Here is a 57,671-nt window from a genome sequence, read left to right as displayed (position 1 = left end):
GCGCACTCAAAACTCCTCCGTCTGATACGCCCAATTTCCCAGTAGTCACATTAATATTGCCACCCTGACCAGCGCCTTGTTTCTCAGTAGAAGTCACCAAGCCGCTAGAGTATCTCCCTTTTGGATCTGTATTAACCCCAGAAATGTTGACAGAGCTAAAAGCATTGACGGGATAGATATTAATATCGCCTGCATTCCCTTCTCCCTCGGTTAAGGACGATATTTGACTACCGTTGGTTAAGGTGAGTTCCCCAGTCGTGATATCAATCTTGCCACCATCTCCTAACCCAGAAGTATTGCTTTTGACTAAGCTATTATCGACAGAGACGGTATTTTGAGCATTAATAGTCACGTCTCCAGCACGTCCTTCTGTAAAGGTGCTGGTAGTTAGTTTAGAGTCATTGGTTAAATATAATGACCCAGTTTGAATATTGATGTCACCAGAATTGCCAACGCCAGTTCCTTCTTTAGGTAGATTCGTACCAATGAAACTATTTGCAATAGATACAGACTTATTAGCTTGCACAAATATACCTTTAGTCTCCCCCTCACCGTAGACCCTGTTGCTGAGTGTAGCGGCGTCGGTTAAGGAGAGCGACCCTGCCTTAATCAGGATACTGCCAGAATTACCTACGGCTTCATCTTCCACATCATTGTAGATATAGCTTTTGCCGGAAATTTTTATTTCTTCCGTAGCATCAAGCGTAATATCTCCTGCTGGAGTGCCATCTGACTCAAAATTACTTTCTATCCCAGCCTCAAGACTACTTTCTTCCAAAACATCTAAATTTTGTGCGTTGATTGCAATACTACCTCTTCCTTTGTTAGTTACACTAACATAAGAATTATTCGTAAGTAATACATCTGCTCGTTGCACTTGTGCAGGGTAATTTAAACGTAGAGTATTAGCCTCAAGATTTAGTCCTACTGTTCCCGATCCTGCCACTCCTCCCAACTCAATTCGACCATCCGGTGCTATCAACTGTGCGTTATCTAAGGTGACATTGCCTCCCACTAACAACAAATTCTGACCGTTATCAACCAACAGTGATGCTCGATTTACTTGAATAGAATTAATCGGCTGATTGGCAATTTGATTGAAGAGAAAAGCAGAAGGATTCACTGTCAGTAATTTAGGATTATTAGGAGTAGAAGCACTGAAAAAGCCTTGATTTTTAAAATCGATGGCATTGGCTGTTGTCGCTACAAACGAACCACGCATGTCCAGTGTGGCATTCGGGCCAAAAACAATCCCTTTAGGGTTAATTAGAAATAGGTTGGGATTAGAATAACCAGAGGTGCTGAGAGTTCCCATAATCTCGGAGCGACTACCACCCGTCACCCGAATTAAAATATTTTCGATAGCCGCGTTAGGACTAACGAAATCAACTCTTTGTTCTTTGCCAATATTGAATTGCTGAAAGCTGTGGAACAAGTTGCGACCTGCCTCGGTTCCTCCAGTGATGCTAATATTGTCTTTGGAGGAGTTAACCACGGAATTGGTAGGCAAGGTTGTATCTGGAACTGGGACGTTTTGTGCTTGGGTAGGGCTGAACTCGGCTAGACATAAAAGAAAAATCCCGCCTGTAAGCCAGAATGTGTGAGTGTGCTGTTTCATTGGTAACTGAGAATAATTAAGAATCAGCCTAGTGTCGCAAGACGGAAGTCAAAAGTCAAAAGATTTTAATTTTGGGCTTTCTGGCTGTTTTGAATGGTATGTTTATTTCCGCCGACCTGTACTAGTGCCTACCGTTTGCTTAGATCAAGCCCACTACTAACAAGCAAATGGCTGATTGGATGTACTTTTTTTACACAATTGCCTCAACTTTGCCTAAACCTTGGATAAGCTAGTAGGCATTTTAATTGTTGACATTCCCTGCCACTGTGATGCTGTTTTCTAGTACTGCTCTATTTATAAATCCGCTATATGGCAGAGCTATTATTAGGACGGGATCAACACTACACAATGTAGCGGCAATTCATAAATTGCCGCTACGTGACGACTAGGTTTCGGCTTTTGTTCGCGTAATAACTCAACGTGAGTTCGACGAATTTTAAAAACCCCGCTTCCATTCCTCTCCCCTGCAAGGAGAGAGGCTTAAAAACCTTAATTTTTCGTTGACCTTTAAAAATATTTAAGCCTCTCTCCGTGTCCAAGAGGGGTTGGGGAGAGGTCATCGAACTCACGTTAACTCAATGCGATATGTCAGCTCGTAATTAGCTGGACGAATCTTGGTGAATGCGATCGAATCGTATCCGGATTGAGATAATTGAGATAAGCTTCTAGAGCCAAGACTCGTCTTACTCGTATTCTCAGGAGATAGTTCTACGAGAACTTCTACTTCTACACGAACTGAGTCTTCAAACTGCTCGGAAGGCACAGAGAGGTTTTTCTTGTCTCCAGCGCACATAGTAAAATTCCAATCTTGTTTGAGATTGTCAGCTTGGACTATCAGCGATATTTTGTCGCAAACACCTCCACTAGCTAGAGTGCTTTTGCACTCAAGAAATTTTAAAATTAATACTTTATCCCCTGGTATTTTAATATTACCATCGTCTAGGCAATCGTTGTTTAGCTCGGACATACAAACCTCTAAGAAGTAGTATTAAATATTTACCTTTGCCAATTGCTTAGTAAGCTCGACTTTATCCATTTTTGCATCTTGCGATCGCTAAATCTGAAACCTTTGTAGGACTCTCATTTTACTTTTTCGATTTTACCGAGAATAAGTGACATGGAAAAAGTGTTTGCCAAAAAGCTAGATCAATAAACTAGGTTTAGCGATGTCAAAATCTCTCTATATATAATTTTAAATCCCTGACATAGCACCTCAATCAATCTGTAACTGCATCGTGTGAATAGTCTTATTTTTCCAAGTTGTAATTCTGTACAATTGGCTCTTTAGCAATGTCTTGCAAGCCAACTGCATTTAATAAGTCAACCCAATATTGATTAAGAGTTGCATCCTGCGGATTTGCACGGCGTTGTTGACCTAAATTAGTCAAGGCATCGTACCAAATATTATTAGCACTATAGACAACGTACTCTTTTAGTTTTGCTGACTTCAACTGAGTATCAAGAGCCTCTGTCAGCACTTGCCTTTGCACAAACCCATCTACATAAAAATTGTCAGATGTTTTATCTGGATCGCCGCAATAAATATGAAAGTACCAATGATATTTCTTATCTACTTTTAAAGAATATTGCGGTTGTGCTGGCAAAGTAATGCTGACGATCCCCGGTTTTTCAGACAGAGTAAGAGGTGTTCGATAGACATTTTGTACATCTTTACCATCTAGCACTTGCAATACGAATTCTCCAGAACGTGTGGTTTGTGGTAATTGGGGAATATAAAACCAAAAAGTTGGATTTTCTGCAACTGTTGAGGCCAAAACTGATTTTTCTGCATCACCAGGTACTAAAGCAGTAAGACGTGTGAGATTCTTAGGACACTCAGGACTCCGCCCAGCCCCTGCTCTGCGCCGACCTGTGGGTGCGCCGTTTCTGGGCAATTTCGGTTGCTCAAAGGATTGGGAGGGCGAATTTTTAACAGTGTTTGGAATCGAATTTGTTAATTGTGCCTGCACTGATTGCGAGTAATTCATCAAACTAATAAATATTAAAGGAATTACACAAGCACGTTGAATTGGTTGGTCAAGTAATTTTTTAATCATGATCAAAATTTGATTGTTTTCTCTTGCGAAGATGCGAACATCTAAACCATGAGATTACCATTACTTGGGTAGCTAGCAATGCTAATACTGAGGGTATAAATGGCACCCATCCAGCTAGTGTAAAAATCCCAAAACATAACCCAAATACTGTTAAAAGTGTGACTATCACCGCCAATCCCAGATGCAGCGGTTTTAAATAATACCATGCTGTAATACCTCCTAATAATGACCATCCCCATATCCAAAGTGCCTCCACCCATCCAGACCACCACCACAATAAAGGTCTGCTATCTAAAACTGCGCTGAGGATTTGACTTAGCATTTGCGCCTGTACAAATACCCCCGGTGTTTGCTTTTGCTTCGGTTTTGAATTGGAACTGAAAGGCGTTTTCCAATAATCATTTGTATTGGTGGGGGCAGAAAGACCAATCATCACAATGCGGTCTTTGAGTAATTGAACTGATTCTAATGGGATTTTTTCATCTAACACATCTCTCAAACTAACTTGCTCGGCAATTTTTTCCACAGAGTCAAGAGAACGATAATTCAACAATATTTGATAACCGGATGTATCTACTTTTTGATAACCGCTAGTATGTTCGTTTAATTGCTGAAATACAATATCACCAATTTGTAAATAACCTGATTTTGTAACATTTGATGTTTTGCCTTCTTTTTCTAAATAATGAAGTGCTAGTTGGAGATTAAAAGCGTATTCTGTGCTACAGAGAGATGTTGGGGGAGGAGTCAACTGTAAAAGCTGACGACGAGCAATATCTTCATTATCTGCAACAAAATCACTAAAACTTAAGCGTTCTCTTGAAACTTTAGAAGGCGGCGGAATCCCATCACTATCGCCATCATCATCGGTAGTAGCAACTTTGCACACAAAAAATAGACGATTATCTTGCTGAAAACGATTAGCTAAATTTGGATATTTGGGATCTACAATTCCGTCACGGTAAATATCTAAACCGATGGTTCGTGGTTGATATTTATTTAATTTATCTAATAGTTGAGCAAGGGCTTGATCGGATAATGACCATCGCATTTGCATTCCTTTATTAATTTGATATTGAATATCTGCTTCATCAATTGTGATAATTAAAATCCGCTCGTCAGGTTTTTCGGTGACAAGATGCGATCGCAACTGCATAAAATGGTCAAAAGCCTGTAGTTCCGATGTTTGCAGATAACCCCCATACCGCACTCCCATGACTAAACTTGTTATCAACAAGCTTGTTAGGAATATTATTAAAATACTTTTAGTAGTGAGCATCTTTCGGTGCGACTGCCAAATCATTGGCGCTGACAAGGGATTTTGGCAAATTACTGGCAACCAAGTTGCACAAGGATATTTATCTTCTATTCCTTCGAGCCTTTTTCGCGCCTCGCGCAGTGCAGAGTATAGTGATTGTCCGCTAGAAAATTTACCTAAAAAATGTTTTAAAAATTCCTGTGCTACCAAGTCTGGGATTGGTTCGCGCATAACGATGACTTGGGGAATGTGTAAATCCTCTAATGCTTCTGCTAAACCTAAGCCATCGCAAGAATTGAAAATTGCTAAGTGCAATCCGCTTTCAATTGCTTTCTTAAGTCCATATTTTAATTTATCTAGAGTAATTGTTGTTGTTTGATTAATTTGCAGAACTCCTTTTTCTTGACTAGAACTATGTCCAGCAAAAAATAGAATATTCCAACCTTTCCCCCAAAGTTCGTTACTTAACTCCTTGAGTTGTGGCTCAATTAAGAAATTTATTTGAGCTTGGTTTGATAATTTCTCTAATAAATACTTATCTTTACTAATATCAATTCCTTGATTATTGCCAAAAATCGCTAAAATTTTAACTTTTTTTTCTTGAGTATATATTTTATTTAGTCTTTGTGGTTCTAAGGGACTAAGCGCGACTTCAGCATTTGGATAATCTTCAAAAAAGTTCCACAGATGCCAAGGAAGTCGTCGTAGTAATTTATCAGAAGTTGCAATTACAAAGCAAATTTCTTCATTTGGATTTAATTGCGTACGTAATTTTTGGTCGATTTTGCGAAACTGCTCACAATTGAGCCAAATATTTATTCTAGATGATAATTGCTGACATAAATCGTTAAATTCCAATTCCGAAAAATTTGTTATGTCATTATCTTCAACTTCCAGACGTGTCCACCATCCATAGTAACAATAGAGAGCTGAATATAGTATTTGCCAATTTCGATAAAGTTGAGAAATTTCTGGCGCTGGTGGTAAACTTCCGCGAAATTCCATCGCACGTGGGTCATTTATTAACCCAAGTTGAACCGTGACATCAGGAAAACCTTTATGGAGATCGCCCTTACCTAAATTCAAGACAACTAACTTACTCATTACGCTCCTACAAAAAAGTGTCAGATGACAAAAGTTTCCTTGATTGTGAAATTACCATGAGACACTTGAATATGAAAGCTTTCTCCAAAATCCCCTCGAAACCGTTTTAATTGAATAAAGTTATCATTACTTCGTGATACAACTTATTAAATAATTTTTCCTGTATCTGAGAATTAATTTATTCTCAGGTTATATGGCAAGTAGAGTTTTTCAGATAAAGGATGTATTTGTACTAGTATTTCTACTTTCTGTTGAGAGAATAGTGCGATCGCTATAATCTGCATCCGGATCTAAAAAGCTTTCATCCAAGGACAAATGAGATTTTTTTCTTGAAGGGAAAGATGGTGAATTTAAATCTTTGATGCGCCAGTAAAGGTAGCTTTTTATCCATCTTATTAAATCATCTCCAACTGAAGATGTACGTGGTTGAAAGTTTCTAACATTTTGGCTGAACCACTCCAAAGTTTGATTCAGGGCATCTAAAAAATAATCGGGGCAGTCTAGACTTGAGTATTTTCTAAATTCTGGTAGTCCCTGAATTAAAATCAGAAGCCGACTCATAGCCTTTCGCCATTCTCGGCTGCCATCTGGGTGTTGGCACACTGTTGCAATCAATTGGCGCAGGCGTTCATCCCGATCGTCCATAAAAGCTTTAACCAAAAAAAGTACAGTAGACACGAGACAGCAGCACAGTTATAAGCATTGCTTTTGACCTTACTTGTATATCAGTTAAAAATCAGAAAATTATGAAAACTTTGGAATAGTACTTGCAGAGATATGAGTGATGGAGAAATTATGACAACGGTAATAACTAAGGTAATGTTCTTTGATGGCAGTTAGAGTCAAGTTTGCGATGTTCATTAAAAGACTATCATCTTTTTATGTGTATTGCAATTTACATAAAAAACAGTAATTACACATAGTTAAAATATTGATGAACAATTTCTTGTTTCATAACTAGCTGATTATTCACTGAAGATAAAAGTATAGGCTCGATCTCGAAAGGAAATTTCAAATACTCATCACGATCAATCCCAGCCAGACTACTGGCACAGAATGCGTAACAACAATGGCGATCGCTTCGCTATTAGCCTGTAGAAATCGACCGAGCCATAAATACTTATTCTATCTTTAAGGCATAAAATGTACGTGTTTTCAATCTAATTTTAGATTTTAATACACCTGATCAAGCCATGTACTTAGACTGACTATGATTTGACTATGAAAATCTTTCCTAATTCTTAAAGATACCGCTGCAACAGACCAATGAAAACTTCTGGTATTTCCAAATGAGGTAATATTCCGGCATCTGCGATCGCATAAAAGTCTCGAATTGCTCTTGGATTTAAATTTGCCAAGCGTTGCCCTAATTTGATGTCGGTAAATTGTGCTTTTTCTCCCCAAAAAATGACGGTGGGAACTGTCAGTTGTTGAATATATAAACTCAGATCGAAGTAAAGATCGCCCCGCAAAAATGCCAAAGCAGCAAACTTGGCATTAGGTTGTTGTGCCGAGGTTAAATAAGCCTCCACCATTTCTTGAGATACTCGTTGTGACTTAGCAAAGAGAAAACTTTGTAAAAAATTTCGGACTGCAATTTCATTTTCAGCACCAAACATGTAAATAAAATTGTCCAACAGAGGCGCATTGATTACCGAAAGCGGAAGTCTGCGTCCAGCACCCTGCCCAAAATCATCAAATCCAGAAGGAGAAACCAAAAACAGTGCTTTGAATAAATTGGGTTGAACAATAGCTAGACGAATAGCAAAAGCAGCTGTAAGAGATGAGGCTACGACTGTCACCGGCTGGCGACAAGTTTGGATGATAAACTCTGCGATCGTGCTGAGATAATCCCTAATTTTATAATCCCGCACTGGATGGGCCGACTCTCCCCAGCCGATGAGATCGGGGGCTAAAATATGGTAATTAGAGGCAAAAGCTGGGTAAACTTTAGACCATTCATAAGCAGACGCTCCCCCACCAAAGTTATGGAGAAATAGTAGTGGAGGTAAATCTTCAGTGTCAGCAATCGTCCAAGGTGCATTCGTTTGGGTATAGTAAACCATTGCCCCCAAGAATGTATGAATGACTTTATGCCCAAAGCCAGGAGGTTGAAACTGAAGCATAAAATTAAAAAGTTTAGTTTATTTGAATTTGCCTACAGTCAAACTAATTCAGGAGTCAAAATACATCTGTCTGAATAGTTATATAGCAGAATTCAGTCCTTCTGAATTCAGAAGTAAAACAGGCTTTCAACCTGGCTTTTAAACTTAGATTGTGTACCTCTCTAACTTGAAATTCGCTGTATCCATTAGACTTGATTCTTTCTAAATTCTAAATTCTGACTCCTAGATGCTAAATTCTTGCAATTCATAATTCATCATTTATTCTTGCTTTTTCTCGGCATCTCCTGTGATTTGAACAAGTTGATGAAGGTTATCGCCACTAATATGATATGCTCCCCCAAAACCAACTACAAAGCGACCTTCACTTGGAGTTAGTCGGAAAATCCGAAAGTCAGACAAGCCGCGCAACACTTCGATGATTTCACCAAACCGCCCTTGAAATTGCTCAACAATTTGATTCCAATTGTCAGTTTCACGCTCTATCAAAGTTGCCGTACAATCAAAACTCAAACGACGACGGGCAAAAATTAAATTACTTTTAGCTTCATCCTCGATAAACAAGACACTAACATGAGGATTGGCATAGAGATTTTTGGTGTGAATCGAAAGACCACTAACGTAAATGTAGATATTCTTGGAATCATCTATTACAAAGGGAGCATAACTAGCATTGGGTATTGCTTGTGCGCTCACAGTGCTAATAATTACACTCTCAAATGCTTCAGGGAACTTTTCGTACTCAGCTTGAATGTTTTCAAGTTGACTCATAAAGTAGATTACCACGCTTATTAGGAACACCTAATTAAGTATCTTAACGTGATTGAGCGATGTCTACGAGGAGCTACAGTTACGCATGGAATGCCCAAAAAATAAAAGCGATCGCTTTCTTTAACTCAAGAGCGATCGCTAATTTTTGGATTACAGAATACAGCTTAAGCAGCAACAGGTTCCAACAATTTAATGTCAGAGAAAATAAATTCCTGAGTAGAAAATTGCCCTGCTGTCTCGGTGCGAATCTCCCGACGATTTAGGATGAAATAGTCACCAACTTTTTCATACTCATCAATAAATTCGCTTCTACCGCCCTTTTGTTCCCCAGTTTTGGGGTCATGGTACACAGAGTCATAGGTATGAGACAGGTAGCCTTCCCCGGTATCGTGACTGCTGAAAGTGTCAATGGTAACGTAAGTCCCGTGGATTAGACGGTGAACATGGCAGACTTCATTATTGCGGACTTTGTATTTATCGCCCTCAGCCTTACCACCCATTAAAAGCTCAACCGCACCTGTTTCGTCAGTTTTACCATAACTAAACGTATTGGCGCTGTGAGTGTCTTCAAAGCTGCGGCGGACGCGGTGAATTGCTATCTCCCAGGCTTGACCGTGAATTGCTTTCTGGGCTGACTCATCATCTACATCCAAAACTTCGGCTTTGAGATTGGCACTGATGATAACTTTGCCTGTAAACACTTTACCATCATGCTTATAGGTAATATTTGCAGTATAACCAGGGAAATTCTTGTCCCAAGTATAGCGGTTTTCATAAGCAGCCCGGAAAAGTTCCTGAGCAGAGAGTTGTGTAACTGTCATGTGCTTCTCCTAGTCGCTACTGTAATTAGCGTTTTAGTTTCCTTGGTATTAGCATAGAAGTAATTGTTGAGGCTTGGATAGTCCCCAACTGGGTACACTTATGGCTAATTCTCTACACGCTGTATTTCATGCGATCGCTAATGTCCAGAATGAGCAAGAATTAAGACTTGCTCTCACGGATAAAATTAGCGAGCATTTTGGCGTGCAAAATTGGGGTATTTATCTCCTTGATGAGCAACCAACCACTGAGATTAATCTTTCAGGCATTCCGGCAGTATGCTTAGAGAGCAATCCAGTGGGACGCTATGTGGTTGAGCGTCATGCTCCCGCCCACGAACAGTTATTATTATCGCCAGGAGACTGGAAGCATTTTTGTTCGCGTTCTGACCACGAACACGTGATGACCGGGCCAATTGTTTGCGATGGTCGTCTTGTCGGAACCCTTAACTTGGCTCGTGACAAGGGAAATCCTGCCTTTAATGGTAACGATTTAGCTGACTTGAGCGCTTTATGCATTCATTTGTCAGCAAAAATGGCAACCCTACGAACAAAACCCAAAATATCCAATTCCCTTTTAGTTAGTCCTTTGACAGCGCGTGAGTTAGAAATTGCCGAGTTAGTGGCACAGGGGTTGACGAATGCAGAAATTGGAGAAAAACTTTGGATTACGCAAAATTCCGTCAAACAAGCCTTAAAGAGGATGTTTCGGAAGTTGAAGGTTTCGGCGCGTGCAGAAATGGTAGCAAAGCTACAAGATATACAAGTTTCTTGAAGGAGGTAGAAGCAGGAGGTAGTGCATTGGTTTCAGTAGTGCTGAGTACTGTACATGGATAGCGGGGCGTTTAGCCCGTGCTGAGTATAACCCCATAGTTGAAATAAGAACGTATTTTTTCTTGCACTACGTTTCCTCGTGAACAGTGACCAGTGACCAGTGACCAGTTACCAACCGATTCTTGCTGATAACTGATAACTGTTATCTCAGCATCGCTAACAGCACCGATCATAATAATCCCTCCAATTCTGCAAATTTACGCAAACGCGGTAAACATTGGCGTTGATAAAAACTGCTTAATGTCGGAATTGACAACCCAAATTCTTCAGATAAATCTTTCCAGCTAACTTCTGGGGGTAAGCGTTTGAGAATTAACACCTGACAATTCACATCTGGACGCCCTTTAATGTAAGTATCGCGCAGTTCCCCATCCGAATCGGTCTTCGCCCATATCTCCAAGTCTTCCAAAATCGGAGGTGCTTGGGGGGTAGCTGGTAGGTTATCTACAGGATCGATAGTTTCACTTGTTCCACCGGATGTAGACTGACGAATTCTCAGAGGAACTGTTGTGGCTTGTTCTCGGTTCTGCTTAAGGTAAAAGTCTTGTAGTCTCCGTTTTAGGTAAGCATTCAGCCAGGTGATCACACTGCCATAATTTGGATCGTAGATTTGACCTGTCAAACCTTCACAAACATTGCGACAGAAATACAACCAAGTTTGTTGTAGTGCGTCTTGATAGTAGGGAGTAGTTTCCCTCCAGAGTCTATTTGCTGTCAAGCGAATAATTTGCGTGAGCAGCTTCTGACGCTGAGGGCTTCCAGGTTGGTGTCCACAGGCTTCTGTAACTAAGCGGCGTAGCTGTTCATCGAATTGAACCATGACAATCTTGGGGAAGAAAGCAAGAATATCTTAGTATTGCGTATAACAACACCCGAAGAATTACCTTTCCTTAAGATACTGGATCTTTTTTAAAAAGAAGTCGGAAACAGGCATAGACTATTGGGAGATTTGAGGTTCTCAAGTGAATAGAACTTAGATTTGACACTCCTTGGTCTTTGGCGACAGAGATTTTTAAGACATCAAGCGCCTTAATATTCTGGTTGCTCAGGTTCTCAAACTCACCACGTTTATTCATAGAGCTTGGTTATACACTTAATTCACTTATCTGTCTGATCCCTACCCTACAAGTACATTCAGAGTCAGGAGTTCACCACTAGATAAAAATCAGAAATTTTCCGGTAGATTACTATAAAACAGTTATTTCGCAAGTATCACTACACTAGTAAACGTCTGACTTCTGACACAATAGCTTGAAAGTGAAATATATGTTTTCTCGTTACAAAACTATGAGCGATCGCAAAAAATATAAAAAAGACCGCATACCGGGTTATCATCCCATCCAGAAGCTCAAGATTATTCTCACAGGTCTTTATGTCGCTGTTATCTCTGACTTTAGCGTTGCCTACAAACTTGTTTTATCAGTTCCAGTTATAGGCTTCTCATTTTTCTTTCGGCAATGGGTTGATCTCACTCTGATTTTACTAGCAACGGGGATGATGCTGCTTGCCGAATTATTTAACAGTGCGATCGAAATCTTATGTGATTTTGTAGAAGAACGAGAGGATACCCGGATTGGGATGATTAAGGATATTGCAGCCGCCGCAGCTGGCATCAGTATCTTTGTGTGGGCTGTCACACTTATACTTGAAGCAAGTCACCTCTGGCAATTGCTAAAAATTTGACTATTAATTATTCGAGATAGTGTGAGGAGTATTTTCAATAATATAGCAATCCTATTTGATTCCTGATTACTCGTAAAGATCGGGGACTGGGGACTGGGGACTGGGAAGATAGGAATAAAGGTGTACTGAGTTTTTTCATAAATCAAATATGAGTCCGATATCCTAAGACTTATTAGCTAATAAAAAATAAGAGCCTATTTATAAAGTAAATATTAAGTAGGATGTGTTACGGCTATGTAAGGATTTGGGAGTTTCAGAAATTAGGATTAGCCGTAACGCATCATATCTGTCGGTGCGTTATAGCAACGCTTAACGCACCCTACAATTTAAGCTTTACTTTATAAATCATTTCTAAGTAAAGGAAATTATTAGATTTAATTTTTTGAATTAATCTTATACCAATTCTCTAAAATAAGGCAACAGATGTAAGCAGGAATTGCCTTATTGGATCTAAATTTCTCAATTGCGAATTGCGAATTGGTATTATCCCTCTTGCATCACTCTTGTGAAAAAAATAATCGAAGCAAAAAACTGAAACTATGACTAAATAAAGGTTTGAGACTTTATTTTCTAATATAAATTCAAAGATGTAGCCAAAACTTAGAAAGTGAAGTCTCGTAAGCCTTGCAGCAATTGCTTTCTCCAAGAGTGATGGAAGAGGGTTATATCATGTCCGCCTAATTATCGCTCTTTCATCACTCTCTCCAGAGAAAAAAGTAATAATCCTTACTACACAAGACTTTCAACCAAAAGAGATGATTTTAGCCATAATGTTAGAAAATAAAGCTTCAAACCCAGTTTCTGTCTCTTTTTTAAAAGCTGGCTATGATTTTTCTTTGACCAGAGTGATGGAAGAGGGTTAGTTATAATTCCCACACCTGTGCAAAAACCAGGAAACCCTCTTTCTCCCTGCCCCCTGCTCCCCTGCCGTCTTAATGATAAGTCTTTAACCGGACACGATATTACTCTTCACTCCCCACTCTCCTTAATATAATCCCAGCCAGGATAGGACATTTTCCCACCAAGAATACCGCAGATTACCTACACTCAACTTCATTTTGTTGCGAATGTCTTGGATTTTCCAGTTGGTTAGTTTAGCTAAAGTTTGCGCCTCTTGTTCAAAACGTTTCGGTAAAGACTGCTTATATTGTCTGCCAGCCTGACATTTGAGTTCTCCTTGGAACGGATGTTGCAAAACATAGCGTCCTTGGAAAGATTCACTGTTGGCAGTTTGTTGAAACATCAAGTCTTCAGGGAATTTGTCGCGGGTATAGCGAACATGCAATCGAGAGATGAAGACGTTACTACTAAAAGAGGGACGACGAAAGCTAGGTGGTACTGGCACATTACTTGTAGAATTATCATCTAGCCAAAATACACCTGCTTGCTTGAGTTCTTCTGGAGTCAGGGGTTCAGCAGAACAAGGATCGCAACTACCCATATCCCAAGCGTATTCTAAAAAACCAACTTTCCTGTCTTCTTTGGTGTAGACAGTTTGAAACATGGATTTGTAGAATTCACCAAATTCATCTTTGACAAATAAGGGAATGTTCGCGTCGGAGGGAATTTTTACCGTCCGATAGTTAGTGATTTCTGCTTGTCCTTGGGGCGAGAGAATGTAGACAATTAAATCCTGCTCTGTCGTAGCATTGATCATGCCTAAACGAATCGGCAGCATGAATTTAGGTGATTGGTAGGAAATTTGTAGCGGACGGAGAAACTGGTAGCCAGATTGCTCGAATTTATCCAAGTTGACTTTAGCAACAAAGAATTTCATTGAGGAGCGAATATAAGGCTGAAGTAACTGTTTCGCACCTCTGGGGATTTTGTAGCCATTGCGTTTAAGCCAAGTTTCCAATCCACCAGATTCTTTCGCACTGAGGATTACAATGTCGTATTCACCAACGTTAAAACGTGCTTCAACCGTCACACCCAAACTAGCATCGCCCCTTGCATTCCCCGCCTCACTTCTTGGTGCTGCTGGCGCTGGTGCTGCTGAGAACTCTCTATCGTCAACTGGGGCACAAGGATCTGGGTCAAAATATTCTACCAATCGCGGCGCACTAAAAGCATCTAGCCGCTCGATAATCTTGGGTTCAGTAACGCGAACTTGCTCTTTTTGCAGCACTGTTGGCACTGGTACTACCATTGCAAAATCTTTGACTTCGCCTTGAAAATCATTTGCCATTGTCATGACAGTGCGATCGCCATCCCGCGCGATCGCCACCTGAGAAGATTTGTTATACAGTTTTGTATCAGCTTTGGCTACATAAAATCCACAAAATGCCCAAGCTGCGGGTGCAAAGCATAAAACAGCTACAATTGCTAACAATAATGGTGTTAAAAGCCGAAAAAATTTCATTATTTTATACCTCTACTTTTTTAGTGTTGAGTGCTGAGTGCTGAGTGCTGAGTTAGGAGTTAGGAGTTTGGAATGCTGAGTAACAAGTTCCCCCTACTCCCCCTGCCTCCCCTGCTTCTCCTACTTCTTCATCTTTCTCTTGCCAAGTAAACCTTGGGGCTAACCAGAAACCATCTAGGAGGATGCTCAACGGTGCAAGGGCAAATAGCGCCCAGAAAACTGCTGTGGAAACAAAGAAATAATTTCGCAGGATAAAAGTTAATCCAGCGATGCAAACTGCCCAAACTACACGCCCAATTCGGGAATTGGGAATCGATCGCGGATCGGTAATCATAAATAAGGCGAACAGCAGCAAAGATCCACTCATCAATCGATGCCAATAAACATCCCAAGTCCAACCCAGCCAGAAATTGCGAATCGCCTCTAGCAAAGAGTAGGAACCTAAAAAAGCTGCTGTGGTGTCCCAACGACCGATGCGCTGCAAAATCATGCCGCCAGTACCGAGAAATAATAGCCCATACCACCATTCTTCACCCCATTGTCCTGGTGAAACCCAAGCATCGGGGGTGAGAATCAAAACAGATATGATGCCAAAATTGGCGGGATTGAAGAAATGCTTATCGCCGACTCGAAAGATAAATTTGCTAGCGATCGCAATTGCTGCGGCTATTGCCATTGTTGTCCAGTGGTCAGCCCGCAACAATAAACTCAGTCCCAGTGAGGTAATTACAGCACTGCGAAAATTTGGGCTTTGTCCTTTGTCATTTGTCATTTGTCCTTTGTCATTTGCTAATGACCAATGACCAATACTTCGACTTACCTCGGCTCCGCTCGGCACGAGTCGCTCAGTACAAGTGACTAATGACAATATCAATTGAGTTGCTAGACTTGTGGCGATCGCTACCCCAATCAATTCTGGTCGCAGCGTCCAATCTCGTGTACCGATTCCCAAGACTAGGAATAAGCCGAGAAATAGTATTTGGTAATCTCGTATATCTTTGAGCAACATTACCCTTTTATTCAGGGATTCCCCGTAGATTTCTCATCAATTTAGACGAGTACTAGGTAAAATAGCATTGCTGTTACAGATTTTGTTACAAAGCGTCCCAACTCTCCGTGTCTTCTTGGTAAAAATGAGAAAAATTTGGTATAAAAGTATGCCATAATCTCATGAACTCAGATCAGCCCAGCATCAAACACACTTGTATTGACGGTCAAAAAATTTTATTCCCCAGCCAAGAAGACTGGGAAAGTTTGCGATTAAACGCCTTCATTGATGAGATGCCACTGGCTATTTTAGATTTGCTTTGGTCAGCGCTTGAATTCACTCAGAAATACCCTGAGCTTCACTTGGGACTTGGAAAAATATCGATGAGGAACAAGCAATGGATGCCATATATTTTTGTGGAAATAGAATCAAACTTTCAAAGAGTTCATTTGGAAACGTTAACCTGTAATTATTGTAATTGGCGAGGAAAAACAGCCAATCCTATGCTTATCGATCCATATTGTGGAGATGGGATCAATCAAGATCATTTCACTCTTATGAGAACTGCTGAAAGATATCCTGTACTTCCTTGCCCCTTCTGTGGCAACCGCCTGCCAAGGCATCCAATTTGGCTAGAATATTGAGGCATTGCGGTGCGATCGCAGTTTAGTAAGCAACACCTACAAAAAGTTGTCAGCAGCAGATAAACGCAAAATGCAACTAGCTCCCCTCTTCCCAATTTTCTACCGCATTCTCCAGCCAAGTTTTCCCAACTGCCTTTGGGCTGGAAATTCTCATGCTAAAGCGATCGCCCTCACATTCGATGATGGGCCACATCCGCAATACACACCCGAAGTCTTGGCAGTGTTAGATCGTTACAAGATTACAGCGAGTTTTTTTTGGTTGGGTGTTTGCGTCAACCGTTCACCAGCTATTGCTAAAGCCGTTAGCGATCGCGGACACTGGATCGGATTGCATGGCTACGATCATCGCTCTTTTCCCATGCTTTCCCCAAATGACTTGAAGGACAGTTTAGAAAAAACCCAAGCTGCCATTTATAAAGCCTGCAACCTGCAACCTCAACAAGTGCGAGATGTTCGCCCCCCCAATGGTTTATTTACACCTGCTACTTTAAAATTGTTTTCTCAGTGGAATTACCGCCCAGTTATGTGGAGCGTTGTACCTGAAGACTGGGTGCGGCCAGGTGTCACCACAGTGGTACAGCGAATTATGCAGCAGGTCAAAAATGGTTCAATAATTGTTTTGCACGATGGTGCTTGCGGTGGAGAAGATGTTGCTGCCACAATTCAAATTCTCATTCCACAACTGCTACAACAAGGTTATAAGTTTGTAACTGTTGATACTCTGTGGCAGCAAGTTAAGACAAACTAAAGTACTAGCTTATAAAAATGTAGCGCTGGCGTGTTTAGTACTCAAACTTAGCGATCGCTTATTTACATATTTTGCATAGCAAATGTTTATCTGCGATTACGACATTGTAATGGATAGCGCTTACCCCGCCATGTCGTCCAACCATCTGCTATTTTAGTACGACTGTTATATTTGAGATACCAGTTATCTTGTTCTGCACCTAAATAACGAATACCTAAATCCTGTTTTTGTCTGCTGGAAAAACGTTTTCCTAGAGGAACCCACGCACTACCGTTATCACTAAACCGCCCGACGAGACGGACACCAGAAGTAGTAGAGCAAACATTACCGTTACAACTAGTTTGTGGGTCATCAACGACTTTCCACTGCATTTTTGCTGGTCTACCGTCAATATTACAATCCCAGAGACCAAAGAACCACTCACCAGCAATTTGACTGGCTTTAACATGACTAGATGCTAATACCAAACTTGCAGGAACAATCGCCAAGCCCAAAAGCCATTTTGTGATGTTTTTCATAATGCTTCACCAATTCCTTAAGCTAATCTATGCTTTCTATTCGCTTACACTTTCTATTCACTTATAGATATCAGTATTACTATTTATGCAGATCATAAAAGTGTAAAGATTTCATATTTTTTGTGCATAGACTACGACACCTTCCTGTTTGTACAATTGAACGGATTAATCAATTACAAACGGGTGAACTGTTATACAGCAGATTTCAAATAAAGTGAGGTACACAACGATTCGTCTGTTACGCAGATAGAAAGCGTGTTTTAATCCAGAATTCTGCTGTATTTAGCTAACGAATTTTAAAATCTATCTGACCTAAGTGTATTGCTCTTATACACTGAGGATAATTCAAAACTTCTAAAAGTAAAAATTGATTGCATTAACCTAATACTAAAAATTCTTCAACTGCGTTTATTGTTTAATATGACCGCAGAATGGCATGAAGATTTTTTTACATTTTCCAGTCTGGAGTATCAGCTATTAAAGGCTGATATCCCAGTGGCTTATGCTACTTCCTAGAGTTGATGTGTGGCGAGAAAAGCTTCGACTTCAGCAGCAGTAGGTTGAGAAGCGATCGCACCTGGTTTAATAGTAGTCAGTGCCCCAACAGCGCTGGCATAAGTGACAATGCGTTTTGCTGTTTCTGCATCCCGCAAGCTGTGTATACCATACTTACTCAGTTGATGGATGAATCCTGCTAAAAAGCTATCTCCTGCACCAGTTGTATCAACTACAGGGATTGAATACGAGGGTAATTTGCCTTCGTTCTCACCCAGACAATAAGTGCAGCCGTTTTCCCCATCTGTCACCAGTACCCCTTCAATCGAAGCTAGACGGTAAGTAATGGCTCCGGGATCTGCGGTTTCAAATAGCCATTCAGCTTCTTCTTTGGAGAGTTTGAGGAAATCAACTCTTTTAAATAATTCTGGAATTTTTTGATGGGCGATGTTTGGCTCTTTCCAAAATACAGGACGCCAGTTGACATCCAGCACAATTTTTAAGTCGTAATGTTCTGCTAACTCTAAAGCGCGGTGAATTGCCGCTTCACTTTCAGGATAGGCTAATTCCAAAGTACCCAAAACCAGAAAATCTGCTTCTTGAAACAGCGAATCTGACAATTGTTTAGCTTGCAAGCGAGTATCGGCAAATTCTGCGGTATCGTACTGACCAAATCCGGCAAAGGTGCGATCGCCAGCCAGATCCCGTGTAACATAAACTTGCCGCGTTGGTGCTGTGGGATGACGTTGTACTCCCGTAGTTTCTACACCTACATCTTGTAATAGCTTAACTAGTGCATTTCCTGGCTCATCTTCGCCAACAGATCCGATAAATCCCGCTGATATTCCCAGCTTGACTAAAGCACAGGCTACATTAGCTGGTGCCCCTCCTGGGTAGGGAGTCCAAGATTTCACTTCTTCTAGCTTTAGCCCTAATTGATCGGCTAAACAATCAAACAAAATTTCACCAAGGCACAAAACACGGGGATTGCTCATCTCATTTTCAATTTTAGATTTCGATTCGGGATTAGGAATTTACAGTATAAAATCTACAATAGTTTTTGCTAATCTGTCGCCAGTCCTTCATAGAATTAAATAGCAATTTTTACTACTCCTATAGCGTGTATGTGCTTCTAATTATCGCTGATTTTATCTCAGTGCTTAAATAATATATTTGTCAAAATAAGCTATATTTATTACATGAGATTTAGCGTGGTTTCTATTTTTAGCAACTTGAAATCCAAAGAAAATATTGACAATCATATTACTGCTAACACTTGAAACCCCTACCAAGAAAAGAATCTTCTAGAATTAGAAAGAGCGATTAAGTACATATACCAAGGGAGGATAGAAATAGTCATGGCTGGTGGCAAGTCTGAGACCCCCGTTAGTCTGTCAGACAGAGAACTGCAAATTATCGACTTAGTAGCCGCTGGCTTAACTAACCAAGAGATTGCAGCAAAACTGGAGATTAGCAAGCGTACAGTTGATAACCATATCAGTAATATTCTCACTAAGACTGAGACAGATAATCGAGTAGCCCTTGTCCGCTGGGCTTTACAGTGGGGCAAAGTCTGTTTGAATGATGTCAATTGCTGTACTCTACCTAACCAGATTGAATAAACTAATTTACTAGTAGAAGCTTAATTGCTTTGGTCTAGTAAATTACAAGCCAATTTTGAGTTTTACTGATTGTTCCCCTCCTTACGCCTAAGTTTTCAGTGTGAACACTCTACCAAAAGTTCCGAGTCCTTCACTCAGCCGGAGTTTATGTAAGTGGAGCCAGCTGACCCTCGGACTCGGAAACTAAAAAGATCGGAATTCCTTCTCAAATTCAGCAAAACAGATATAGGACTGGGGAGAAGCATCTACAATAGACCTCTTGCAAAAGTTCTTTTGCACAATGAGTGGGAAAAGGGAAAAGGTTAAAGGGGAAAGGGAAAATAACAAACCTTTCCCCCTTTACCTCGCCCCTTATCCCCAGAGAAGACCCCACCTTCCCCTTTTCCCGACTTTTGCAAGAAGTCTAATGCCCCATGCCCCATGCCCCATGCCCTAACAAAACAATCATCTACAAAAATTAGCAACAATTCAGTAGTGCAAGCGTTACATTTGAAAGAAATCTATGTTGCCTCATCGGCTTTGGGAGTAGTATTTCAATGAATACTTCCGCTTCTTTTCAGGGTAGCTGGTCTCCCTTTGAATTTTTTAACTTTGATTTTACGATACCTGTATCTGAGAAAGTTCCAAGTCTGGAAGACCAATCTTCAGACTTTCCCCAACCCACACAAGATGCCGACTTACTCAGACAGCTATCGTTTATTCCAGGGTTGAAAGAAATTTTGATGTTGCGGCAGGTTCACGCTTTAGAACATGCTACGGTTTGGGTTCTTAGCGAATCAAAAAGCGTCTATCCTGCTACAGAACAAGCCACTAACGTTCAGCTAGATAATGAACTATTAGGTGGTTTATCTACCGATCGGGGATTCTACCTCTACGGTGAAGTAAATATTAGTGATTTGCGGCGTGCGATCGCACTTGCTCGACATCGCATCACCAGTGGAGAATGGGATTTGGCTGTACATCCCCGTTGTGGCACAAATTTGTCAGTAGCAATGCTCTTAACAGCTGGACTAGCTGTCGGTGTGCATCTGTTGCTACCATTTCGACCAATCGAGCAACTTATAGGTTTGGGGTTAGCAGCGACGACAGCCGCAGAACTCGCACCTGATTTAGGTTCTATAGCACAGCGTTACCTAACAACCGCTATTCCTTTTAACCTAGCAATTGAAAATATTACCCGTACCCGTGACGTTTGGGGGCGTGAGGCACATTTTGTTAAAGTGGGCTGGCAAGAATGAAAAGGGCAGGGGAAGCAGGGGGGCAGAGGGGCAGGGGAGCAGGGGAGTAGGGGAGGCAGGGGAAGCAGGGGAGATGAGGGGACAAGGGGATAAACAAAACTCCTAACTCTTAACTCATTACTCATTACTCATTACTCAGCACTCCTAACGCCTAATGCCCAATGCCCAATACCCAATCCCCAATACGCTAAAAAAATTATGAGAAAACTTTACTTCTTACTTCCCGGTACAGATAGCAAATTTGCCTGTGGTGGTCTTTGGGCTGAGTTAAAAGCACTTAATCTAGCTCAGAATTTCTGTAGTGCTGATGTTGTAACTTACCGCCAAAGGGAAAAAGATAAGCTTTTTATTGATGATTTGCTAAAAGAGAAAAATTTAAATGATGTAATTTTTGCGATCAGTTGGGGATTTGATATACCCCAACTTGTGGCTAAACTTAAGCAATATAATGTCGTTTACCATGCACATAGTCCAGGTTATTCATTTAGGCTACCTGCAAGTATTCCAATCATGACTGTTAGCCGCTATACAATGGGATATTGGGGAGAAAAATCACCCAATTCTCTGATTTATTATTTGCCCAATCAAATTTCTGATGAGTTTCAAAATTTAGGGTTGGAACGGGATATTGATGTTTTAGTTCAAGCTCGGAAGTCTTCGGAATATTTAATTAAAGAATTGATTCCAGCGTTGCAAAAACGTTGTAAAGTATTGGTTGTTGACTCTTATGTAGAGGATTTACCCGGACTCTTCAACCGAGCGAAGGTTTACCTCTATGATTCTGCTGAGTACTGGGCACAACAGCGTGTTAGTGAAGGATTTGGTCTACAACCAATGGAAGCTCTTGCTTGTGGTTGTCAAGTATTTTCTAGTGTCAACGGTGGACTAGCCGATTACTTAGACCCTGGATTTAATTGTTATAAAATTGCTGGATATTCTCAAGAGTATGATGTCCAACGTATTATGAAGGTGATTGAATCGTCAGCAGTTTTTAAATTATCTGAAGATTTTTTAGTTGAGCATCGGACTGAAAATATTATTAAGCGTTTCCAAGTTATTCTGGATGAGTTAAATGAGTTTTTCGATCACAAAATTCAGCAACCATCTAATATTAAAAGTTTGACGAAAACACGGATGGCGAAATTACTTGCTCAGAAGATATACGGGAAGCTGAGGAAAAAATATTTTAAGTAATATAAATAATACAAACGAACCGCAGAGGCGCACAGATCGCAAAGAGAAGAGAGGAAATTGAATGAATCGGCGGTTATTAGTTACTGGGGGTGCGGGGTTTATTGGGGCAAATTTTGTCCATCATTGGTGTCAGGCTTATCCAGGCGATCGCATGGTGGTGTTGGATGCGCTTACCTACGCGGGAAATCGTCAGAACTTGACACCCTTTGAGGGAAAAGAGAATTTTCGGTTTGTGCAGGGAAATATTTGCGATCGCCTCCTCATAGACAACCTATTAGCAACAGAAAATATTGATACCATCGCCCATTTTGCCGCAGAATCTCATGTCGATCGTTCGATTCTTGGCCCAGCTGCTTTTGTGCAAACTAATGTGGTAGGAACTTTCACTCTGCTGGAAGCTTTTCGACAATATTGGGAAGCGAAAGCACAACCATCTGATTATCGTTTCCTGCACGTTTCTACTGATGAAGTTTACGGTAGCCTGGGCGCAGATGACCCAGCTTTTTGTGAAACCACACCTTACGCTCCCAATAGTCCCTATTCAGCTTCAAAAGCGGGTAGCGATCATTTAGTCCGTGCTTATTATCATACTTATCAACTTCCAACCATTATTACAAATTGCTCTAATAATTACGGGCCTTATCAGTTTCCCGAAAAACTAATTCCCCTAATGTGTATCAACACTTTGATCGGGAAACCATTACCTGTTTATGGTGATGGTAAAAATGTACGAGATTGGCTTTATGTAGGCGATCATTGCCGTGCTTTAGATGTGGTAATCAATCACGGTCAACCAGGAGAAACATACAATATTGGTGGCAATAATGAGGTGGAAAATATTAACCTCGTGCAACTTTTATGTCAAATGATGAATGAATTAGCACCTGATTTACCAGTATATCCAGCCAAGCAGTTGATTACTTTTGTTAAGGATAGACAGGGACACGACAGGAGATATGCGATTAATGCAAACAAAATAAAAACTCAACTTGGTTGGACGCCTTCAGTAACAATTGCTGAGGGTTTACGTTTAACAGTTGAATGGTATCTCAATCATCGTGATTGGTGGGAACCTCTGCTGTCTGAAGAATATCAAGCTTACTATCGCAAAAATTATCTGTAGAATTCAGAATTCAGAATACAGAATTCAGGACTAAAAAACTCTTTATGCCTGGGTAACAGACGCGAGCTTGTGTACCTCACTTTCCTTGAAATCTGCTGTATCTTGAACCCACATTCTGCACCCAATAGTAAATATTAATTAGGATGTGTTACGGCTATGTAAGGATTTGGGAGTTTCAGAAAATCCTACACCGGAGCAGTCAGCCTTGCTTAAAGTGACGATGGAAGGAAGGAAGCTAGCGTACCCAGCACGGTACAGTCAAGAGAAGTTATTTGGACTCTATCGGGTTAAATGGCATTTGGATACAGCACTAGAGATACTGGGAATGCTCTAAACCGTAATTAAACTTGCTAGCTAGTCCTCAGCATCCTAAAACCGAGGATTTTTTTATGTCTATTTATAAATTATCAGGCTGCCACAGTTTATCTAGATAATGACTATCCTTGAATATAAGGGAATCAAATCAACGTAAATTGCCAGCAGGTGCTAAGATGCTGCAACCAGAACAAATATTACAAGATCGTTATCAAATCCAGCGCCAACTCGGCAACAATGGAATTCGTCAAACTTGGCAAGCATTGGATTTACAAGCCTCTGATGGCGAAAATTCGACCGTTGTGGTCAAACTTTTGGCCTTTGGCGGTACTGTACAGTGGGATGACCTGAAACTTTTTGAGAGGGAAGCACAAGTTCTTAAACAGCTAAATCATCCCCGCATCCCTCGATATATAGATTATTTTTGTATCGACGATCGCACACTTTGGTTTGGCTTAATCCAAGAATATATCCCTGGTGAGTCGCTTAAGGATAAACTTGCTGTTGGCAAAAGGTTTAGTGAAAAGCGAGCGAGAAAAATTGCTGTTGAGGTTTTAAATATTCTCACCTATCTACATGAATTGAATCCTGGAGTGTTACATAGAGATATTAAACCAAGCAATTTAATCTGGGGCGACGATAATCGGATTTATTTAGTTGATTTTGGGGCAGTTCAAGATAAAGCGGCAAGAGAAGGCGTTACTTTTACCGTTGTCGGTACTTATGGTTATGCCCCAATGGAACAATTTGGTGGTCGGGCGGTTGCGGCTTCAGACTTATATGCACTGGGAGCGACTTTGATTCATTTGCTTACTGGAATTTCCCCCTCTGATTTACCCCAGCAGGATTTGCGACTACAATTTACAGACCGAGTTAACCTCAGTCCCAGTTTTGTCAGTTGGTTACAAAAGTTGATAGAACCCGCTCCCGAACAAAGGTTTACTAGTGCCAGCGTTGCGCTGAATGCCCTCAAATCAGGACTGGCTGTCAAATCTCCAAATAAGAATCAGCTTTTGCCGTTAAAAGAAATAATCAACAATTCTGGATGCGGGATCAATAATCAAAATGAAACAGTTCCAGAGGAAATTCTTGGTTGGAATTGGGGTGCTTTTCTAATGCCTTGGTTGTGGATGTGGCCGAATCAAGTGTGGTATGGTTTATTCTGTTTTGTACCTAATGCTTGGTGGATAATGGCGATCGCACTTGGTGCAAAAGGCAATGAATGGGCTTGGAAAAGTAGGCAGTGGCGCAGTATTGAACAATTCAAAGCCCATCAGAGAGGCTGGGCGATCGCTGGTATTCTACTTGGAGCGCCGATTAGTATTATGTTATGGGTGCGAGCGCTCGCTTTGCTTAAAGCTGTATTTTAAGGCAGTCTTTTGGGTAAATATCAAGCGAAGATTTTTTAGCCAAATAAATATAAGGGTTCAATAAATGATTCAAATTCTTCAAGAAAAAGATATCACCCTAGCCCAACTGATTGATGAATTTGGCTTACAACTTGCAGACGACGAAGATTTTTTTTTCAGAATGGCAGCATGATTTACCTGAGTTGAGTGACTTAGAAAAGCAATCTCTCAACAAAGTCAAGGCAGAATATTTGCATCTATCGAAATATCCTATTTTAGAACCTGTAGTCAAAATGGTGGTGCTAACCTACAAATATTTTTATACCAATTTCAAAAAAGAATGCGACAAATAGACAATTTGTAGAGACGCGATTCATCGCGTCTTTACCCAAGAGTGTATTGCAATCATTAGTTGAATTGGTATTAACTACAAATATTCTTAACTAGACAAAACATATCCCTCTCCGACTCGGAGAGGGACAGACTTGAACTTTAGTTTAAGGCAGGGAGAGGTTCGTCGAACTCACCTTAAGTTAACTACCCTACCAACTCCATTTCTAACCGCTAACTTGCGATTCAACTACACCCACGGGACAAGATACGTTTGTCCCTCCCAAACCACAATATCCGTTAGGATTTTTAGCGAGGTATTGCTGATGGTAAGCTTCGGCATAATAAAATTCCGGCGCATCCAAGATTTCTGTAGTAATCTTGCCATAACCTGCGTTGTTGAGGGCTTGTTGATAAGCTTCCCGCGATGCTTCTGCTTGCTGCTTTTGATTTTCGGAATATACATAAATTCCCGAACGGTATTGAGTGCCAACATCATTTCCTTGGCGCATCCCTTGGGTGGGATTGTGGCTTTCCCAAAAGACTTTCAGCAGTTCGGCATAACTAATCACTTTGGGATCGAATACAACCAACACCACTTCATTGTGACCGGTTCGCCCACTACATACCTCTTCATAAGTGGGGTTGGGTGTTAAACCAGCAGCGTAACCGACTGCAGTTGTGTAAACTCCTTTAAGTTGCCAGAATTTGCGTTCTGCACCCCAAAAACAGCCCAAGCCAAAAATTGCCTTCTCTAATCCATCGGGAAAAGGAGGTTTTAAGGGATTCTTGTTGACATAATGAGCTGCGGGTACTGACATAGATTGTGCCCTTCCTGACAAAGCTTCCTCTGGTGTGGGCATAACTGCCTTTTTGCCAAATCCGAATAGTGCCATTGATTTTGACTCTGATATATATCTTTACCTTATTTACTATTGTAAAGATTCTCGCGATCGCTTGGGGTTTTCTCAGAGTCTCTGGTGCAAGGTGTTGACCTTTACAGAAACAATCCTGAAATCAAGCTCTTTCCTTGAGCGCCTGTTTTGCAATACTACTAACCCCGTCTTGCGAATCATTGCTTAACCGCTCTAAAATTGCAATCGGTGTGTTGACGTTTGTAGCAACTTCTGCATGAAGACCGTCGTGGGAATGAACTGCTAATTGTTCTAGCAAATGGACGGGGGTATTGGGATGAGCAGCGATAGCGCCTAGACCATAAATCCTATTAAAATGCTGCGTTTGGTTGATTTTTAGATAAAGCTTCTCCAGCCCCTCTGAGGGTGTATTGGGGTTTTCAGCGAGATTTATAAAAAAATCATTGCTTACAAATGGAGCTTGATAATCTGTAAGTGCAAACAGCATAGTGGGTGGTGTTTTCAAAGACGATGCGATCGCCCTTACTACATCAGGCTCATTCATCTGCAACAGATTTTCTAACACTTTTGGAGTGATGTCAGAACGTCTCACCAATTCAAGCGCACTTTGTTTATAGAAGATTTGATTGGATGACGAGACTCGCTGATGTTGCTTAACCAAGAACTCTGCAAAAAATTCTAGAACGGTAGAGGTTGCATTGGGATGGCTTGCGGCTTTGAACGGTACATCTTCATCTGTATCCTGCGCGAGTTTTTCTAAAACTTTTGCAGGGGTTGAGGGATGAGTAGCAACCAATAGCCGGACAGAGGCTCGTCGATCGCTAGCTAACCGCTCTAGCAAGTCGATGGATGTTCCAGGTTTTCCCTCGATAAAATTGATGATGGCGATCGCAGTTTCGGAAACATTTGGATGGTTCTTGACAAGATCGCGAATTTCTTTCTCATTTTCTCCCGCTAGTTTTTCCAAGATTGCGCTTGATGCTTGAGGATTTCGAGCAATTGCTTCATGCATACTTCTCCAATCTGCAAACTTATTTAGCAGGGATAAGGGTGTTTTGGGGTTCTCAGCAATCGCTATTTTGATATTCCAGCTTCCATCCTCGGCTAGTTGAAGCAATAACGATTCAGAAGTGTTGGGATTTTGAGCGATCGCGGTAAAGAGTCCATCAAAATCAGATTCATGAGGATTTTCGTGCTCGTTGCAGAAAAGAGGCGGGCCTTCTACTACAAGTCGTTCCAGGATGTGAAGAGGTGTTTTTGGATTTCCAGCCACAGCACAAAGAATTTCCTTATCCTCGATTTTAGATAACTGAGCGATCGCACTTTCACTAGTTGTTGTGCTACGCGCTAAAGAGAGTCTAACGAAATAGCTCTCAGGATTTTCCAGCAGCAAAAGATTGAAAATCGGGTTCGCCGTAATTGCGTCTGGAAACTCCTTACCTAATTTCAGCAACACTTCAGTAGGCGTATTCGGATTTTTAGCTACAGCCTCACGAACTTCTGGCTGAGGATGTAAAGATAGCTCCTCAAGCACCACAACCGAAGTGTCAACAGCCGAAGCTAATGCAAAATCGTTGTCATCAAGCATAATCAAGAATTTTTGATATATAGAATGAGTTTTCCCAAAATCTAAGGACACTTTTAGATTAGACTTTTACGAAACTTCATCAATATTACGAATACTTTTCAAGAGGAACTTGGTGTTAAAAGCTACTCATGGATAAAATACCGAAAATTGACCGTCAAAGGGAGCATCAAGCCAACGAACGGACATTTCTGGCTTGGCTACGCACTTCTATTGCATTGATTGGCTTTGGTTTTGCGATCGCGCGATTTGGTATATTTCTGCGCCAGTTGAATATTGCGATTACTCAACAAGAACCTCCGGTAAGTCCATTATCTAACTCGGAAAATTTGGGTGTTGCTTTGGTAATTTTTGGTATTTCGACCATTGCCTTAGCTGCGTGGCGATACAATCAAGTTTTCTGGCAAATTGAAACAGGGAACTATAGACCAAACAGGTTAATGGTTTGGATAATGGCCGGAGTAGTAATTCTTTTGGGGTTTCTCAGTCTTCCTTTACTGTTAAGACGCGATAAAGTACCTTCTCGTTCTCCGCTTCCGATTCAACCACAGTCCCGAAATTTGCATTAAATACACTTTTTATTCGGACGCATTTTTTTGTAACTTTTGTTGCCGAGCCTCAATCAATTTTCGGGTAGGCGTAGCCCAACCCAGGTATCACTGTGTGTCTCCCCAATTGATGGCACTTCATATATAGCAAAGCTTTTAGGCTTTTTGTAATCATCGCTTTCACCTTGGGCTGAATCGTCATACACTGATTTTGAACTAATGAAAGCGGTTGCCCTCAGAGAAACGATGAGCGAAAGTAAGATATCAGAGATATTAGAAACCTTCGAGGCAGACTTGCTGTCGGAGTGGACTCAGGAACTAGCTATTGGCAATATTCGTAGAGGCTTGATTAAAGAAGCCCAGCTAAAGGAGGAGTGCCGGGAATTCCTGAGTTTGTTTCGGATTGCTGTTGGACGGGGCAACTTTACCAATATTCAAGCAGCAGCTTGGCAGGAAATGCGGGAGATGCTCAACAGCATTTCTCGATCGCGATCGCAAAATGGCTTCACACCCTCAGAAACGGCTACATTCGTCTTTTCTCTCAAGCAACCCCTGTTCAAACGAATGCGTCAGCAATTGCAAGACCCAGTTGAGTTGGGTGAAAATATCTGGCTAGCCACAAACTTACTGGATAAACTAGGGTTGCTGACAATTGAAATGTATCAAAAGACGCGAGAAGAAGTGATTTTACGGCAGCAGGAAGAGTTGATGGAGCTATCTACCCCAGTGGTTAAACTCTGGGAGGGAATTTTGGCATTGCCGATAATCGGTACCTTGGATAGTACCCGGACTCAAATGATGATGGAGTCGTTATTGCAGAAGATTGTCGAAACTGGTTCAGAAATTGCCATCATTGACATTACCGGGGTTCCCACTGTCGATACCCTGACTGCTCAATATCTGCTCAAGACTGTTACCGCCGCCCGTCTCATGGGATCTGATTGTATGATCAGTGGCATTCGTCCTCAAATTGCCCAAACAATCGTCTATCTCGGCATTGATTTGACCAATGTAGTCACGAAAGCAACGTTAGCCGATGCCTTTCTGACGGCGCTAAAACGGTTGGGAACGACCATTACTCGCTTTCAATCCAAATAGCTGGAAGGAAGTAATGGAACACATTCCTATACTTAAAATGGGCAATTTCCTGCTTGTGACAATCCAGGTGGATATGCACGATCGCCTCGCCATGACGCTACAAGAAGACTTGACCAACCGTATCACTCAAACCCACGCTCGCGGTGTCCTGATTGATATTTCGGGATTAGAGATTGTTGATTCCTTCATTGGTAGGATTTTAGGCAACATTGCCAAAATGTCACGGGTGCTGGATGCTGAGACAGTTGTCGTCGGGATGCAGCCTGCTGTGGCAATTACCTTGGTGGAATTGGGGCTGTCGCTGACGGGGATTCGCACTGCCTTAAACGTCGAAAAGGGTATGGCATTGTTGCGATCGTCACTCAATCAAACCACAGATCAAATCACTGCCACTAAAGGGCGTGCAGATGATGATGCAGAAGACTGAAACGATTAACATTCAATCTTCTACAGATGTAGTTTTAGTTCGGCAGTCCGTGCGCCAGTTGGCTGTGGAAATTGGCTTTGGCTTAGTAGACCAAACTAAAATTGTGACTGCCGCTAGTGAGTTAGCTCGCAATACCCTAGACTATGGTGGAGGCGGCACAGTAAAACTAGAAACTCTTGAGCAAGGAAGACGACGAGGACTCAGGCTAACCTTTGAAGATCGAGGGCCGGGAATTCCCGATATTGAGTTGGCGCTTAAGGATGGGTTCACGACCGGGGGCGGGTTGGGTATGGGTCTGAGTGGTGCCAAACGACTTGCCAGCGAGTTTGAAATTCAGTCTGTGGTGGGAGAAGGGACACAGGTAACAATTGTACGATGGAAATAAAATGAGAGAATCTGTCGCTGTCACAATTACTGAATCTAGCCAGACCGGGGAAGCCAGAAGGGCAGCGATGGCTTTAGCAACTCGGCTGGGTTTTCAGGAAACAGAACGGGGCAAGGTTGGGATTGTGGTGACAGAAATTGCGAACAATCTGGTACAACACGCCCACGGCGGAGTTGTGCTAATGCGATCGCTCAACCAACATTCCAAAATTGGCATTGAAATCTTAGCGCTAGATAAAGGGCAAGGAATGCTTGATGTGGATGAGTGTTTGCAAGATGGCTTTTCCACAGCCGGAACCTTGGGCAATGGCATGGGTGCAATTCGTCGCCTTTCTGGTTTTTTGGAAATTTACTCCATTCCCAATCAAGGAACAGCACTTTTGGCTCACCTCTGGCCAGACTCAGCACACCATCCAACTGAAAAGTTTTTAGAAATTGGAGCGATCTGTTTGCCCAAAAGAGGAGAAGAGGTTTCAGGAGATACCTGGGCATCGGAAGTCGATTGTTGCCGTAGCTTGTTGTTAGTAGCCGATGGTTTAGGACACGGGCCTGCGGCTGCATCAGCAGCAGAAGCAGCCGTGAGAATGTTTCAAGAACATCTTCATCATTCTCCGGGTGCGATCGTCGAACTTGCCCACGCCGCCTTGCGAAGTACGCGAGGAGCAGCACTTGCCATTGCCGAAATCGACTTTGAACAACAGTCTGTCCGCTTTGCTGGAATTGGCAACATTGCTGCCAGCATTTTCTCCTTTACTGAGCACCACAATTTACTATCTCATAACGGCACGGTCGGACATGAAATCCGCAAAATTCAAGAGTTTAGCTATCCCTGGTATGCCAACGGAATTTTAATTATGCATTCTGACGGATTAAGCTCTAAGTGGCAGATTGATCGCTATCCCGGCATAATGCAAAAACATCCCAGCTTGATTGCAGGAGTGCTATACCGAGACTTTAACCGAGAGCGGGACGATGTGACGGTGTTAGTTGCGAAAGGAATGGGCAGTTAAGGCAGGGGGCAGAAGGTTTAAGAATTTTGAATTGGAGTGAAGCGACTTGACAATTGTTTTTACGATCGCCATCCAGTACGAACAAGATGTTGTGCAAGCTCGGCAACGAACTCGTGAGATTGCCGAACAGTTGGGCTTTGATGTTCAAGATCGGGCGCGGTTGGCGACGGCAGTTTCCGAAATTGCCCGCAACGCCTTTCAATATGCCCAAGACGGAACAGTTGAATTTTCTGTGGCGGGAGAGCCGCAAGCGTTTCTGATTCAAATTCAAGATCGGGGTGGAGGCATTCCTGATTTAGCAGACGTTTTGGCCGGACGCTACACCTCTGATACGGGAATGGGGCTAGGTATCGTGGGTACGCGCAGATTGATGGATTTATTTGAGATTGAATCGCTGCCGGGACAGGGAACAACGGTAACAATCGGCAAAAGGTTATCGAAGCGCACACCTACTTTCACCGATTCCCAATTGCAGCAGATTCGAGAAATTGTAATTGGGCGATCGCCCGAAAATCCCTATCAAGAAATTCAGCAGCAAAACCAGGAATTAATCCGGGCAATGGCAGAGCTACGCAAGCGCGAAGAAGAACTAAGCCAACTGAATCAGGAATTGGAAGATACTAATCGCGGTGTGGTTGCCCTCTATGCAGAACTAGATGAAAAAGCCAGCTCTCTGCAACAGGTAAACGAGCTAAAAACCCGCTTTCTCTCGAACATGAGCCACGAGTTTCGCACGCCGCTCAACTCGATTCTCTCCCTCTCTCGGATGCTGCTAGCCCGGATGGATGGCGATTTGACCAGCGAGCAAGAAAAGCAGGTGACATTCATCCAAAAGGCAGCAAGCGGATTATCAGAACTGGTTAACGACTTGCTGGATTTGGCAAAGGTGGAAGCTGGAAAAATTGAAGTGCATCCCAGTTCCTTTGAAGTTAGTGACTTGTTTGCCACGCTGCGGGGGATGTTGCGCCCATTATTGGTTCAAGGCTCCTCTGTGGCGTTGATTGTCGAGGAACCTGAAGGTATTTTGCCGCTCTATACCGATGAGGGGAAAGTCGCTCAAATTCTGAGAAACTTTGTCTCGAATGCGCTCAAATTTACCGAGCGGGGAGAGGTGCGCGTCAGCGCTGTACAAACGGGTCACACCGTCAGCTTCTCCGTATCTGATACGGGCATCGGCATTGCTCCCGGCGATCGCGATCGGATTTTTGAGGATTTTATGCAAATTGAATCTGCTCTGCAAAAGCAGGTGAAGGGAACCGGTTTAGGATTGCCGTTATCGCGCAAGCTAGCGGAGCTAATTGGTGGCAGCATTTCGGTGAAAAGTCAGCCAGGTAAAGGCTCTACCTTTACAGCATTGATTCCCATCGTCTACCCAGATGCCACCGAATTGACCGCCGGACTGCAACCAATCACATCAGTTGAACCAACTCGCCTGCCGATTCTGGTGGTTGAAGATCATCCAGAAACTCTATTTATTTACGAAAAGCACCTTCAAAATTCAATCTATCAATTGATCGCTACCCGCACCTTAGCTCAGGCAAGGCTTGCCTTACAACAATTTCGACCGGCGGCGATTATGCTAGATATTCTCCTGGAGGGGCAAAACGGCTGGACGTTCTTGCGAGAAATCAAAGGGGATGAAACAACTCGCGCTATCCCCGTACTTGTTATTACCATCATTGATAACGAAAAACAAGCTCTGGCGCTAGGAGCAGACGGTTTTCTAATTAAGCCGGTAGACAGATTGCCGCTGTTGAACAAACTTAATAGGCTAATTACTGAAAACAAGCCTCAAAAAATCTTGTTAATTGATGATGACCCCGCCTATCGATATCTGGTAAAACAGTTGTTAATAAATACACCATTGAGTATTTTAGAAGCCGGGAATGGAAAAGAAGGATTAAATTTGGCACAACAAGAGCAGCCAAACGCCATCGTACTGGACTTGGAAATGCCAGAACTCGGCGGGTTTGATGTACTCACGCAACTTAAGAACAATTCCATCACTCAGTCGATTCCTGTGATTATTCACTCATCTGCCCAACTGGATGCAGAAGCGCAGAGCCGATTAGCGGCGCAAAGCATAGCTATTGTTTCCAAAGAAACAGGCTCTCAAACCACGGCGATAGCTCAACTTCAAGATGCGCTCGTCAAAGCCGGACTTGTTCTAGAAGGGAAAAGTCATGTCTGAGCCACGAGTTACGATCCTGCATGTTGATGATAACGAAGCCAATCGTTACGTTGTTACCCGTATCTTGCAAAATGCAGGCTTTAGTGTGGTGGAAGCGGCAACTGGAACGACCGGATTAGAAGCTGTTGCTAACTTTCAGCCTGACTTAATAATTTTAGATGTCCAATTACCAGATATCAGCGGTTTTGAAGTCTGTCGCCAAATTAAGGCAAACCCGGAAACAGCTTTTATCCCTGTGCTACACCTTTCTGCAAGTTTTATCCAAAGCCAAGATAAAGCAGAAGGCTTGGATAGCGGTGCCGATGCTTATCTGGTGCAACCTGTTGAACCAATTGAACTGCTTGCCACTTTGCGATCGCTGCTGCGAATTCGTCGGGCGGAGGAAGCTGCTTTGTCCTCAGCGCGGGAGTGGCAAACCACTTTTGACTCCATGAAGGACGGCGTATCTCTGGTAGACCGAGAAGGTATAATTCTGCGTTGTAATCGAGCGATGATGCAGCTTTTTGGCAAGCCCTACCACGAAATTTTAGGTTATGCCCACCATGAGTTGATGAGCGCAGAATTGGGAATCGGCGATGGCGCTTGTTTTCGGCGTGCGAAAGAAACTCACCAACGGCAAGTTCTCGAATTTCAGTCGAAAGAACAGTGGTTTGCCAAAACCATCGACCCGGTACTTGATGAACATGGGACTCTCACCGGCGCTGTTTTCATTCTGTCCGATATCACTGAACGTAAGCGAGCAGAAGCCTTGCTGCAAGAGCAAAACGATCGCCTCAATCAACTAATGATTTCTTTGCAGCAACAGACCGAACAAGCGCAACAAGCCAACCGCATCAAAGATGAGTTTTTGGCAGTGCTGTCTCATGAATTGCGATCGCCCTTGAATCCAATTCTGGGTTGGGCCAGAATTCTGCAAAAGAGTCACCACGATGCAGCCAAAACTCAGTACGCCCTAGAAACGATCGAGCGCAATGCGAAACTGCAAGCACAATTAATCGAAGATTTGCTCGATGTGTCGCGTATTCTCCAAGGTAAGTTGGCTTTAAACACAGTTCCAGTCGGTCTGACTTTTACTATCAAAGCTGCCCTTGAAACCGTGCGCCTTGCTGCTGAAGCTAAATCTATTCAGATTCAAACAATATTTGAACCGAACGTTGGACAAGTGTTGGGTGATTCTGGTCGCTTGCAACAAATTGTTTGGAATCTACTTTCTAACGCGATTAAATTTACCTCAGAGGGTGGTCGAGTAGAGGTGCGGTTAGAAACAATCGAGGATGAAGTAAATACTGCAAAATACACTCAAATTACTGTCAGCGACACTGGTAGGGGCATCTCCGGTGACTTTTTACCCTACGTCTTTGACTACTTCCGCCAAGCCGATGGGACAACGACGCGAAAATTTGGCGGGTTGGGGTTAGGGTTAGCGATCGTCCGTAATTTGGTTGAATTGCACGGCGGAACCGTTCAAGCAGCCAGTCCTGGAGAAGGGCAAGGAGCAGTATTTAAAGTTAAACTGCCACTAATCGCTGCTTCAAAATTGAATCAAGTTAATACTGCCGATCGCGATCGCTCAGATTTTAATCTCAATGGATTGCAAACGCTGCTTGTAGACGACGACAGAGATTCAAGGGAGTTTATCGCCTTCGTGCTAGAACAGTACGGGGCACAAGTGACTGAAGCGGACTCAGCACATGATGCTTTAAACAATTTGATGCAAGCAAAATTTGATTTATTAATTAGTGATATTGGTATGCCCGATATGGATGGCTACACCCTTATTCGTCAAATTAGAAAGCAGCCACCCGAACAAGGCGGGGAAATTCCCGCGATCGCCCTGACTGCTTATGCCGGAGAAATCGATCGACAACAAGCACTAGCCGCCGGATTTCAACAACATATTTCTAAACCAATTGAGCTAGAAGTATTAATAAAGGCTATTTTGACGATAGTAAAGGTCTAGCAACCTGAATTTGAAAGTTTTTGGCGCTAACTGATAACTGTATTGATTTATAAATATCCACCAATTAGACTGTATAACAATCCAAATAGTACAAGCAAAGTTACAATAATATAAGTAAAATCTCGTTGTTGTACATAAGCTAATAGCGAACAGGCTACCCTCACAACTGGAGTTGCAATCAATATCAACAGGCCAAAAAGATAATACTACTTTAAATTATCCCGTGCAGCAGCACGAACAATGCTATTGGGGTCTTGCGTTAGTTGTTGGCAAATGTCGCGGTGAGTATTCGGGTTTTGAGCGATCGCATATCTTTCTGGCCAAAACCAAGATTTATAGTATCTTGCCAGAAATGAACTCGGTATATGAGGATTCATCAGCACCAAAAAGCGAGAAAATGATGGGCGATCGGGAAATTTTAGACATCGATCCAAGAAAGGAATCGCCGCTTCTGGTTCTTGAGTCAGTAAACTTTTAACAGCAGCTAAATTGAGTGGATTAAAGTGAAATCCCCCACGTCCTCCGGGTTGAGTAGCTAACTGAATTAGTAAATCTTTCGGCGCACCAGGGTTTTGAGCGACTGCTAAAGTTAATCTTCGATCTGGATGCTCTATAAATCTAGTTAGAATCTCGGCTGGTGTTTTCGGATGTTTAGCTACAGCTAATTTGACAATTAACTTATCGTCAGCTAGTTTTGCCAGAATTGAACCATCAACGTTAGGATGTCGAACAACTTTCGCTCTGACAGCAGTATACTCACTATTTGCTAGTTCTCGTAAATCTAAGAGAGATAAATTTGGATTTTCCAAGCTTGCTAATTGTTCTCTAAGCATCGAATCAAGTTTGGGATTCGCCAAAGCAGCTGCTCTAACTTCGGGACTGCGATCGTCAATTAACTTATCTAAAGAGTTTTGAGTAATATTGTGATGACTAGCTACCAAAACTCTCACTCCCTGGATTGGATGCTCCACTAATTTTGATAGGATTTGCGGTGAAGTGTTAGGAGCGCTTGCTAGAATTACGCCATAGTATTCTAAATTAGAAAATCTAATAAATATTGGACTATGGTCTTTATATCTACCTCTGTCAAAATCCTTAAGCATATTTTCTCGGTAGGATCTTCTCCTTCTCGAACCCATATTTTTTTGTATCAACGCAAGTAAATATAGATTAATTGTTGGGTTATTTATGGGGATGGGGATGTTTCTTACTTTTTTGCTCCAATATCTATCTTTTAACTTCGTAAACAAAGTGTCTAAATCGGTAATTACAGGGTTGGTTTGATTGGTAGAATGATTTGGTAGTTTAGTATGCCCTATTGGCAGTATTCTCGGAAGTAAATCGAAAGCTATTGATTCTCGCTGTTTTAAATAAGTAATACATTCAGCGATTAATTGAGAAACTCTAGGGTGGTTTTCCAGATTATCTAAAATCGAACGAGGTGTGTCATTAGAAGAAAGAATCTTTAATAAAGTACTTGTATATTCGTGTACTGAGATTTGATTTAAATAAGGTAAAGTGCTTTCATCAATTGCTCCTGCGTACCACAATCGCAGTTCAATTCCTTCTTCATCATTATTTAAAATAGGCAGTTGCGCTCTATCAATTTTGCTTTCCGCTAGATCGCGCCATCCAGTTTCCAACTCTCCAGCATAATTAATATGTAGCTTTGCTGCTTCAGTAATAAAAGCAAGGCTATTTTTCGCTAGTTTATCGAGTACTTTTTTGGGTGTTTTTGGATGATTTGCAATAATATTGAGAATTCCTGGAAATGCCTCAAGCTGAGATGCTGCTTGTAGAAAACTTGTGGATATTTCTGGCAATTGAGCCAGTTTAAACATCAGCCTACGTGGAATAAAAAGAATGAGATTTGGTTTCTTGTTTAAAGCCACCTTATCCCAGAAAGTAATATCATCATTGGGACAATTAAGACGTAACTGAGCAACTTCTGCAACAATATCCTCCCCAGATGTTAATAACTCCAATAATTTTTTTCTAGAAGTATTATGATGACTAGCTATAAGAATTAAAATCTCTCTCCATTCCCAAAAATCTTCAAAAGAGAACATAGTCAAATACCCTATATTCATCCGAAGATATTTAATGCCATATTGCTGCTCTAGGGAGAAGTGTCCAAAATATTCATTATTGCGAATACGCTTAATATTAGTCTCACAAATGCCAGCAGCAAATTCTAGAAAAGATGTTGGTACATTAGATGCACAAACAAGCTTTAATAGTAAGTGAGACTTTAATAGTAAGTTAAAGTTGACAATTTGCAGAGTTGATAAATCATAAGCCGGATTGCTGTTGATATTTTGCATAATTGATAAATCATAAGCCGGATTGCTAAAGAATTCTTCAGGAAATAGATGCGCTAGTCCGATTAACCATTGTCTTGGTGTATTGGGATTGCTTGCGATCGCTCTTTGCATTTCCAAATCTTTGTTAGTTCTGGCTTGGATCGCAAGTTCTGCTAATAAACTACTATCGGCGAGAGGATTTACAGCAACTAATCTCGTTAACTCATCATTAATTGCAGCTAATTCTCGTAATCTTTGTGGTGAAGTATTATGACTTTTTGCTTCTTGCTTAAGCGAATCGAATGACATTAACTTAACAATCCTGTTTTCCTATTTCAGCAATATCATTTTTAATTTACTCGGATATTTCAGTAAGTGCTAGGTTGATTTAGTAAAAGATTCAAAGCCTCTCTCCTAATTGGAGAGAGGTCAAAATTGTACTTCACGCTTGTCGAGAACCGCTACAAAAACACTCAATTAACAGTAGCCTCAGAAATAACCGTTACACAGGCATTGACTAAAGGTAACAACGGCCCTATTTGCTCTTGTCCATTCACGGCTAAATCGCTGTGACACAAATAAACTCTTTCGGATACACGAGAAAGCAAATCTGTCAAAATCCTTTGCAATCGTTGTTCTTCTGCTAATTTTTCATCTTCTGCTGTCCAAGGTTCGCCTAATCTGTCTCGCAGAAAAAACGGCGCACCAAATAAAGTAGCCGCGCCACCTTTCGCCCACAGAGGTGAACCAGCATCCAGCCAAAAATGCCACTGGTGCGATCGCCTACTAGATCGATATTGAAATATAGTAGCTAAGGTGACAGCCTTTCTCGCTCCACCAATGGGACGTACAGGGTAAGCGTTGGCGGTAATCGTACCACGCCGCAGTAGTTGAATGAATTCAATAATAGTTGTCTGAGCTGTTGTCTCAGCTGGGGTAATTTGTCGTAATCTGGTGTCAATTTCCCAATAGTGTTGGGCAGTTTCTAATAATTCCCGCAATGCTGCTAGTTGTTCGTAGGGGAGATTGCTACCATTCCATAAAAAACGTTGAATTGCTCTGTCTAACAGAGAAATAGGACTAGGAATTAGCCGCAATTCTTGTTGCGATCGCTGCTGTTCTAACCACTGTAATATCTCACTATAGGCTGTAGTCGCTGCATAGCCAATTCGATCCCAACGCTCAAAAGCTGACACTGGTAGCAAGTTGGGGCGATCGGGATGGGGTACAAAGCAGTAATCTGCAATCAAACCAGCACGTACCGGGTCAATATTTGTAGAGACGCGATGAATCGCGTCTGTTGTAGATACCCGATTCATCGCGTCTGTAGAGTTTTCTAGTGGTTGTTGTTTCCTACTCAATACAACCAGCATTTCCGCCACCGCATCCCGGTCTACCAGGCGTCCCAAGCCGGGATAAACTAGTGCCAGCATGGTGAGTAAGGCGCGAATCACGGGCGAACTAATTAAGGGACGTTGGTCATTGAGCGATTCTACTGGGATATTTTGCTTGACGAGGATTTCTACTAGAGTATAACGAGCGATCGCATCTAAACCTGGTGCAATAATTGCCACTTCTTCCGGTTGCACTTGCTGCGATTGGATGGCATTAGCAATTTCCTCTGCTGTTTGCCGCAATAATTGGGCGCGGGAGGTGGTTTGAATTGAATACACTGTTTTTGGTAAACTCAACATTACCATTGGTTCTGTGACTAATTCCACCATCTGTTTAGTCAGTTGCTCGCTCAGAGACTCTGGAGGCGGCCCGTTCAAGATTTCTACCCGACAACGCTCTGCTAACCCTTCTAAATAGTTGGGATCTGCTCCCAATCCCAATCGCACCGCACCATCAGGATTGTAGCTAAACGCGCCAACTGCACCTCGATCTAATAGCAACTCAAACAAAAGACGCGCTACGCTAGGATAGTCATCTACATCATCTGCCAGTACTGCCTGATAGCGTTTAGTTAGGTGCTGTTGGTAGTTGCGATCGCTTAATAAGTGCTGACTATAAAGTTCGGTAATAATCCCATAAGTCAGTAACCCCCTATCTAAACACCAATTACGCCAATCTAGCAGCAAAGATGCCAAAAATTCCGGCTCTAAAGTTGTGCTATTTTCCCCAAAACCCTTGGACAAAATCTGGGCAATATTTTCGCAAGGTATACCACTGTAAGCTGCTAATTGTAATAAGTCTAAGATGCGACGCACCAAGCGAGATTCATTCACTCCCGCAATACGTAAAATTTCTTCGTCTAATTGCGGACGCCAAAGTTTGGTTGCTAACTCTTGTTCGGTTTCCGGTCGCAATCTTACCGGAAACTGTGCTTTCAGGTTCAACGAGTTAATCAGCAACGGCCAAAATAAAATAACTTCATCCTGAAAAAAACCTAGTGGCGTCTTGGCACGAACCGGATATTTACCTAATGTAGATGTGATAATTATATCTCCTAATTCTCGGCGATTATCATCATTGGCAGCTAAAACTAAAACTCCTGGCTCTGTTTGTTTAAGATATAAAAATTCAGGTACATCGCTAGTTTTTTTACGCCCTGTTTTCTTTGTATAAAATGATTCAGTATATTGTTTTTTTGATCCTACCCAATTACAAAATTGCTCTACTAAGCGAGCCGTCTTACCACTACGGCTAGTGCCAACAATCCAAACCGAATGAGAAACCACAAACTTTCTCCTTGTAGATTTGTTAGTATACCTCGTGCGTTAACTTAAGGTTAATAGTCATCAAACAATGCTGAATGATTGTCTGCAATGAAAAATTCTGTTTTTAGTCAAAAAATCTATTCTTTCTTGCTTGCTGCTTATCGATGGTACTTACAGACTCCTGAACGTTCTTTACATGAAGCCTACGATGCAGCATTAAAGATTCAGGAAATAGAAGATAAGCATTTCAATGGTAATAAAATAGACATTGACTCGGCCATGTACAGTAACAGTGTGATGGATTATTTTGAGTCAGACCTCAAGAAGCTATTAAAAATTGCCAGGATGCGGCTGACGGAGTTTAGAGGAAGCCGTTGGTTTCTAAATGAAGAGAATCAAAAAGCTGCCGATAAAGCAGGTATAGAGTATCTAAGTCCTTCTTTAGTTTTGGAAAAGCTCAACTTTATCGATGGAGTGACATCTAAATACACAACAAGTTCCGATAAAACAACTTCTAACGCTTTAGTAGTACAACCTCCAAATTTACCAGTTAACTCTGTAACATCTGACGACAAATCGCTGCTCGTCAACACTCCAACATTACCACCCAAAATACCAAATCGAGATTTAAACAATAAACCAAAAGCCAAGAGCAAAACCGATACAACAGGTGTTTTACCTCGCTCTATTTTAAGTACTATCAGTCGTCTGCAAGTTGAATTAGACCCTAATTCGGAACAAGAAGTAATTCAGAGTTTTCGTCAAACTCAAAAAAGAACAATAATATCTATCAGGTTTATTTTACTATTAATTATTGTACCACTTTTAACGCATCAGATAGCAAAAGCTTTTGTAGTTGGGCCAATTATTGAGAGATTTAGAAGCAGTGAGGAAATGCAGATATTTCTCAATTCGGAAATGGAAGAGGAAGCCCTTTTAGAATTAGAAAGATTTGAAGAAAAGCTCAAGTTTGAAAATCTCATTGTCAAAGCTCCTCCACTGTTACCTGAGCAGATGGAGACTGAAATGAAAAAAAAGGCGAAAGAGCTTGCTGAAGAATTTCGTCACGAAAGCTCTGGTGCGATCAAAAATGTTTTTGCAGATATGTTCTCGGTGGTTGCTGTGATCTGGCTTTTGCTAGTCAGTAAGTCTTCTATTGCTGTGCTAAAAGATTTCTTTGATAACATTGTCTATGGACTTAGCGATAGCGCCAAGGCATTTATCATTATTTTATTTACTGATATCTTTGTCGGATTCCACTCTCCTCATGGCTGGGAAGTCTTGCTAGAAGGAGTATCACGCCATTGGGGATTACCGGCAAATAGAGATTTTATCTTCTTATTTATCGCTACATTTCCGGTGATTTTAGATACTATCTTTAAGTATTGGATCTTCCGATATTTGAATCGGATATCGCCCTCTGCTGTTGCGACTTACCGTAATATGAATGAATAGGGAATAGGGAATAGGGAATAGGGCATTGGGCATTGGGCATTGGGCATTGGGTAAAATTTTTGGTGTTTGATTTTGGAATTTGAGCGAGGTGGGAAAATTTTAAAAATCTTGAATCTTGATGAAAAAGATATTTGCTAGGCTAGGAAAGTTTAACAAAACTATCGCTATCAGTCTACCTGTGATTTTGTCGATTTTACTGGTGCGGATGCAATCTTTCACGCATCAGGAACTCATTGCGCCAGAATGTCAGGTGAAAAAGTGGGATATACCGGTGTTTTTGACTGCTGAAAATCAAGATGCATTTTTGCAAAAACAAAAATTACCATTAATCCATAGACTACCAATTACTTGTTGTCAAAGTGATGCCTCTTGTCTGGATGAAGTAATTTATGGCAAAATACTAGAGAAAAAGGCACTGATCGGTGCGATCGCTCGCAGTCTCCAATATCTGCAAACAGCTAATGCTGCGGCTGCTTATCAAAACTATCCGGTGGCTGGGATTACGCGCGATCGCGTCATCAAAAGCTTGCAAAGATTCCGCGAACTCCTATTAAAAACCAATTCTGCAACAGAATTACATCAAGCCATTGAGCGAGAATTTGTTCTTTACCAGTCAGTCGGTAAAGATAATCACGGTTCCGTTTTATTCACCGCCTATTATGAGCCACTTTACGCAGCCAGTCGCGTCCCCACAACAGAATATCGCTATCCTGTTTATCGCTTACCTCCCGATTTCAACTCTTGGACTAAGCCTCATCCGACACGCGAGGAGTTAGAAGGAGCTGATGGTTTACAAAGTGCAAAAGGGAAATTGCGAGGATTAGAGTTGTTTTGGTTTCGCGATCGCCTCGAACCATATCTAGCTCAAATTCAAGGTTCAGCGAAACTTCAGCTTCCCGATGGTACTCAAACCACAATTGGCTATGCAGGTAACACCGCTTATAACTACAAAAGTATTGGGCGAGAATTAATAGATGATGGCAAGTTACCGCAAGAAGGTGTAACGATGCCAATTATTCTCGATTATTTCCAAAAGCATCCCCAAGAATTAAATATTTATATTCCGCGCGATCGCAGCTTTGTTTTTTTTCAAGAAAATCACGGTGAGCCAGCCCAAGGTTCTATTAACGTACCATTAACAGCAGAGCGTTCTATTGCTACAGATAAATCTCTTATGCCTCCTGGGGCTTTAGCATTGATTCGCGCTTCCATTCCCTTTGTTAATCCTACCGGAAAAATGCAGGAGCGCATTATCAGCCGCTATGTTCTCGATCAAGATACCGGAGGTGCAATTAAAGGTGCAGGTAGAGTGGATTATTTTTTAGGTACTGGGAAAATCGCAGGCGATCGCGCTGGTGTTACAGTCAGCAATGGACAATTATTTTATCTCTTACTTAAATCCAAAAATTAAACACACTCGCATTTTAATACTAAAATTCCCGACTTCTCTAAAAAGTCAGGAATTTTAGCCTTTTGGTGAAAATGAAACATCCCTTCGGGTTCGACAGTTCCTCATGGGGGGAACCCCCAAGACCGGACTGCCTCACCATTCCAAATCAATGGAACGCTTACGCTGTATTCATTTTGAATTTTGAATTTTGTTAGCGCAGCGTTAGCGAGTCTGCGAGCGTCATTTTGAATTCCGCCTTGCGGTACTAGGCTTCTAAATCCATGTCACTATCATCATCGTCATGATCGTAAGGGATATCGTCAAGGTCTATCATTTCGGAAATTTCTTCTACTTCAGTTAGATACTCAGATTCTTGATGTTCGCGTTCGATTAGACGACCAGTTGACTTCAGCCATTCCAAGAGAATAAATTCATTACTTGTACGAATTACAGGCGCTCGCTGGTTACGAGGTTCTTCACGCAGAGGACTTATAGGCATAAAAAAAACTCACTTTGAATTTACAGGTTAGCTTACAAAAACGTCAAAATTGTACATTAAGCTTAAAAGTCTTGTATGACAAGTCTTTTATCAACAGACAAAATATGACCCATTGAAGTTTTGTCTCAAGTCTATTTAGCTACTTACCATGAAAATGTCCAGATGTCAGTTTTAATTATAAATCTTTCAACGGATGCAATATATATTACAAAGCATTTGGTACCTAGACGAGAGTTTCATACATATCAGAGGGTAATGCAGACAGTCTATTCGCTACAGCGACTGCATCAGCTAAGTTACTAAATTGACACCGGACTATCTCTTGTCCATTTCCTGAAGGGAATCGTTTCCTAGCTTTATTAGCTACAGCACAAATAATTGCTAAAGCTTTGGCGAACCCGTCTTTTGTCAATATTCTTTCTTGAGCGAACCCTTCAACAGGGATAAGACAAACCTCAAACCGATAGCCAGGTCTGGGAGAAACAGCTATGTCGATATATGGTTTATCTTCTTTTCTGATTCGGCGTAAATATTTGGCTGTTGAATTAGGATCGTGCAAATCAGTCCCAAGGGCGTAAGTAAAAAAGCAATCTTCTGTGAGGGACTCAGGACGAGTAATTATATCCGTGGGCATAAGTTCCAGTAGTATCCGTATGTTGTCTGCGTGTATGACACACTAGACTTGTCCGTTCTTAGTAACACATTTTCTTTGACAGTTAAGTGTATTAGTGTCACGCGAGATATTACAATACATTGCGACTAACTAAAATTTCAAATTTTGGAATACTTGTGACATCAAACACCATCAGAATCAGAGGGTGTAGAGATTTAGATTCAAACAGGAGTCTATATAGTCAGTCACATGACCGAAAATATTTCTCAACAAATAAAATCATAACATAGTTGACGCCAAACCCTGCGATCGCATCACCTGACAGCATCGGTAAATACCTAAAAGCGATCGCGATCGCAAACTATCTGAATATTTATTTATACCCATCAACTTATAAACTTCAATGGTACTCAATTTACAATCTCTCCTTGAATTAGATCGACTGCTAAAAATTTAGCTATGTACTGTTGTAAATGCCCTATATTTCGTAATTATTCAGGGCAGATTAATGAATTATTTACATAAATCACCCCCTAAATAAAACCCCAGGATTATAAATATAATCCTGGGGCATAATGTTTAAATAATAGTTTTGATGACGATTTTATTTATTTATTCAGAGAAAAATCAATAGTCTTTACTTAATATGTAGTTTTGCTTATTAAGATTTTTTAGAGGTTTTAATCAGTATTTAATAGACTTTACTAATTACTTGACAAACTACACACTATTAAAACTTATTTTCAATCTAGAGTTTGTGACTATTTCTGTCAAAATTCTGGATTTCTCACCGATTTTTGTGTTTTTCACGACATCCAAAAAAATAATTAGTGGTTTATGCTACCTAACGGAATCATTAATCGTGCCTGCCATTCACGTTATTGACTCACTTCTAGTACGGTTTTTGTGGTGTAGAAAAACAGGCTTTCTGAGTCTTTTTTCAATAAAGCTATACCAACATCTTAGGCATTTTTTTACTAGTGTTTAAGCTAACAAGCTATACCAATCTTAGATAAAAAAGCGCTCAACATATAGGTTAATGCGTAGCAATATCTCGTAGGTTAAAGAGTAAAAACCAATACATACCAGATGTTGGGGCCTTGGATTTTGTTCTTCAAAGGCCATTTGCTTTTCCCTTTAAGGTAGGAGCGCAATGCCTTGCGCCCTTACTGCTGTAACTCCACCAGAAAAGTCGGAAAATCCTTCTAAATCTGTGGTTTTCAAACCTATATGTATAGCAATCATTTTTCAAATTGGTATTAGTCATGAGTAGCAGCCATCACAAAATCCGTTAGAACTAGCTACTATTCCGTCTCTACCAAACTTTTTTGAGGTATTCAATGAACAAGATTAATCTGTACAAACAACACCAGACCAAAAATCAGGTATTGATTTTTACTTCTTTGACTGTTTTGGCTTCTTCATTAGTACTACCCTTCCAACAAGCCTTTGCTGCAACATTGACTACTGTTGTAAATTTCAATGGCACCAACGGAGCTACACCAAGAGCTGGTGTGCTTAAAGGCAACGGTACTGATGACAATCTTTATGGAACTACTTCTGCTGGTGGCACTTCTGGCAAAGGAACTGCATTCAAGTTAACTGCTACTGCTTACACTACTCTAACTACACTAATCAACTTCACCGGGACCTCTGGAATTAACAAAGGGACTAATCCAGTTGCTAGATTATTCCAAGCAGCCGATGGCAATTTATATGGGGCAACCTTTACAGGTGGTACAAGTGACCTCGGCAGTGTGTTTAAGTTGGCGAAAACGGCTTTTACAACCCTGACAACTCTTACAAATTTCACAGGCACTAATGGGGCTAACCCAGCAGGCCGACTGATTACAGGTGCTGATGGCAATTTGTGGGGGACAAGCTCTACAGGTGGGGCTAATAATAAAGGAACTATATTCAAGGTTTCGCCAACTACTGGGGCACTCACCACCATCAGAAGCTTCAGCGGTACTGATGGAGCAACTCCATTAGCAAGATTGCAACTGGCTACCGATGGAAACTACTATGGCAGCGCCTCTGCCGGTGGAGCAAGTGCTAAAGGAGTTGTATTCAAGTTAACTCCCGCAGGAATACTTACTTCATATAGCTTTAATGGCGCCAATGGAGCAAATCCGCAGTCTGGATTAATTGAAGTTAGTGGATTCCTCTATGGGACTTCTAAACTGGGTGGAGCCAGCAATAAAGGAGCTGTATTCAAGGTTCCCATCGGTGGCGGTACACCCGTTTTAGTTGCCAGTTTTAATGGCACCAATGGGGCCAACCCAACGGCTGCACTCATAAAAGCAAGCAATGGTAACTTCTATGGCACAGCTTCTGCTGGTGGGGCAAGCAACAAAGGAGTTATTTATCAGCTGACTGGAGCAACCATCACTGGCTTAATTAGTTTCAATGGCACTAATGGGGCAACACCAGAGTCCACGCTAATTCAACTCTCAAATGGTGCCTTTTACGGTACTGCCTCTTTTGGCGGTAGTTCTAATCTAGGAACTGTGTTTAAGTTTGTAATCTAGTTTCAAATCTAATCGGCGTGTAGAAAATGGTAAAACGTAGATTTGAACGTCTACCTCTACCATTTTTCTACAATCGATCTAAACTTTTCAAGACAGATATTTTAATTTTGATGACTCAATATTGTTTCATATTATGTTCGCTCCGAAGAACCCTAAAGAACCAAAGCTACGCTTGGTCTGCCCTAAGAGCAAGCCTATGGTGTACATACAAGTCTGAAACATTTATATCGCTTCGCTCAGATACCTATGAGGTGGAGAAAGTCAAGGCTTGGAAGTTGGTCGCTCGAAGCTATCTGTATGAGAAGATTGAAAAAATTCTCAAAGTCGAGAGGAATCTACCAGTTTAATCTCGATACTTGCAATCCAGCTTCTCAAATCGGAGAAATTTCGTTTTAGATAAATCTTAATATCATGTTAACTTAACTTCAGAATACTGATGTAGAATATAGAACTTTACTACAGGTTTATAATTTGATTAATAATGAAATGATGTTAAAGTATGTTGAATTGTAATATTTGTAAAATTTGATACAAACAAGGATAAATCATAGTACACCATAGGAAAATTAGCAAATGTTTAGACAAAGTTCTCACAAGAGAAACTTTTTCAAAGCTTTAACTGTTAGTGCGGCGAAAGAATCTCCCAAGTTAAGACGGGCATTTAAATCCTGTCTGACTATTCTGCTTGAATCTGTACCTTTTTTGATTGCTTGTGCTGTATTGGTTAGCGTTATCAGCCTCAAAAGTCCTATCTTGCTCTTTTGTTTACTGGTTGGAAGTTTAATTGCTCTCATCACCCAGCAAATTGGTCAGCAAGTGAATTTACCAAGGCGATCGCTAATATTATTACAAATTTTAGCAGCAGCGATCGTTCTAAGTTTATATTGGTTAGACTGGTTTGCAGCCCCCGCACAAGCTCAATTTTTTGGAAAAGCTGAAACCTTTTTCAAAGAGAGCTTCCGTGGTTCAATAACCAATGGTAACGATCCCAACTTCGCAATAAGTTTGATATTTAATGTGTTGCGGGCGATTTACTTACTCTATATTGCAATTTCCCTAGTTGGTGTGATTAACGCAGTGCGTAAAGATGAAGATTGGCAAAGCATTGCCAGAACTCCCCTATTAGTGGTTGTTGCTGTTACCATTGCTGATGTACTCACAGGCTTTGTAATTGGCACTGGTCCTAATAAATAATTCAGATATTTCAAATGCCTCAAGAGCAGGAACAAGAATTTCGTCCAGTCAATCAGGTTCTAGGAAGCCAACCTTCACTAGGGCCAATTCCTGCCGATCAAATTCTTCCTTGGACGGTAATCGCCTTAGCCTCCTATTTTACTATCAATGGAATTTTCGGGGGGTTTTTCCAAGAAGAATTTCAAAAATGGTTGTGGACAGTACTAATGACTGGTTGGGGAATCGGAACTTGGTGGATCTTAACTGGTGGTAGGAGTTGGAGTTTTTTAAGTAAATTTATCGGAGTTCCCACTTGGACAAGAGGCTTTGCTCGTTATCAAAGCTTATTGGAAGTTAACCATGAAGCAAAAAATCGGAAAACAAAGCGTCAGCGTCGCCGGAAATGAAAGTAGATTAACACCATTTGAAGATGCCTTGCACTTGGCAACAATGCTGCGTGTCGCCATGAATGGACGTGATATTGGCGCTTACCTGTTGACAAAAGGTACTCAAAAAGATCGGTTCTGCTTTGTTTTTGGTTTTGATTGTAAGGGAATTCATACCACCTTAAGACCTGAACAAATTGATACACTTTTTAATAACATTGAAGCCGGATTAAAAGACATTCCTAGTGGTGAAAGGATGACGCTGCACTTGGGTTCTTTTAGTTCAGATAAAGAGCGCCAAAAAGAGTTAGCGACATTAATCAGAAATGCATCATCGCGAGACATTAAATATTTGTTGATGGCGGAAAGAGCCAGAATTAAAGAACTGACTATTTCTGGAATTCGTAAACCTAAATTTTTACGGATTTATGTAACTTACACCATTGAATCTAACTCGCAACACGCAGATGATTGGATAGAAAAGCTTTTAGTCAAAGCAGAATTATGGTGGTTGAAATTTAAAGGCGATCTTTTAGAAGTAGAAAATCAACGCATTGAAACTTTGATTACAAATGCTTACAATCAGGGTTTTCTCCGTTGGGAACAAATCTTATCTAACAAAATGGGATTGGATGTCAAACCTTTGACAGCTGATGAACTTTGGGGGGAAATCTGGAAAAGGTTTAATGATACTCAGCCAATAGATATTCCCCAGTTAATGACTTTAGATGAAGAAGGATTACACGAACAAGTTAATTCCGATTTAGCTAGTACTAAATTACTTCTAGACAATATTCACGGCACAACTTTGCTGATGGAATCTAGTGTACCTTGTGCCGATCGCCGTTGGGTTAATGTTAACAATCGTTATATTGGCGCATTGTCATTTCTGGAAAAACCCGGTGGTTGGGTTAATAAATCGGCTCAACTGCGCTATTTATGGGAACTGTTGGCCAGAGAAACAGTAGTAGATACAGAAATATTTTGTGAATTGACTGCTGCCAATCCAGCTTTGGTAAAAACGACTCTGCAACGAGTGCTGAAGCAGTCAAACATGACAACAATTCTGGCTCAAGAAAAAAGTAAAACTATTGATGTCAATGCTCAATTAAAGTTGAAGAAATCGGTAGCAGCACAAGAGCAGTTATTTGAAGGTGCAGTCCCGATTTATACGAGTATTGCCATTTTAGTACATCGTCCAACTTTAGAAAAATTAGATGAGGCGACAAGATATATTGAGAACTGTTTTCAACGTCCAGCCAGAGTAATTAGGGAAACTGAATATGCCTGGAAAATCTGGCTGCAAACTCTACCGATAGTTTGGGAGGGTTTATTAGCAACACCCTTCAACCGTCGCCAGCTATATTTAACCAGTGAAGTTCCAGGATTAATGCCGCTAGTTTTAAGTAAAAAAGGTGATAGACAAGGTTTTGAGTTGATTGCTGAAGAAGGCGGAACACCTATACATTTAGATTTATTTAATCAACACAAAAATTTAGCTTTGTTTGCCACAACTCGTGCTGGTAAATCGGTGTTGGTGTCAGGGATTTTAACTCAGGCTTTAGCACATGGAATTCCAGTTGTGGCGTTAGATTTCCCTAAACCCGATGGGACATCTACTTTCACTGACTACACAGAGTTTATGGAGAGGAATGGAGCCTATTTTGATATTTCCAAACAATCAAATAACTTATTTGAGCAGCCAGATTTGCGATCGCTAGAAGCAGAACAACAGCGCGATCGCTTTAACGATTATACCGCCTTCCTGGAATCAGCGTTAATGACAATGGTTCTGGGATCGTCCACTGAAAGTCAAATTTTATCGCAAACCGTGCGATCGCTACTCAACTTGGCTTTAGAAGCCTTCTTTAGAGATGAGGGCATCAAAGAGCGATATAAACAGGCGATGGCGGGGGGATTTGGCACTCTTGCTTGGCAAAAAACCCCCACTTTAAAAGATTTTCTCTTTTTCTGCTCGCCAGAACACTTGCAGCTAAGTTCTTTAACTGGGAGAGTCGAAGATGCTCTGAGTCAAATTCAGTTACGCTTACGCTTTTGGCTTTCTAGCCGCGTGGGACAAGCCATTTCTGCACCATCCAGCTTTCCTACCGATGCACAACTTTTAGTTTTTGCTCTTAGAAACTTATCAGATAGTGAAGATGCAGCCGTACTATCCTTAAGTGCTTATTCCGCCGCACTCCGACGCGCATTAAGTAGTCCAGCTTCCATATTCTTTATCGACGAAGCACCAATTTTGTTTGAGTTCGAGCAAATTTCTGATTTAGTTGGTAGAATTTGTGCGAACGGCGCTAAAGCCGGCATCAGAGTCATCTTATCAGGACAAGATCCTGACACCATTGCTAAATCTAAAGCTGCATCGAAAATATTGCAAAACCTGACAACACGGTTGATTGGACGCATTCAGCCAGTTGCAGTAGATAGTTTTGCAGACATCTTGAAATATCCCCGCCAAGTTATTTCTCGTAATGCCTCAGAAAGCTTTTTTCCCCGCAAAGAAGGCGTTTATAGCCAATGGTTATTAGATGATAACGGAATTTATACATTCTGTCGTTACTATCCAGGTTACGAACAATTGGCAGCAGTTGCTAATAACCCTTATGAACAAACTGCACGTAGCCAAATGATGCAACTTCATAGTGATAAATATGAAGCAATTTCTGCTTTTGCACGTCAATTAGTGGCTACTCTGCGTAGTAGTTAATTGGCTTATGTAAGTAGTTAATAATCAATCAAAGAAGTTTGGATTTTAGATTTCTGATAGTGTAACGTTAGCGAGTTACGAGCGTCTTTTAGATTTACTGCACCCATTTTTTGGTTATAGCTTAGAGGATGTTTGAAAAGCCATGATTGATGTATGAAATATTTTTTACCCCACCCTAACCCTCCCCTTGGAAAGGGGAGGGAACTAGATTTCCGGTTTCCCCCCTTGGAAAGCGAGGATTAAGGGGGGTGATTAAAATCACAGCCAACCACTTTTCAAACAACCTCTTAGGAATTTTAGATTTTAGAATAGCGTCGAAGGTTGAACCGAAAAACTAATTCTATTATCCAAAATCCAAAATCAGCACGGTTCAAAAGCTAAATTTTTATCTCACTATATAATGTAGTCTACCTTTTTCAAGTACAGATATATGCAAAAAACTACCATTTTTACTTTCACCTTGCTATCCCTGGCAATACTACCAGCAATTGCACAAGTTCAGACGGGCGGATTAGGTCAGGTTTTGACTGACTTTCAATCATATTCCCAAGATATGCAAGATTACTTTCAACATAATAATTTGAAGGATACCTTAAACCCTTTAGAACAAAGCCAGAGTCAAACTGCTATTAACAGTGCCAAGGGAGATTTGAAGATACCTAACCCCGTTGCTGCGGGACAAACAATTCGTGATGATTCAATTAACTACTCTTATAATTCAGATGCTAAATCAAGTCGCTTTGAGAATAATGCAGCAGTACGGGGAAATTTAGTTAGTAATGAACTTAATCGTATAATTACCCGTGGAGTAGCGGTAGGTGTTCTCGGTAAAAATGGACAAATTCGGACAAAAACGAAGTTAGAAAGTACTCAGGACAGTCTGGAAAAAATTGAAACATCGATGAGTGAGATTCAACAAGCCGTTAGTAACATGGGCTCCTCTTTCAGTGGTGTTGCTCCAACTACTGGTATTCCCGGATTAGCACAATTGCTAGGTTCTATTCAATCGCAAACTGTTCAAATCCAAGAAGAACAAGCAAAAATCGTAGCTGAAACATTTGCTCAGACATTACAAACGAATCAGTTTTTGCAATATTCCAACTTAAATTTAGCAAATATTTCTCAGCAAGCGGAAGAAGCTAATCGCGCTCGAAGAGTAGAAACATCTACAGAAGCAGCGCGACTTTTACGAGCGACTTCTCAACTAGATTTGTTTGGCAGAAACGTTAATAATAAGGATTTGAAGCTAAAAAAACTTTAACTTTCCAGAGAAATTTTAAAATCCTTTAACTTATGACAAGCCAACAGAAAATCTAAAAAAAGTTTGGTAGAATGCGTTACCTTCCTAACGTACCTACTAAATCTCAGAAAACAGCCGATAAACTAAAAATGCAAATTGCTATTAAACTATTTTTTGCCCAAGTAGGTATCGATCAGATTCTCGATAGTGGTGCCGCAACTTCCCAAAGTATTGCCGATGGTTGGGACAAACAATGGCTGGATTTATTACAAAATAACACCAGTAATAACTTGTATGGAGCGCTGACAAATCTGGGTATTTTTTTTGCTGTAGGAACCTTGTTATTTTTTATGATACAATTCCTCAAAGACTTAATATCCTACGAATATACCCGTCCCATATCAGCTTTAATTTGGCCTTTTATTGTGGTAGTACTCTTAAGTAATTCAGGCAATGGAAGTATACTGTCTAATTTGACGTTAGGAGTGCGAAATTTTTTAAACGGTGTGAATCAGCAAGTAGTGGTTTCAGCAGATGCAAATAATATATATCAGCAAGCACTGAATATGAGTGTTGCTGAAGAAGTAGCTGGTTCTTTACTACGTCCTTGTCAATCGTTAACTGGTGAGCAACAAAGTCAATGTTTTGTGAAAGCTGCCGAAAAAGTTAACGTTCTCTGGCAAAAATATAGAGATACTTATGGAAATCAAAGCTGGATCAATAGACTACAAACTAAGGTAGATAATATCAGATATGGCACTGGCATTGTATCAGAAACCTCTTTTAATTCTCTGTTAGGTTCTACAGTGCAAACGAGCATTAAAAACTTTTTAGTTTCCTTACAATATGCCTTCCAAAATTTAATAGAAGCTACTATGTTGTTAATAGCAGCTTTAGGGCCAATAGCTGTAGGCGGATCTTTGCTACCTGTAGCTGGTAAACCGATTTTTGCATGGCTGACTGGATTTCTATCTATTGGAATCGCCAAAATTTCCTTCAATATTATTGCTGTGCTAACTGCCGCAGTGATTGTCAATGGCCCAGGTCAAAATGCTAGTGTCGATCCCGATTTAATGTGGTTCATAATTTTTCTGGGAATTTTAGCACCAATTTTATCTTTAATTGTGGCTGCTGCTGGTGGTTTTGCAGTCTTCAGCGCAATTAACAGTACGGCTTCTTTAGTAAAGGAGAGGATATAGGAAATTCAAAATTCAAAACTTGTACTGAGCGTAGCCGAAGTATTCAAAGTTCAAAATTAATAAACTAGTTACAACACCTGTAACTAGTAAGTATATGCAAAACATCATATATAATAGCTGAAGTTTTTGCAGTAGGAGGTGAGGAAATGGTGCGTTTACTGGAAAAAAGACAAAAAACAGCAAATGTTTTGACATTGTTTGCGATCGCAACCTTCAGTTTACATATATTAGTTTTATTTTTATTCTTATTACAAGGGCTAAATATTCGCCAACTCAGTTTGAGAAAACCTCCTAACTTTGTGCAATTAATCAATGGTAAACCAGTAGCTAATATTGATGATTTAGCAAGAGAACCAGAAGCAATTCGCCAATTTATCAGCAAAACGATGATATCAATGTTTAGCTGGTCTGGAACCTTACCACCACAAAATATTGAAGAAGTCGCAAGCCCCAAACCCGATTTAGGAATACTGATTAACACACCTCAAGGTGGTAGCCAAAAAATTACTACCAGCACTTGGGTAGCTAGTTTTGCCTTATCAGAAGATTTTCGCAAAGGTTTCTTAAGCACAGTTGCAGAAATGACACCGCCAGAAGTTTTCTCAGAAAATCCTAACCAAGCGATGACTTCACAACTAGTAATTAAGAGAATTTATCCGCCAAAACAAATTGCACCAGGAAAATGGCAAGTGGGTATGGTAGCCGACTTAGTTCAAAAAAATCGAGTTGGTGGTGCAAGACTTATAACTCCTTTTAATAAAGATTTCCTTGTACGTGCATCAGATTATTTCGCTAATCCCCAAGCCGACAATAGCACCGACTTGCAAAAAGCAATTTATAGTGTCCGCACTGATAGACTAGAAATTTATGAAATTCAGAATTTATGTTTGCTAGATGATTACAACCCGAACAGAAATCAATCACAACAATGCAGAACTGGACAAACATCTGATAGTTTTATCAGATAATCAATTTTTGACGTGAAAATAGTTCAGTATTATAATTCTACGAACGATTATTAATGCAATTACTCAAACCAGAAAATAATAAAAAAAATAGCCCTTTACCGTTGTTGGCAGTAGGAACCTTTGGTTTACATCTATTTACCTTGCTGTTACTAATATTTCACTGGTCTATGTTACAACAGTTAGGCCGACAACTCACACCTCAAAGTTTAGTGCAACTTGTTGATGGTCATGCGATAACGGTAGACCCCCAAGCCAATTTAGAGCGGCAACCAGAGACGATTCGGCGCTTTGTGGGTGAAACTATGAGTTTAATGCTTACCTGGTCACAACAACAGCCGCCAACACAAGTCTGGGAAATTACCTCACAACTGGTAGCTGATGATTTTAAAGAAAAACTTAAGTCAGAAATTACTAATTTAAATCCAGATAGCCAATTTGAAAATGTTAATCGAGGAGCGGAGAATGTCTTAGTAATCCAAAAAGTTTCTCAACCTCAAGAAATAAGTAATGGAAACTGGAAAGTAGAGATACTTGCCAATCAATTAATTTTTAACAGTTATGATAAATTAGGGAAATCAGTTTCCTTTAATAAACAAATTTTAGTTAGAGCAATAGATCGACCTGTAACTTCACTACCAAATGCAGCACTACCGTCGGAGTTTGCAGCTTACCGCCTTGGAGAAGCCAGATTAGAAATTTATAATATATGTGAAATTAAAGATAATAATTGTTCTGGAAATCCAAACAAGGCTCTACCATGACCCGATACTCAATTCCTGCCGAAACGCCTCCCCAAAATGGATTTACTCTAACTACCGACGATCGCCAACCAGAAGTAGAATCTGTAGATTGGGAATCGCGGATGTCAAGGTTGGTCGGTTTTGAAGAAGAATCTTCTTCTAGTGATATCCAAGGATCGGAAGACTCTGCAACGCCGCCAGAGCCTCTATCTCTTCCACAAGAAGTTCAGACTAAGCAAGCACTCTCATCTAATCCCTTTGCCAAGTTAGGCTTGGTAGGGGCTGCTACCTTAGCGATCGTTTTGGTGGGTGGTGTGTTTTTGTCTCAGTTGATGAGTGGCAACAATCAAAAGCCAAAAACTATTGTTTCTCCACCAGTGCAAGAGCAGCCTACTGATGAATCCATATCTCAACAGATGGCAGCCCAAGTAGATACTCTCAAAACGAAATTAGCCCTGACTGAACAAGCACAGATGGTGAAAGATGCCCAACAACAGCTGAGAATTGCCAAATCAACGCCGACAGTAGCCTTACGACAACCCTCAGTTAGCCAAAAAGCGATCCCAACACCTCCACCAACAGCTTACGTACCTCGGACAGTGACAGTTGAGCGCATCATTAGAGTACCTGCTTCTCAACCTTCGCGATCGCCCCAGCTACCAGTTGTGACGCCAAATACTCAACCTCCAAATACTCAAACTGTAGTTAATATAACTCCACCATCTCCACCAAGCCCATTTGCAGAGTGGGCAAGGTTAGCAAAGTTAGGTAGCTACGGTCAAGTCAATCCTAGCAATCAACCTACTAGTAACATAGCTACTTTGGAACCTGCAACCAATGCGCAGCCGCAGCAAGAGGCAACAAATCCCAATCCCGAACAAAACACCCCACAACCGGCGGAAAATTCTGCGGTCAGTCAAGCTCAACCGCAGGGAGAGAAATCTGTAGCAGTTGGGAGTAGTGCTAAAGCTGTGTTAGCGACAGCAATCTTTGGCGAAACTACTAATAAATCAGGCGGTGGTGGTGATGCAGATGAAGCGAAAAACGTATTTGTAATCCGATTGAAAGAACCACTAAAATCTACTGATGGTACAGTTGCTCTACCCGCAAACACCGAATTTTTAGCTGAAATTGGTTCGCTTTCCGAACAAGGTCTTTTGCAGATGAACGTAGTCAAGGTTATCTCGCAAAATAATGGCAATCGTACAGAACAAAGCTTACCCAACAATGCAATTATTCTTCGCGGTACTCAAGGTAAACCTTTAATCGCAAATAAATATCCCGGTCAAAGTTCGTCTATAGCCTCTATGGATGCAGGACTATTCGTTTTGGGAGGAATTGGTAAAGCAGCAGAGTTAGTAAATCGTAGTGATAGTGAATACCAATATCCAACAATTAACCCCACCACCAACCCTGATGGCTCTTCTAACGGTAACGTCACCAGTGCATATCCTATTTTGGTCACTAAGAACAGACGCAACCTTGGAGCTGCGGTTTTAGAAGGTGGTATGAACTCTGTAGTACCCCAAATTGCCCAACGCAATCAACAGGCGATCGCCCAAATGTCTCAACAAGGTGGTGTTTGGTTTTTGCCAGCAGGCACAAATATTGAAATATACGTTAATCAAGCAACTCAGTTTTAAGAGGTAATATTTATAGCAATTTTAGATATTTGCAACCATGAAAAAGAATATTAATTTGTCAGGAGATAACCCAAAGCGTTCTTATTTCCTACCTATAGCTTCCTTAATTTTCTCGGTTGCTATGTTCTGGTTGGTAGGTCGCGCTGTAGCTAATAACGCCGTTCTGCGTTCCATCTTTTCCTGTCAAGCACAAGGGTTAGGGGGACTTGTACCTACGGTTGATGTCTGGTATCAACAAGGAACAAATTTAAGTTTTATTCCAGCTGGAGAAGTAATTAAAAAAGTTTGGTTAAATGACCCATCACAGGTAACTATGGATTTTGATGGGCCAGTATGTATGCAGTTCGGTCAAGAAGCTAATAATAATTCAGGAGATTGTAAAAACTCCGCAGCAAATGTAATTCAACTCAGACGAATTCAAAAACTGGACATACCTGGACTTCCTCCCGCTAGCAATACACTTTTAACAGTTGTTACCGAAGCGCAAGGTAAAAACAAGTTGTATACTTTTAAAGTGATATATAAAACAGATAATCCTGAATATCACACCTTAGCAATTTTTCCCGATCCTTCTGGACAGGAAGGAGCTTGTTCGAGAGTTTTACAATAAAGTTATAGCAAAATTACCTGATAGCCACAGAAGTTTCGCCTCAAAAAAAGCATTAATACCTACATATATCTGCATTGTGGTCGATCGAAAGCCCTGCTATAATTCCCTCCTTCTAAAAAACGGTTATACCAATTCTCTATGAAAATGCGCCTAATTATTTTGGGAGATAGCGAATTATCTTAAGAAAACCTTTGCGTATCTACCCTGCAAGAAAGCGTACCACTTCGTGGAAGCAAGCTACGCGTAGCGTCTCCAAGAGTTGCGCCTAT

49 protein-coding genes and 1 pseudogene (1 of these 50 only partly in view) are annotated in these 57,671 nt (G+C 41.1%); 28 read left to right on the top strand and 22 right to left on the bottom strand.

From position 1 onward, the window contains the following. The 9 genes and pseudogenes from RM368_RS15985 to RM368_RS15950 all read right to left on the bottom strand — a co-directional run. Positions 1-1,618: the 5' portion of a filamentous hemagglutinin N-terminal domain-containing protein gene (locus RM368_RS15985; RefSeq protein WP_322694960.1), read on the bottom strand. The gene continues 1,040 nt to the left of window position 1, outside the view; only the first 1,618 of its 2,658 coding nucleotides appear in the window; its start codon is at positions 1,616-1,618; its stop codon lies off the left edge, out of view. Positions 1,619-2,183: 565 nt separating this feature from the next. Beyond that, positions 2,184-2,585: a hypothetical protein gene (locus RM368_RS15980; RefSeq protein ID WP_322694959.1), complete on the bottom strand. Its 402-nt coding sequence runs from the start codon at positions 2,583-2,585 to the stop codon at positions 2,184-2,186. A gap of 280 nt (positions 2,586-2,865) precedes the next feature. Further along, positions 2,866-3,675 carry a DUF928 domain-containing protein gene (locus RM368_RS15975; protein ID WP_322694958.1) on the bottom strand — a complete coding sequence of 270 codons (810 nt, stop codon included), beginning with the start codon at positions 3,673-3,675 and terminating at the stop codon, positions 2,866-2,868. Further along, positions 3,668-6,037 (bottom strand): CHASE2 domain-containing protein, encoded by a 2,370-nt coding sequence (locus RM368_RS15970; protein WP_322694957.1) that lies wholly within the window; start codon positions 6,035-6,037, stop codon positions 3,668-3,670. Before RM368_RS15970 ends, RM368_RS15975 begins: the two co-directional genes overlap by 8 nt. Positions 6,038-6,057: 20 nt before the next feature. After that, positions 6,058-6,165, bottom strand: a pseudogene (locus RM368_RS38760) (DUF1822 family protein); the annotation flags it as partial. Between the two features lie 82 nt (positions 6,166-6,247). Further along, positions 6,248-6,715: a hypothetical protein gene (locus RM368_RS15965; RefSeq protein ID WP_322694956.1), complete on the bottom strand. Its 468-nt coding sequence runs from the start codon at positions 6,713-6,715 to the stop codon at positions 6,248-6,250. A gap of 563 nt (positions 6,716-7,278) precedes the next feature. After that, the gene (locus RM368_RS15960; protein ID WP_322694955.1) at positions 7,279-8,163 is read right to left on the bottom strand and encodes an alpha/beta hydrolase; all 885 of its coding nucleotides are present in this window, start codon (positions 8,161-8,163) and stop codon (positions 7,279-7,281) included. Between the two features lie 258 nt (positions 8,164-8,421). Further along, a complete protein-coding gene (locus RM368_RS15955; RefSeq protein ID WP_322694954.1) occupies positions 8,422-8,931 on the bottom strand; it encodes a HugZ family protein in 510 nt (169 codons plus the stop codon). 164 nt (positions 8,932-9,095) lie between these two features. Further along, complete coding sequence (locus RM368_RS15950) at positions 9,096-9,752, bottom strand: DUF3386 domain-containing protein (protein WP_322686836.1); 657 nt, start codon at positions 9,750-9,752, stop codon at positions 9,096-9,098. Between the two features lie 100 nt (positions 9,753-9,852). Here RM368_RS15950 and RM368_RS15945 point away from each other — a divergent pair, with 100 nt between their 5' ends. Further along, on the top strand, positions 9,853-10,524 hold the full coding sequence (locus tag RM368_RS15945) for a LuxR C-terminal-related transcriptional regulator (protein ID WP_322694953.1): 672 nt from the start codon (positions 9,853-9,855) through the stop codon (positions 10,522-10,524). Positions 10,525-10,752: 228 nt separating this feature from the next. Here the strand turns inward: RM368_RS15945 and RM368_RS15940 are convergent, their stop codons facing one another. Continuing rightward, positions 10,753-11,403, bottom strand: coding sequence for a sigma-70 family RNA polymerase sigma factor (locus RM368_RS15940; protein WP_322694952.1), 651 nt, complete (start codon positions 11,401-11,403; stop codon positions 10,753-10,755). Positions 11,404-11,849: 446 nt separating this feature from the next. On the opposite strand from RM368_RS15940, the gene RM368_RS15935 reads away from it, so the two are divergent. Continuing rightward, complete coding sequence (locus RM368_RS15935; RefSeq protein WP_322694951.1) at positions 11,850-12,266, top strand: diacylglycerol kinase; 417 nt, start codon at positions 11,850-11,852, stop codon at positions 12,264-12,266. Positions 12,267-13,251: 985 nt separating this feature from the next. Here the strand turns inward: RM368_RS15935 and RM368_RS15930 are convergent. Further along, entirely contained in the window at positions 13,252-14,628 is a 1,377-nt protein-coding gene (locus tag RM368_RS15930; protein WP_322694950.1) for a DUF2330 domain-containing protein, read from the bottom strand. 52 nt (positions 14,629-14,680) lie between these two features. After that, positions 14,681-15,637, bottom strand: coding sequence for an RnfABCDGE type electron transport complex subunit D (locus RM368_RS15925; RefSeq protein WP_322694949.1), 957 nt, complete (start codon positions 15,635-15,637; stop codon positions 14,681-14,683). Positions 15,638-15,798: 161 nt separating this feature from the next. On the opposite strand from RM368_RS15925, the gene RM368_RS15920 reads away from it, so the two are divergent. Further along, a complete protein-coding gene (locus RM368_RS15920; RefSeq protein ID WP_322694948.1) occupies positions 15,799-16,260 on the top strand; it encodes a hypothetical protein in 462 nt (153 codons plus the stop codon). 70 nt (positions 16,261-16,330) lie between these two features. Next, on the top strand, positions 16,331-17,008 hold the full coding sequence (locus RM368_RS15915) for a polysaccharide deacetylase family protein (RefSeq protein WP_322694947.1): 678 nt from the start codon (positions 16,331-16,333) through the stop codon (positions 17,006-17,008). An 86-nt stretch (positions 17,009-17,094) separates the two neighbouring features. On the opposite strand, the gene RM368_RS15910 is transcribed toward RM368_RS15915, so the two are convergent. Further along, complete coding sequence (locus RM368_RS15910) at positions 17,095-17,526, bottom strand: DUF6006 family protein (protein ID WP_322694946.1); 432 nt, start codon at positions 17,524-17,526, stop codon at positions 17,095-17,097. Between the two features lie 512 nt (positions 17,527-18,038). Next, complete coding sequence (locus RM368_RS15905; RefSeq protein WP_322694945.1) at positions 18,039-19,016, bottom strand: carbohydrate kinase; 978 nt, start codon at positions 19,014-19,016, stop codon at positions 18,039-18,041. Positions 19,017-19,379: 363 nt separating this feature from the next. Between RM368_RS15905 and RM368_RS15900 the strand changes: the two genes are divergently transcribed. The 5 genes from RM368_RS15900 to RM368_RS15880 all read left to right on the top strand — a co-directional run bounded on the left by RM368_RS15900 (position 19,380) and on the right by RM368_RS15880 (position 24,883). Continuing rightward, positions 19,380-19,643 carry a helix-turn-helix domain-containing protein gene (locus RM368_RS15900; RefSeq protein WP_292870113.1) on the top strand — a complete coding sequence of 88 codons (264 nt, stop codon included), beginning with the start codon at positions 19,380-19,382 and terminating at the stop codon, positions 19,641-19,643. A gap of 536 nt (positions 19,644-20,179) precedes the next feature. After that, positions 20,180-20,881 carry a DUF6391 domain-containing protein gene (locus RM368_RS15895; RefSeq protein ID WP_322694944.1) on the top strand — a complete coding sequence of 234 codons (702 nt, stop codon included), beginning with the start codon at positions 20,180-20,182 and terminating at the stop codon, positions 20,879-20,881. 198 nt (positions 20,882-21,079) lie between these two features. Then, entirely contained in the window at positions 21,080-22,075 is a 996-nt protein-coding gene (locus tag RM368_RS15890) for a glycosyltransferase (RefSeq protein WP_322694943.1), read from the top strand. A 61-nt stretch (positions 22,076-22,136) separates the two neighbouring features. Next, positions 22,137-23,198 (top strand): dTDP-glucose 4,6-dehydratase, encoded by a 1,062-nt coding sequence (gene rfbB / locus RM368_RS15885; protein WP_322694942.1) that lies wholly within the window; start codon positions 22,137-22,139, stop codon positions 23,196-23,198. A 491-nt stretch (positions 23,199-23,689) separates the two neighbouring features. Then, positions 23,690-24,883, top strand: a complete 1,194-nt coding sequence (locus tag RM368_RS15880) for a serine/threonine-protein kinase (protein ID WP_322694941.1) — start codon at positions 23,690-23,692, stop codon at positions 24,881-24,883. Between the two features lie 536 nt (positions 24,884-25,419). Here the strand turns inward: RM368_RS15880 and msrA are convergent. Next, positions 25,420-26,088 carry a peptide-methionine (S)-S-oxide reductase MsrA gene (gene msrA / locus RM368_RS15875; RefSeq protein ID WP_322694940.1) on the bottom strand — a complete coding sequence of 223 codons (669 nt, stop codon included), beginning with the start codon at positions 26,086-26,088 and terminating at the stop codon, positions 25,420-25,422. Between the two features lie 121 nt (positions 26,089-26,209). After that, positions 26,210-27,655, bottom strand: a complete 1,446-nt coding sequence (locus tag RM368_RS15870) for a hypothetical protein (RefSeq protein WP_322694939.1) — start codon at positions 27,653-27,655, stop codon at positions 26,210-26,212. A gap of 128 nt (positions 27,656-27,783) precedes the next feature. On the opposite strand from RM368_RS15870, the gene RM368_RS15865 reads away from it, so the two are divergent. From RM368_RS15865 to RM368_RS15835, 7 genes are all read left to right on the top strand, one after another. Further along, the gene (locus RM368_RS15865; RefSeq protein WP_322694938.1) at positions 27,784-28,221 is read left to right on the top strand and encodes a YidH family protein; all 438 of its coding nucleotides are present in this window, start codon (positions 27,784-27,786) and stop codon (positions 28,219-28,221) included. 198 nt (positions 28,222-28,419) lie between these two features. Beyond that, positions 28,420-29,298 (top strand): STAS domain-containing protein, encoded by an 879-nt coding sequence (locus RM368_RS15860; RefSeq protein ID WP_322694937.1) that lies wholly within the window; start codon positions 28,420-28,422, stop codon positions 29,296-29,298. A 13-nt stretch (positions 29,299-29,311) separates the two neighbouring features. Further along, the gene (locus RM368_RS15855) at positions 29,312-29,725 is read left to right on the top strand and encodes an STAS domain-containing protein (RefSeq protein ID WP_322694936.1); all 414 of its coding nucleotides are present in this window, start codon (positions 29,312-29,314) and stop codon (positions 29,723-29,725) included. Beyond that, positions 29,706-30,110 carry an anti-sigma regulatory factor gene (locus tag RM368_RS15850; RefSeq protein ID WP_322694935.1) on the top strand — a complete coding sequence of 135 codons (405 nt, stop codon included), beginning with the start codon at positions 29,706-29,708 and terminating at the stop codon, positions 30,108-30,110. The genes RM368_RS15855 and RM368_RS15850 overlap by 20 nt, the downstream gene beginning before the upstream one ends. A 1-nt stretch (position 30,111) precedes the next feature. Beyond that, positions 30,112-31,119: an ATP-binding SpoIIE family protein phosphatase gene (locus RM368_RS15845; RefSeq protein WP_322694934.1), complete on the top strand. Its 1,008-nt coding sequence runs from the start codon at positions 30,112-30,114 to the stop codon at positions 31,117-31,119. Positions 31,120-31,165: 46 nt separating this feature from the next. Next, positions 31,166-33,310: an ATP-binding protein gene (locus tag RM368_RS15840; protein WP_322694933.1), complete on the top strand. Its 2,145-nt coding sequence runs from the start codon at positions 31,166-31,168 to the stop codon at positions 33,308-33,310. Then, positions 33,303-35,270, top strand: a complete 1,968-nt coding sequence (locus RM368_RS15835) for a response regulator (protein ID WP_322694932.1) — start codon at positions 33,303-33,305, stop codon at positions 35,268-35,270. The genes RM368_RS15840 and RM368_RS15835 overlap by 8 nt, the downstream gene beginning before the upstream one ends. Positions 35,271-35,317: 47 nt before the next feature. Here RM368_RS15835 and RM368_RS15830 read toward each other — a convergent pair whose 3' ends face one another. The 3 genes from RM368_RS15830 to RM368_RS15820 all read right to left on the bottom strand — a co-directional run bounded on the left by RM368_RS15830 (position 35,318) and on the right by RM368_RS15820 (position 40,254). Beyond that, positions 35,318-35,458, bottom strand: a complete 141-nt coding sequence (locus tag RM368_RS15830; RefSeq protein WP_322694931.1) for a DUF1634 domain-containing protein — start codon at positions 35,456-35,458, stop codon at positions 35,318-35,320. 18 nt (positions 35,459-35,476) lie between these two features. Then, the gene (locus RM368_RS15825; protein ID WP_322694930.1) at positions 35,477-37,882 is read right to left on the bottom strand and encodes a hypothetical protein; all 2,406 of its coding nucleotides are present in this window, start codon (positions 37,880-37,882) and stop codon (positions 35,477-35,479) included. A 164-nt stretch (positions 37,883-38,046) separates the two neighbouring features. Then, positions 38,047-40,254, bottom strand: coding sequence for a recombinase family protein (locus RM368_RS15820; RefSeq protein ID WP_322694929.1), 2,208 nt, complete (start codon positions 40,252-40,254; stop codon positions 38,047-38,049). Between the two features lie 78 nt (positions 40,255-40,332). Between RM368_RS15820 and RM368_RS15815 the strand changes: the two genes are divergently transcribed. After that, complete coding sequence (locus RM368_RS15815) at positions 40,333-41,688, top strand: proton extrusion protein PcxA (RefSeq protein ID WP_322694928.1); 1,356 nt, start codon at positions 40,333-40,335, stop codon at positions 41,686-41,688. Between the two features lie 118 nt (positions 41,689-41,806). Then, positions 41,807-43,099 carry a murein transglycosylase A gene (locus RM368_RS15810; RefSeq protein ID WP_322694927.1) on the top strand — a complete coding sequence of 431 codons (1,293 nt, stop codon included), beginning with the start codon at positions 41,807-41,809 and terminating at the stop codon, positions 43,097-43,099. 244 nt (positions 43,100-43,343) lie between these two features. Here the strand turns inward: RM368_RS15810 and RM368_RS15805 are convergent, their stop codons facing one another. From RM368_RS15805 to RM368_RS15795, 3 genes are all read right to left on the bottom strand, one after another. After that, positions 43,344-43,577 carry a DUF3134 domain-containing protein gene (locus tag RM368_RS15805; RefSeq protein ID WP_322671323.1) on the bottom strand — a complete coding sequence of 78 codons (234 nt, stop codon included), beginning with the start codon at positions 43,575-43,577 and terminating at the stop codon, positions 43,344-43,346. Between the two features lie 223 nt (positions 43,578-43,800). Then, the gene (locus RM368_RS15800; protein ID WP_322694926.1) at positions 43,801-44,211 is read right to left on the bottom strand and encodes a hypothetical protein; all 411 of its coding nucleotides are present in this window, start codon (positions 44,209-44,211) and stop codon (positions 43,801-43,803) included. A 258-nt stretch (positions 44,212-44,469) separates the two neighbouring features. Continuing rightward, entirely contained in the window at positions 44,470-44,604 is a 135-nt protein-coding gene (locus RM368_RS15795; RefSeq protein ID WP_322694925.1) for a hypothetical protein, read from the bottom strand. Positions 44,605-45,530: 926 nt separating this feature from the next. Here RM368_RS15795 and RM368_RS15790 point away from each other — a divergent pair. The 10 genes from RM368_RS15790 to RM368_RS15745 all read left to right on the top strand — a co-directional run bounded on the left by RM368_RS15790 (position 45,531) and on the right by RM368_RS15745 (position 57,402). After that, on the top strand, positions 45,531-46,721 hold the full coding sequence (locus tag RM368_RS15790) for a choice-of-anchor tandem repeat GloVer-containing protein (RefSeq protein ID WP_322694924.1): 1,191 nt from the start codon (positions 45,531-45,533) through the stop codon (positions 46,719-46,721). Between the two features lie 573 nt (positions 46,722-47,294). Continuing rightward, entirely contained in the window at positions 47,295-47,915 is a 621-nt protein-coding gene (locus RM368_RS15785; RefSeq protein WP_322694923.1) for a hypothetical protein, read from the top strand. 14 nt (positions 47,916-47,929) lie between these two features. Continuing rightward, positions 47,930-48,301, top strand: coding sequence for a hypothetical protein (locus tag RM368_RS15780; RefSeq protein ID WP_322671318.1), 372 nt, complete (start codon positions 47,930-47,932; stop codon positions 48,299-48,301). After that, complete coding sequence (locus RM368_RS15775; RefSeq protein ID WP_322694922.1) at positions 48,255-51,002, top strand: hypothetical protein; 2,748 nt, start codon at positions 48,255-48,257, stop codon at positions 51,000-51,002. Before RM368_RS15780 ends, RM368_RS15775 begins: the two co-directional genes overlap by 47 nt. A 430-nt stretch (positions 51,003-51,432) precedes the next feature. After that, entirely contained in the window at positions 51,433-52,263 is an 831-nt protein-coding gene (locus RM368_RS15770; protein WP_322694921.1) for a hypothetical protein, read from the top strand. Positions 52,264-52,391: 128 nt separating this feature from the next. Beyond that, on the top strand, positions 52,392-53,441 hold the full coding sequence (locus RM368_RS15765) for a hypothetical protein (RefSeq protein WP_322694977.1): 1,050 nt from the start codon (positions 52,392-52,394) through the stop codon (positions 53,439-53,441). Between the two features lie 146 nt (positions 53,442-53,587). Beyond that, positions 53,588-54,409: a hypothetical protein gene (locus RM368_RS15760; RefSeq protein WP_322694920.1), complete on the top strand. Its 822-nt coding sequence runs from the start codon at positions 53,588-53,590 to the stop codon at positions 54,407-54,409. Positions 54,410-54,462: 53 nt separating this feature from the next. Then, positions 54,463-55,170: a hypothetical protein gene (locus tag RM368_RS15755; protein WP_322694919.1), complete on the top strand. Its 708-nt coding sequence runs from the start codon at positions 54,463-54,465 to the stop codon at positions 55,168-55,170. Further along, positions 55,167-56,792 (top strand): TrbI/VirB10 family protein, encoded by a 1,626-nt coding sequence (locus tag RM368_RS15750; RefSeq protein ID WP_322694918.1) that lies wholly within the window; start codon positions 55,167-55,169, stop codon positions 56,790-56,792. Before RM368_RS15755 ends, RM368_RS15750 begins: the two co-directional genes overlap by 4 nt. 37 nt (positions 56,793-56,829) lie before the next feature. Further along, positions 56,830-57,402, top strand: coding sequence for a hypothetical protein (locus tag RM368_RS15745; protein ID WP_322694917.1), 573 nt, complete (start codon positions 56,830-56,832; stop codon positions 57,400-57,402). The last annotated feature ends 269 nt before the right edge of the window (positions 57,403-57,671 follow it).

It is taken from the genome of Nostoc sp. DedSLP03, from assembly GCF_034530815.1.
Lineage (GTDB): Bacteria > Cyanobacteriota > Cyanobacteriia > Cyanobacteriales > Nostocaceae > Nostoc.
Note: the sequence above shows the minus strand (reverse complement) of the source record. Positions and strands in the feature narration are given on the sequence as shown.

Coding starts and splice junctions, on each gene's coding strand:
- RM368_RS15980 (WP_322694959.1), bottom strand. CDS start 2,585: ATGTCCGAGCTAAACAACGATTGCCTAGACGATGGTAATATTAAAATA.
- RM368_RS15975 (WP_322694958.1), bottom strand. CDS start 3,675: ATGATTAAAAAATTACTTGACCAACCAATTCAACGTGCTTGTGTAATT.
- RM368_RS15970 (WP_322694957.1), bottom strand. CDS start 6,037: ATGAGTAAGTTAGTTGTCTTGAATTTAGGTAAGGGCGATCTCCATAAA.
- RM368_RS15960 (WP_322694955.1), bottom strand. CDS start 8,163: ATGCTTCAGTTTCAACCTCCTGGCTTTGGGCATAAAGTCATTCATACA.
- RM368_RS15955 (WP_322694954.1), bottom strand. CDS start 8,931: ATGAGTCAACTTGAAAACATTCAAGCTGAGTACGAAAAGTTCCCTGAA.
- RM368_RS15950 (WP_322686836.1), bottom strand. CDS start 9,752: ATGACAGTTACACAACTCTCTGCTCAGGAACTTTTCCGGGCTGCTTAT.
- RM368_RS15945 (WP_322694953.1), top strand. CDS start 9,853: ATGGCTAATTCTCTACACGCTGTATTTCATGCGATCGCTAATGTCCAG.
- RM368_RS15940 (WP_322694952.1), bottom strand. CDS start 11,403: ATGGTTCAATTCGATGAACAGCTACGCCGCTTAGTTACAGAAGCCTGT.
- RM368_RS15935 (WP_322694951.1), top strand. CDS start 11,850: ATGTTTTCTCGTTACAAAACTATGAGCGATCGCAAAAAATATAAAAAA.
- RM368_RS15930 (WP_322694950.1), bottom strand. CDS start 14,628: ATGAAATTTTTTCGGCTTTTAACACCATTATTGTTAGCAATTGTAGCT.
- RM368_RS15925 (WP_322694949.1), bottom strand. CDS start 15,637: ATGTTGCTCAAAGATATACGAGATTACCAAATACTATTTCTCGGCTTA.
- RM368_RS15920 (WP_322694948.1), top strand. CDS start 15,799: ATGAACTCAGATCAGCCCAGCATCAAACACACTTGTATTGACGGTCAA.
- RM368_RS15915 (WP_322694947.1), top strand. CDS start 16,331: ATGCAACTAGCTCCCCTCTTCCCAATTTTCTACCGCATTCTCCAGCCA.
- RM368_RS15910 (WP_322694946.1), bottom strand. CDS start 17,526: ATGAAAAACATCACAAAATGGCTTTTGGGCTTGGCGATTGTTCCTGCA.
- RM368_RS15905 (WP_322694945.1), bottom strand. CDS start 19,016: ATGAGCAATCCCCGTGTTTTGTGCCTTGGTGAAATTTTGTTTGATTGT.
- RM368_RS15900 (WP_292870113.1), top strand. CDS start 19,380: ATGGCTGGTGGCAAGTCTGAGACCCCCGTTAGTCTGTCAGACAGAGAA.
- RM368_RS15895 (WP_322694944.1), top strand. CDS start 20,180: ATGAATACTTCCGCTTCTTTTCAGGGTAGCTGGTCTCCCTTTGAATTT.
- RM368_RS15890 (WP_322694943.1), top strand. CDS start 21,080: ATGAGAAAACTTTACTTCTTACTTCCCGGTACAGATAGCAAATTTGCC.
- rfbB (WP_322694942.1), top strand. CDS start 22,137: ATGAATCGGCGGTTATTAGTTACTGGGGGTGCGGGGTTTATTGGGGCA.
- RM368_RS15880 (WP_322694941.1), top strand. CDS start 23,690: ATGCTGCAACCAGAACAAATATTACAAGATCGTTATCAAATCCAGCGC.
- msrA (WP_322694940.1), bottom strand. CDS start 26,088: ATGGCACTATTCGGATTTGGCAAAAAGGCAGTTATGCCCACACCAGAG.
- RM368_RS15870 (WP_322694939.1), bottom strand. CDS start 27,655: ATGCTTGATGACAACGATTTTGCATTAGCTTCGGCTGTTGACACTTCG.
- RM368_RS15865 (WP_322694938.1), top strand. CDS start 27,784: ATGGATAAAATACCGAAAATTGACCGTCAAAGGGAGCATCAAGCCAAC.
- RM368_RS15860 (WP_322694937.1), top strand. CDS start 28,420: ATGAAAGCGGTTGCCCTCAGAGAAACGATGAGCGAAAGTAAGATATCA.
- RM368_RS15855 (WP_322694936.1), top strand. CDS start 29,312: ATGGAACACATTCCTATACTTAAAATGGGCAATTTCCTGCTTGTGACA.
- RM368_RS15850 (WP_322694935.1), top strand. CDS start 29,706: ATGATGATGCAGAAGACTGAAACGATTAACATTCAATCTTCTACAGAT.
- RM368_RS15845 (WP_322694934.1), top strand. CDS start 30,112: ATGAGAGAATCTGTCGCTGTCACAATTACTGAATCTAGCCAGACCGGG.
- RM368_RS15835 (WP_322694932.1), top strand. CDS start 33,303: ATGTCTGAGCCACGAGTTACGATCCTGCATGTTGATGATAACGAAGCC.
- RM368_RS15825 (WP_322694930.1), bottom strand. CDS start 37,882: ATGTCATTCGATTCGCTTAAGCAAGAAGCAAAAAGTCATAATACTTCA.
- RM368_RS15810 (WP_322694927.1), top strand. CDS start 41,807: ATGAAAAAGATATTTGCTAGGCTAGGAAAGTTTAACAAAACTATCGCT.
- RM368_RS15805 (WP_322671323.1), bottom strand. CDS start 43,577: ATGCCTATAAGTCCTCTGCGTGAAGAACCTCGTAACCAGCGAGCGCCT.
- RM368_RS15800 (WP_322694926.1), bottom strand. CDS start 44,211: ATGCCCACGGATATAATTACTCGTCCTGAGTCCCTCACAGAAGATTGC.
- RM368_RS15790 (WP_322694924.1), top strand. CDS start 45,531: ATGAACAAGATTAATCTGTACAAACAACACCAGACCAAAAATCAGGTA.
- RM368_RS15785 (WP_322694923.1), top strand. CDS start 47,295: ATGTTTAGACAAAGTTCTCACAAGAGAAACTTTTTCAAAGCTTTAACT.
- RM368_RS15780 (WP_322671318.1), top strand. CDS start 47,930: ATGCCTCAAGAGCAGGAACAAGAATTTCGTCCAGTCAATCAGGTTCTA.
- RM368_RS15775 (WP_322694922.1), top strand. CDS start 48,255: ATGAAGCAAAAAATCGGAAAACAAAGCGTCAGCGTCGCCGGAAATGAA.
- RM368_RS15770 (WP_322694921.1), top strand. CDS start 51,433: ATGCAAAAAACTACCATTTTTACTTTCACCTTGCTATCCCTGGCAATA.
- RM368_RS15765 (WP_322694977.1), top strand. CDS start 52,392: ATGCAAATTGCTATTAAACTATTTTTTGCCCAAGTAGGTATCGATCAG.
- RM368_RS15760 (WP_322694920.1), top strand. CDS start 53,588: ATGGTGCGTTTACTGGAAAAAAGACAAAAAACAGCAAATGTTTTGACA.
- RM368_RS15755 (WP_322694919.1), top strand. CDS start 54,463: ATGCAATTACTCAAACCAGAAAATAATAAAAAAAATAGCCCTTTACCG.
- RM368_RS15750 (WP_322694918.1), top strand. CDS start 55,167: ATGACCCGATACTCAATTCCTGCCGAAACGCCTCCCCAAAATGGATTT.
- RM368_RS15745 (WP_322694917.1), top strand. CDS start 56,830: ATGAAAAAGAATATTAATTTGTCAGGAGATAACCCAAAGCGTTCTTAT.